This is a genomic window from Streptomyces sp. NPDC046465 (genome assembly GCF_040646035.1).
Classification (GTDB): domain Bacteria; phylum Actinomycetota; class Actinomycetes; order Streptomycetales; family Streptomycetaceae; genus Streptomyces.
Map to the genome: position 1 here is coordinate 1 of NZ_JBEYZK010000001.1, position 56,236 is coordinate 56,236.

Here is a 56,236-nt window from a genome sequence, read left to right on the forward strand (position 1 = left end):
TGCTGCTCCGATTCCCGGCGGTGCTGCCCACCCCCACCCCCCCCACCCCTCGTTGGGGCCCCCCGCCGCGGCGTGGGCCCCTCCGTTCGTCCGCGAGCCTCTGAAGGCCTCTCTGCCGGTCTCTCCGCCGGGCCGCTAGACCTGCGGCCGCAGTCGGGCCGCGTCGGCCACCGAGGGGCCCTCCTTGGCCCCGGTGAGCAGCGCGCTGCCCTTGCGCCACGTCTTCCAGCTCATGTTCCAGTCGCCGAGGCCGTTGCCGAACGTGGGCATGTCCTCGCCGTAGCTGTTGACGACCCTCACCAGGTCGCCCTGCCGGACGGTCTCGTAGAACCAGGCGGCGTCCCCGGTGCTCATGCCGGTGCAGCCGTGGCTGGTGTTGGCGTATCCCTGCGAACCCACCGACCAGGGCGCGGCGTGCACGTACTCACCGGAATCGGTGACGCGTGTGGCGTAGTACACCTGCTTGTCGTAGAAGTCCGAGGAGCCGATGCTGGCACTGGTCATGCGTACGGAGTACTCCTTGCCGAGCACCACCTTGACGCCGTTGCGCGTGGAGTAGCCGGGCTTGCCCGTGGTCACCGGCATGGAGTTGATCTCCTCGCCGTTGCGGTAGACCGTCATGTGGTGCGAGCCGGCGTCCGTCACGGCCTCGACCCGGTCGCCGATGGTGAACTTGAGCGGCTTGGTCTCGGCGCCCCACAGCTTGTCGTTGACCTTCAGGCCCCGCAGGTTGCTGGAGACGGAGACGGCCGATCCCGCGGGCCAGTACTCCTTGGGGCGGTAGTGCAGCGTCTCGCTGTCCACCCAGTACCAGGCGCCCTCTGTGGCGGGCGTCGAGCGGACCTTGAGCGCGCGTTCGACGACGGCCCTGGCCTCCTTGCCCTTCACCGGGGCGCTGAGCGACGCCGTGACGGGCTGTCCGACGCCGTACTTGCCTTCCTCGGGGCCGAAAGTGACCTTCAGCCGCTTCTTGTTGTCCGGGACGTTGGTGTCGAAGGCAAGGAGCTTGCGGCCGGGCGCCCCGTCCTCGTCCTCGGTGCTCACCCGGACCGTGTAGTGCGCGTCCGCCGCGAGCGGTGTGGTGCTGTGCCACCGGTCGCCGTCGGCCGAGAGTTCGCCCGCCACGTACCGCCCTGCCGCGTCGGTGGCCGTCACATCGGTGATGCGCCCGTCGTCGCCCTGAGCGGTGACCTCGAGAGGCTTGTCCGGATCCGCCTTCTGGCTGCCCACAGGGCCGTTGAAGGCGATCTGGCCGGCCGCGTCGTACGGCTTGGCCGAGAGCGGGTGGCCGTCGGAGCTGCCGCATGCCGTGACCCCTGTCCCGAGGGCGGCCACCAGCGTCGTGCAGCTCAGTACCGTGCGGATTCGCGGTGAGTGGCTCATAAACACACGGTATGAAGGTTCATCCTGTCCGGCGCGGTGAGTGACCCGTCCGGGGGTCAACCCCGACACGCCGTGGGGCCCGGACACTTAACAAACGCGCCGGGGCCCCACGGGTCGAGCGGGAACTACAGCCTCACTGGGTCTGGTTCTCGCCCCGGTAGTACTCGAAGACCCAGCCCCACAGGCCGATCAGGATGATCGGGGCCGAGAAGTACAGCAGCCACCAGCCGAAGACGACGCCCAGGAAGGCGAGCGCGCCACCGATGGCCAGGGAGAGCGGCTGCCAGCTGTGCGGGCTGAAGAAGCCCACCTCGCCGGCCTCGTCCGCGACGTCGGCCTCCAGGTTGTCCTGTGCGGAGGCGTCGACCCGCCGGGCCGTGAAGGCCAGGTAGTAGCCGATCATGATGCACAGGCCGAAGGCCAGGAAGAGCGCCGTGGTACCGGCAGGCTCCTTCGACCACACGCCATAGACGATCGCCATGGCGAGGACGAAGACGCTCAGCCAGATGAACATCTTGCCCTGGATCTTCACTTCGTGGCCTCCTTGTCGCCGCCGAAGAGCGCGGCGTCCTTCTGCCCGTCGTTCTCGATCTGGCCGAGAGCGGCGATCTCAGGGTGGTGCAGGTCGAACGCGGGCGATTCCGAGCGGATGCGCGGCAGCGTGAGGAAGTTGTGCCGCGGCGGCGGGCAGGAGGTCGCCCACTCCAGCGAGCGGCCGTAGCCCCACGGGTCGTCGACCTCGATCTTCTTGCCGTACTTGGCGGTCTTCCAGACGTTGTAGAAGAACGGCAGTATCGACAGACCGAGCAGGAAGGAGCAGATCGTCGAGATCGTGTTCAGGGCCGTGAACCCGTCCGCGGCGAGGTAGTCCGCGTAACGGCGCGGCATGCCCTCGGCACCCAGCCAGTGCTGGACGAGGAACGTGCCGTGGAAGCCGATGAACAGCGTCCAGAAGGTGATCTTGCCGAGGCGCTCGTCGAGCATCTTGCCGGTGAACTTCGGCCACCAGAAGTGGAAGCCGGAGAACATCGCGAAGACCACGGTGCCGAACACCACGTAGTGGAAGTGCGCCACCACGAAGTACGAGTCCGAGACGTGGAAGTCCATCGGCGGCGAGGCCAGGATGACACCCGTCAGGCCACCGAAGGTGAAGGTGATCAGGAAGCCGACCGCCCACAGCATCGGGGTCTCGAACGATAGAGACCCCTTCCACATCGTGCCGATCCAGTTGAAGAACTTCACGCCTGTCGGTACGGCGATGAGGAACGTCATGAAGGAGAAGAACGGCAGTAGGACGCCGCCGGTGACGTACATGTGGTGGGCCCACACCGTCACGGACAGACCCGCGATGGCGATCGTCGCGCCGATCAGGCCCATGTAGCCGAACATCGGCTTGCGGGAGAAGACCGGGATGACTTCGGAAATGATTCCGAAGAATGGTAGCGCGATGATGTACACCTCTGGATGGCCGAAGAACCAGAAGAGGTGTTGCCATAGGAGCGCGCCACCGTTGGCCGCGTCGAACACATGCGCACCGAATTTGCGGTCCGCCTCCAGGGCGAACAGCGCGGCGGCCAGGACCGGGAAGGCAAGCAGCACGAGGACCGCGGTGAGCAGCACGTTCCACACGAAGATCGGCATGCGGAACATCGTCATGCCCGGAGCGCGCATGCAGATGATCGTGGTGATGAAGTTGACCGAGCCCAGGATCGTGCCGAAGCCGGAGAAGGCCAGACCCATGATCCACATGTCCGCGCCGATGCCCGGCGAGCGGACCGCGTCCGACAGCGGGCTGTAGGCGAACCAGCCGAAGTCGGCCGCGCCCTGCGGGGTGAGGAAGCCGCCGACCGCGATGAGCGAGCCGAACAGGTACAGCCAGTAGGCGAACATGTTCAGCCGCGGGAACGCCACGTCGGGCGCGCCGATCTGCAGCGGCATGATCCAGTTCGCGAAACCGGCGAACAGCGGCGTCGCGAACATCAGCAGCATGATCGTGCCGTGCATCGTGAACGCCTGGTTGAACTGCTCGTTCGACATGATCTGCGTACCCGGGCGGGCGAGTTCGGCGCGCATGAAGAGCGCCATCACGCCACCGATGCAGAAGAACGCGAACGACGTGACCAGGTACATCGTGCCGATCGTCTTGTGGTCAGTGGTGGTCAGCCACTTGATGACGACGTTTCCCGGCTGCTTGCGCCTGACCGGCAGCTCGCTCTCGTACGAGTCTTCTGCTGCCGAGGCACCCTGGGGTTCATTGAGGATGCTCACAGGTTGTTCGTCTCCCGGTTCTTCTCGTGGGGCGTCTGCTCGATGCCGGCCGGGATGTAACCGGTCTGGTTCTTCTTCACCAGGTCCTCGAGGTGCTGCTTGTAGCGCTCGGGAGAGACGACCTTGACGTTGAAGAGCATCCGGGAGTGGTCGACGCCGCAGAGCTCGGCACACTTGCCCATGAAGGTGCCCTCCTTGTTCGGAGTCACCTCAAAGGCGTTGGTGTGGCCCGGGATGACGTCCTGCTTCATGAGGAACGGCACCACCCAGAAGGAGTGGATGACGTCACGCGAGGTGAGCACGAAGCGGACCTTCTCGCCCTTGGGGAGCCAGAGGGTCGGGCCGGGGTTGCCGTTCTGGGGGTTCCGCTCGCCGGGCGTGCCGACGTCGTAGACACCGTTGGCCTTGGCCGGGAAGCCCTTGCGGAACTTGTCCGGGATGGCCTCCAGGTCCTTGGAGGTCTTGGCGTTGTCCTTGCCGGCGCCCGGAACGTTCTCGACGTAGTTGAAGCCCCAGCTCCACTGGTAGCCGACCACGTTGATGGTGTGGGCCGGCTTGTCGTCGAGCTTGAGGAGCTTCGACTCATCACGTGCCGTGAAGTAGAAGAGCACCGACACGATGATGAGGGGCACCACTGTGTAGAGCGCCTCGATGGGCATGTTGTAACGCGTCTGCGCCGGTACTTCCACCTTGGTGCGGCTGCGCCGGTGGAAGATGACGCTCCACAGGATCAGACCCCAGACCAGGACGCCCGTGGCGAGCGCTGCCGCCCACGAGCCCTGCCAGAGGGAGAGAATCCGCGGAGCCTCTTCCGTTACCGGGGTGGGCATTCCAAGGCGGGGGAAATCCTTGTATGTGCAACCGGTGGCGGTCGCAAGGATCAGGCCCGCAGTCAGCACCTGCGGCAGCTTCCGCCGCATCGGGCGCCGCGACGAGCGGTCGGAGCCGTTGGGACTCACGTAGCGCCTTCCCGAGAGTCTCGCCCGCGCGATCGGCTGCGGCCTTCACGCTGGTAGGTCGCCGCCCTGCGTCGGGCAGGGGTTTGGATGTTTATGCGGACCAAACCCTACTGGACGCTATTTGGGGTCGCGCGGGGAGGGTGCCTAACGCGCCGCGGGTCACTCCGAAGGGTGGGACGGCCGCCCGTCGACCGGTTTCTGACGGATGCTCGGAGCGCCCACCGGGGCGGCGGAATCTGCTGGTCCGCGGGTGCGGGTGCGCTGTGGCCGGGCGCGCAGTTCCCCGCGCCCCTGGGCAGCGGCCCCTTCGGGGCGCTCCCTCGGGGTGTCCCGGTGCGCCGACGTCTTAGCGTTGGGGCGTGTCCTATTTCGATGTCGCTTCCTCCGCCCCGCTGCATCCCGTCGCGCGGCAGGCCCTCCAGGCCTCCCTGGACGAGGGGTGGGCCGATCCCGCCCGGCTGTACCGGGAGGGGCGGCGGGCCCGGCTGCTGCTCGATGCCGCGCGCGAGGCGGCCGCCGACGCGGTGGGCTGCCGGCCGGACGAGCTCGTCTTCACCACGTCCGGCACTCGCGCCGTGCACGCCGGAATGGCGGGTGCGCTCGCGGCGCGTCGGCGCGTCGGAGACCACCTGATCGTGTCGGCCGTCGAACATTCGTCGGTACTCCATTCGGCCGAGTACCACGAGCGCGGCGGCGGCACGGTGACCGAAGTGCCGGTGGACCGCGGGGGCGCGGTGGCCCCGGACGGGTATGCCGCCGCGCTGCGCGAGGGCACCGCGCTCGCCTGTCTGCAGTCCGCCAACCACGAGGTCGGCACGGAACAGCCGGTCGCCGAGGTCGCCGAGGTCTGCCGCGCCGCCGGGGTGCCGCTCCTGGTGGACGCCGCCCAGTCGCTGCCCTGGGGTCCGGTCGACGGGGCCTGGTCGCTGCTGACCGCCAGTGCCCACAAGTGGGGTGGTCCGGCCGGGGTCGGGCTGCTCGCCGTGCGCAAAGGGGTGCGGTTCGCCGCGCAAGGGCCCGCCGACGAGCGGGAGTCCGGGCGCGCCGCCGGGTTCGAGAACATTCCGGCGGTCGTGGCGGCGGCCGCCTCGCTGCGGGCGGTGCGGGCCGAGGCCGCCGCGGAGGGTGCGCGGCTGCGGGAGCTGACGGAGCGGATCCGGGCGCGGGTCCCGGCGCTCGTGCCGGACGTGGAGGTGGTGGGCGATCCGGTGCGGCGCCTTCCGCACCTCGTCACCTTCTCGTGTCTCTATGTCGACGGGGAGACTCTGCTGCACGAGCTGGACCGGGCGGACTTCTCCGTGTCGTCCGGGTCCTCGTGCACCAGCTCGACGCTGACGCCCAGCCATGTGCTCAAGGCGATGGGCGTGCTGAGCGAGGGCAACGTACGGATCTCGCTGCCGTCCGGTACCGCGGCGGCGGAGGTCGAGCGCTTCCTCGATGTGCTGCCGGGCGTGGTGCGCGGTGTGCGCGAGACGCTGGGGGCCCCGGTGGCGGGCGGGAGCGGGGCGGAGGAGGCCGTGACCGTCGACGCGCTCGGGATGGCCTGCCCGCAGCCGGTCATCGAACTGGCCAGGGCGATCGGGCGGGTACGGGTGGGCGGCACCGTCACCGTGCTCGCCGACGACGAGGTGGCGGCGGTGGACATTCCCGCCTGGTGCTGGACCCGGCAGCAGGAGTACGTGGGTGAGCGGCCGGCGGACCAGGGTGTCGCCTACGTGGTCCGCCGGAGCTCGTGACCGGCTAGCCGAGGTGCGGCTGGACCTCGGCGGCGGCCTCGTGGCCGTACGCCTTGGTGAAGCGGTCCATGAAGTTGCTGCGGCGCAGCTCGTACTCCTGCGTGCCGACGGTCTCGATGACCAGGGTGGCGAGCATGCAGCCGACCTGCGCCGCGCGCTCGTGGGAGACGCCCCAGGCGAGGCCCGAGAGGAAGCCCGCGCGGAACGCGTCGCCGACGCCGGTCGGCTCGACCTTCGCCTCCTCCTCCGGGACGCCGACCTCGATCGGGTCCTTGCCGACGGACTCGATGCGCACGCCGCGCGCGCCGAGCGTGGTCACGCGGTGGCCGACCCGGGAGAGGATCTCGGCGTCGGTCCAGCCCGTCTTGGACTCGATGAGCCCCTTCTCGTACTCGTTCGAGAAGAGGTACGTGGCGCCGTCGAGGAGCGTGCGGATCTCGTCGCCCTCCATGCGCGCGATCTGCTGCGAGAAGTCGGCGGCGAAGGGGATCTCGCGGGTACGGCACTCCTCGGTGTGCCGGAGCATCGCCTCGGGGTCGTCGGCGCCGATCGAGACGAGGTCGAGACCGCCGACGCGGTCGGCCACCGTCTTCAGCTCGATGAGGCGGGCCTCGCTCATCGCGCCCGTATAGAAGGAGCCGATCTGGTTGTGGTCGGCGTCCGTGGTGCAGACGAAGCGCGCGGTGTGCAGGGTCTCGGAGATCCGGACCGATGCGGTGTCCACGCCGTGGCGGTCGAGCCAGGCCCGGTACTCGTCGAAGTCGGAGCCCGCGGCCCCCACGAGGATCGGCTTCGTGCCGAGCTGGCCCATGCCGAAGGTGATGTTGGCGGCGACGCCTCCCCTGCGGACATCGAGGGCGTCGACGAGGAAGGACAGGGAGACCGTGTGCAACTGATCGGCGACCAGCTGGTCGGCGAAGCGGCCGGGGAAGGTCATCAGGTGGTCGGTGGCGATGGAGCCGGTGACTGCAATACGCACGGCTGGATGCTCCTGTGGAGGAGAGGCGGGATTGACAGTTCACGCTACCGGGTCGACGCACCGTCCCTGAAGTGCCAAAACTACCCAATAGTAGGGCTTTTTCGGAGGCGACCTGATGCATACGGTGCCGTTATGACCGTTATCCCGAAGGATGTCGTCCTGCAGCGCCGTGCCGCGTTCTCCACCGAGGCTCCAGAGAGCATGGAGTCGCTGCGCGGGGACTGCGCCCGCATGGCGCCGCACTGGGTGGTCCCCGCCGTGGCGGCCACCGCCCCCGTACCGCCCTCGCTGATCCACGGAATCAGCGTCCCGCCCGCCTCCGCGCGCCTGATCGACGGCATGTCCGAGTACGGGGACTGAGCCCGGCGCACAGGCCCTGAGGGAACCGTGCGCTCCCCTGCTGCGTCCCATCGCCGTCCCCCGTAAAGGGGAACCCGGATACGACGAAGCCCACCTGTGGGATGTCAGGGACAGCAGTCAGTCGAAGGAGCGATGCGGTGAGCACCGAGCGATCCGATCTTGAGGCGACCGAGCCGCAGCGGCGGCGGTCCCGCCTCGCCGTCGTCTCGGTCGCGGCCACCGTGCTGCTGGTCGGCGGCGGTGGCGCGTACTTCGCGGCGACCGCGTCCGGCGGTGGCGGCAACGGCGGCGGCGACGGGGCGCCCGTGGGCGAGGGCGGCACCCCGCCGCCGCTCGCCCTGGACGGCTATCCGGCCGGCGACCGGCAGAGCGGTGACGGGGGCGTCGGCGGCGACGGCGGTACGAGCGGTATCGCGCCCGGCGAGCCCGACCCGAACGGCGCCAGGTACAAGGCGACCGGCAAGCTGCCCGATGGCCCGAAGTCGGCCGCCGTCTACCACGCGCGCGGTGAGGTCACCCGGGCCGAGGTGACCGAGCTTGCCGAGGCGCTCGGCGTGAGCGGCACGCCGACCTCGCAGGACGGCGCCTGGCGGGTGGGCCCGCACAACGACGGCTCCGGCCCCCTGCTCCAGGTCGACAAGCAGGCACCCGGCACCTGGACCTATGCCGCGCACGGCACGGGCGGCACCGACAACTGCCCCAAGAGCAAGCCCTGTTCCAGTACGTCCACCGCGCCGGGCGGCGAGCTGGGCGACGCGGTGAGCGAGAAGGCCGCCAAGGACGCCGCGGCCCCCGTCCTGAAGGCGCTCGGCCAGGACGACGCCAAGCTGGACGCCCGCCAGCTGATGGGCGCCGTACGGGTGGTGAACGCCGACCCGAGGATCGGCGGCCTGCCGACGTACGGCTGGGCGACCGGCGTCCAGATCGGCTCGGACGGCGAAGTGGTCGGCGGCAGCGGCAAGTTGAAGGCTCCGGACAAGGGAGCGACGTATCCGGTGATCGGCGCGCGGGCGACCCTGGACCGGCTGAACAGTTCGGGCAGCGAGCTCGGAGGCGGCGGCATCGCCGGGTGCGCGACGCCGGTGCCGCACGCCGACGACTTCACCGAGTCCGAGGGCGGCAGCGGGTCGGAGCAGGCGCCCTGCGACCCGTCGTCCACGCGGCCGAAGCCGCAGCCGGTCGCCGTCAGCGGCGCCACGTTCGGGCTCGCGTCGCACTTCGTGGACGGCAAGCAGGCCCTCGTACCGTCCTGGCTGTTCGATGTGAAACCGCAGGGCGCGCAGGAGCCCTTCACGGTGACGCATCCGGCGGTCGACCCCGCGTATCTGACGTCACCGACGGCCCCCGGCACGCCCACGCACACCGGGAAGCCCACCGACAAGGGCGACGGAAACGACCGGAGCACGGCCCGCGTCGAGTCCTACAGCGCCGACGGCACGTCGCTGACCGTGCACTTCTGGGGCGGGGTGTGCAGCAAGTACGCGGCGTCCGCCACGGAGGGCGGCGGCCGCGTGGCGGTCGAGGTCACCGAGACGCAGGAAAAGAGCAAGCTCTGCATCGCGGTCGCCAAGAAGCTCTCGCGGACGGTCACCCTCGACAAGCCGCTCGGGGACCGCAAGGTCGTGGACGCCACGGGCGAGACGGTACGGCGGAAGTAGCGCGGAACCGGTCCACGCGTACGAAGGCGGCGGCCCCCCGAGAGTTCGGGGGGCCGCCGCCTTCGTACGTCTGTGCCTACAGGCTTAGCTGAAGGAGTCGCCGCAGGCGCAGGAGCCGGTGGCGTTCGGGTTGTCGATCGTGAAGCCCTGCTTCTCGATGGTGTCCACGAAGTCGATGGAGGCGCCGCCCAGGTAGGGAGCGCTCATCCGGTCGGTGACGACCTTGACGCCATCGAAGTCCTTGATGACGTCGCCGTCGAGCGCGCGCTCGTCGAAGAACAGCTGATAGCGCAGGCCCGAGCAGCCACCGGGCTGAACGGCGACGCGCAGCGCCAGGTCGTCCCGGCCCTCCTGCTCAAGGAGGCCCTTCACCTTGGCCGCGGCGGCGTCCGACAGGAGGATGCCGTCGCTCACGGTGGTGGTCTCGTCCGATACGGACATCTGCTTCTCTCCCGGGTTGTACGGAGACTGCTTGCCGACGGTTGCAACCGGCGGGGCCGCGGATTCATTCCGGGCCGGGCGTGTTCGTCCTTGCCCCTTCATGCTCGCACACGGCGCCGGGTGGGACAGCGGTCCGGGGAACCGCGAATGCGTCACATCGACACAATGGCCATCGTCAAACTGACGTGAAGCAGTTATGATAGATAACGTCAATTAGACGAAAAGGGTCTCCGGTCCAAGCACCGGCTCCTGGAGCGGCCGTCGCCGCGCTCGTCAATCCCGAAGAAAGGGTGCGTGTCTCGTGACCACCGCCCAGTCCCCCGTGGACCTCGATGTCCAGCCCACGCCCCTCGCCCTTCTGCTGCTCGGCCGCGAGGCCGACCCGAGGAGCGAGCGCGGCGTGGAGTGCCCCGGCGACCTGCCGTCCCCTTCCGACCCGGACCTGGTGGAGCGCGCCCGCGCCGCCAAGGAGAAGCTGGGCGACAAGGTCTTCGTGCTCGGCCACCACTACCAGCGCGACGAGGTCATCCAGTTCGCGGACGTCACCGGCGACTCCTTCAAGCTGGCGCGTGACGCGGCCGCGCGGCCGGACGCGGAGTACATCGTCTTCTGCGGCGTGCACTTCATGGCCGAGTCCGCGGACATCCTGACGACGGACGACCAGAAGGTCGTCCTGCCCGACCTCGCGGCCGGGTGCTCGATGGCCGACATGGCCACCGCCGACCAGGTCGCCGAGTGCTGGGACGTGCTGACCGAGGCCGGGATAGCCGAGCAGGTCGTGCCCGTCTCGTACATGAACTCGTCCGCCGACATCAAGGCGTTCACGGGCAAGCACGGCGGCACGATCTGTACGTCGTCCAACGCCAAGCGCGCCCTGGAGTGGGCCTTCGAGCAGGGCGAGCCCGATTCGACGAAGGTCCTCTTCCTGCCCGACCAGCACCTGGGCCGGAACACCGCCGTGCGCGACATGGGCTTCTCGCTCGACGACTGCGTGGTCTACAACCCGCACAAGCCGAACGGCGGTCTCACCGCCGAGCAGCTGCGCGACGCGAAGATGATCCTGTGGCGCGGGCACTGCTCGGTGCACGGACGCTTCTCGCTGGAGAGCGTGGCGGACGTGCGCGCGCGCATCCCCGGTGTGAACGTCCTGGTGCACCCGGAGTGCACGCACGAGGTCGTCGCCGCGGCGGACCACGTGGGCTCCACGGAGCACATCATCAAGACCCTGGAGGCGGCGCCCGCCGGTTCCAAGTGGGCCATCGGCACGGAGCTGAACCTCGTACGCCGCCTGGCGAATCGTTTCGCCGCCGAGGACAAGGAGATCGTCTTCCTCGACAAGACGGTCTGCTTCTGCTCGACCATGAACCGGATCGACCTGCCGCACCTGGTCTGGACCCTGGAGTCCCTGGCCGAGGGCAAGCTGGTCAACCGGATCGAGGTCGACCGCGAGACGGAGCGGTTCGCGAAGCTGGCGCTGGAGCGGATGCTGGCGCTGCCGTAGCCCGGTTCTGACGCACGCGTAAGGGGCGTCCGCTCTCGCGGGCGCTCCTTCGGGGCCTCCCGCGTCACTCCACCCGTGGACGTACCAGACCCGATTCGTACGCGATGACGACGAGTTGGGCCCTGTCGCGTGCGCCGAGCTTCGCCATCGCGCGGTTCACATGCGTCTTCACGGTGAGCGGGCTGACTTCGAGACGCTCGGCGATCTCGTCGTTCGAGTGGCCGCCCGCGACCTGTACGAGGACCTCGCGCTCACGTCCCGTCAGTGCGTCGAGCCGCTCGCCGCGCACCGGTGCGTCGCCGTCCATGCCCTCGCCCTGCGCGAGGAACTTGGCGATCAGGCCCTTGGTGGCGACCGGGGAGAGCAGCGCCTCGCCTGCCGCCGCGATGCGGATGGCGCCGAGCAGTTCGTCGGGCTCCGCCCCCTTGCCGAGGAACCCGGAGGCGCCCGCACGGAGCGACTGCACCACGTACTCGTCGACCTCGAACGTCGTCAGCATCACCACGCGGACCTGGGTCAGGGTGGGATCGGCGCTGATCAGGCGGGTGGCGGCGAGGCCGTCCGTGCCCGGCATCCGGATGTCCATCAGGACCACGTCGGCGCGCTCCGACTTGGCGAGCCTGACCGCCTCCGCCCCGTCGGACGCCTCACCGACCACCTCCATGTCGGACTCGGAGTCGACGAGCACCCTGAACGCGCTGCGCAGCAACGCCTGGTCGTCGGCGAGCAGTACGCGGATCGTCACGCGGTTCCTCCCTTTGCCGTGGTGACGGGCAGGATCGCATGGACGCGGAACCCGCCTCCGTAGCGGGGCCCCGCCGTGCAGCTGCCGCCGAGGGCGGTGACGCGCTCCCGCATGCCGAGGAGGCCGTGACCGCCGCCGGTGTGCCGCCCGTCGATGTCCCGTTCGCCGTCGGCCTCTTCGTGGCCCGGACCGTCGTCGATGACGGTGACCTCCACGTTCGGACCCACGCGCACGACGCTCACCTCGGCCGTGGCCTCCTGCCCCGCGTGCTTCTGCACATTGGTCAGCGCCTCCTGGATGATCCGGAACGCGGCGAGATCGACGGCGGCGGCCAGCTCGAGGCCGACCTGACCGAGGGCCACCTCCACGGGCAGGCCCGCGTTGCGGAACGTCTCGACGAGCTCGTCGAGCCGGTGCAGGCCCGGGGCCGGTTCGGTGGGCGCCTCGGGGTCGCCGCTCTGCCGCAACAGGCCGACGGTGGCGCGGAGTTCGTTGAGCGCGGAGCGGCTGGCGTCCCGTACGTGCGAGAGGGCTTCCTTGGCCTGGTCGGGCCGCTTGTCCATGACGTGCGCCGCGACCCCGGCCTGCACGTTGACCAGGGCGATGTGGTGGGCGACCACGTCGTGCAGATCGCGGGCGATGCGCAGCCGCTCCTCGGCGACGCGCCGCCGGGCCTCTTCCTCCCTGGTGCGTTCCGCCCGCTCGGCACGCTCTCTTATGGCGTCCACGAAGGCGCGGCGGCTGCGCACCGCGTCGCCCGCGGCGGAGGCCATGCCGGTCCAGGCGAAGATGCCGAGGTTTTCCTGCGCGTACCAGGGCAGCGGGCCTGAGAGCATCGCCACGCCCGTGAGGCCCGTCATCGTGACCAGGCCGATCCGCCAGGTCGTGGAGCGGTCCGTGGTGGCGGCGACGGTGAACAGCGCGATGACCGCGCACATCACGACGGGGGCGCGGGGCTCGCCGGTCAGCAGCTCGACGATGGAGGCGGCGCAGGTCGCGGCGAGCACGGACCAGGGGGCGCGGCGGCGGAAGACGAGGGCGAGGGCGCCGAGCGCCATCAGGAGCAGGCTGGGGGCGTCGGGGGTGCGGGTGCCCCAGGTGGGGCCGTGCTCTCCGTAGGGCTCGGCGAAGGAGCCCACGACCATGCAGACGAGGACGGCGGTGGCGAGGACGGCGTCAACCGCCAGCGGGTGCGTTCTGGCCCAGCCGCGGCCTCGCACGAGAGTGGTCACGTTCTCAACGTTACGGGGACTGGCCGGGGGCCTTGAGCGGAATCGGGTTTCGGTTCTGACTGCGCCGTCGGCTGCGGGGCTGCTGGGGTTTGGGTCAGCCCGGGATCAGGCCGTCGTCGCTCAGCATGTCGCGGACCTCGTCCAAGGAGGCGTCCGGGGCGGGGAGGATCAGTTCCGAGGGTTCCAGGGCGTCGTCGGGGAGGGGGGTGCCCAGCTCCCGGACGCGGTCCAGGAGCGCGTTCAGCGTGCGGCGGAAGCCGGACTCGTCGCCGCTCTCCATCTCCTCGAGCAGGTCGTCGTCCAGCTTGTTCAGCTCGGCGAAGTGGCCGTCGGCCAGCTTCACCTGCCCCTCCCCCATGATCCGTACGATCATGTCGTCCTCCTCGGACGTGAGCGGTATCCGCGTGATACCTACGTAGGGCTACTGCTTGTCGAAGCGCGGGGTGTCCTGCGGCTGCTGCGACTGGGGCTGGCCCTTGCCACCCTCGATCGCCTGCTGCTGGCTGCTGGAGCCTCCCGCGAGCTCCGCCTTCATGCGCTGCAGTTCCAGCTCTACATCTGTACCACCGGAGAGCCGGTCCAGCTCGGACTGGATGTCGTCCTTGGCGAGTCCGGAGGAGTCGTCGAGGGCACCGGAGGCGAGCAGTTCGTCGATCGCGCCGGCCCGCGCCTGGAGCTGCGCGGTCTTGTCCTCGGCGCGCTGGATCGCCATGCCGACGTCGCCCATCTCCTCGGAGATGCCGGAGAAGGCCTCGCCGATCCGGGTCTGGGCCTGGGCGGCGGTGTACGTCGCCTTGATCGTCTCCTTCTTGGTGCGGAAGGCGTCGACCTTGGCCTGAAGTCGCTGCGCCGCAAGGGTGAGCTTCTCCTCCTCGCCCTGGAGGGTCTGGTGCTGCGTCTCCAGGTCCGTCACCTGCTGCTGGAGCGCGGAGCGGCGGGACAGGGCCTCGCGGGCCAGGTCCTCGCGCCCGAGGGCGAGCGCCTTGCGGCCCTGGTCCTCCAGGGTCGAGGACTGCTTCTGGAGCTGGGTCAGCTGCAGTTCGAGGCGCTTGCGGGAGGTCGCCACATCGGCGACGCCCCGGCGGACCTTCTGCAGGAGTTCCAGCTGCTTCTGATACGAGTAATCGAGGGTCTCGCGCGGGTCCTCGGCCCGGTCAAGGGCCTTGTTCGCCTTCGCGCGGAAGATCATCCCCATACGCTTCATGACACCGCTCATGGGCTTCGCGCGCCCCCTTCTGACGGACTTCCAGCTCCAGGTACTGCTCAGAACCCACAGTACGGGCCCTGCATCCATTACCGCACTGTTCGCGGGCGGATGCGCTCATCCCCAAGGACGACTGCTTCCGGCACCGCTCCGGCGTAAGGAGTAGGTGCACCCCTGTGAACCGACCCTCAGGACGTCCGGGGCGGCGGCCTTCGCGGCCACCTCATACCGACCGCTACGTCCCCTTAGTCACATAAATCAAGACGCTCGGCGTTGCCGGATCGTTCCCCGCCCGGCCGACCTCCATGCGTCCACACCCCGTACCCTTGGATTTTGTGTTCCGTAGCCGATCCAAGGAAGAGAAGGCCCCGGCCGCGCAGGCGCCGGTGACCGACTCCAAGCAGCCCCGTAACCCGCAGGCCCCGAAGGGCCGCCCCACCCCCAAGCGCGCCATGGCCCAGTCGCAGCGCCGCAGCGTGACGAACAAGCCCGCGTCGCGCAAGGAGGCCGCCAAGCACCAGCGCGACGCGCGCCGCACCCAGATGGCGAAGCAGCGCGAGGCGCTCGCCAGCGGTGACGAGCGGTTCCTGCCCGCCCGTGACAAGGGTCCCGTGCGCAAGTTCGCCCGCGACTTCGTGGACTCGCGCTTCTGCATCGCCGAGTACTTCCTGCCGCTCGCGGTGATCATCCTCGTCCTGAGCATCGTCCGCGTGGCTCAGCTGCAGAACATCGCGCTGCTGCTCTGGCTCTTCGTGATCGTGCTGATCATCGTCGACTCGGTCGTCACCGCGTTCCGCCTGAAGAAGCGGCTCGCCGAGCGCTTCCCGACGGAGAACCGGAAGGGCGCTGTCGCGTACGCCCTGATGCGCACGCTCCAGATGCGCCGGCTGCGGCTGCCCAAGCCGCAGGTCAAGCGCGGAGAACGGCCCTGAGCGGATTCACCGGCGGCGCCGGCGCCTGGCTGGAGAAGCTGGGCGGCCTGCGCGACGCCGTCCGCCAGGAGCTGGTGGCCCGCCAGCTCGACGAGCAGATAGTCGCCCGCTTCCCCGTGGGGCAGCGGCTTCGGATACTCGACGTCGGCATGGGCCAGGGCACGCAGGCGCTGCGGCTCGCCCGTGCCGGGCACAAGGTGACGGGCGTCGAGCAGGACCCCGTCATGATCGCCACCGCGCGCACGGCGCTCGCCGGCGAGCCCGAGGGCATCCGGGGCCGGGTGCGGATCGTCGAGGGCGACGGGCACCAGACCGGGGTGCACTTCCTGCCCGGCAGCTTCGACGTGGTGCTCTGCCACGGCGTCCTGATGTACGTGGAGGAGCCCGACGCGCTCCTCGCCGGGCTCGCCCGGATGCTGGCGCCCGGCGGGCTCCTCTCGCTGCTCGTGCGCAACGCGGAGGGTCTCGCCATGCGGCCCGGCATCGCCGGGGACTGGGCGGGGGCGCTCGCCGCCTTCGACTCCGCCACGTACCGCAACCGCCTGGGGATCGACGCCCGCGCGGACCGGCTCGACGTGCTGACCTCCGCGCTGGCGGGGATCGCGGCACCACTACAGGTCTGGTACGGGGTGCGGGTCTTCACCGACACCGTGGCGGACGGCACGGCGCTGCCGCCCGAGCGGGAGCTTCAGGCGCTGCTCGCCGCCGAGGAGCGGGCGGGACGGACCGACCCCTACCGGCGGGTCGCCGCGCTGCTTCACCTCTGCGGGGTACGGGACTGAGCGCTCCGGCGCCCACCCGTTTACCCCGCACCACGGGCGCCGGGTACGGACAAAAAGCACACTCGGCGCATGACTGCCTCTCGTATCCGTGCCGTCTCCGTCCCCCTCGCCGCCGCCCTCACCGCCGTCGCGCTCGCCGCCGGCTGCTCCTCCTCGGATTCCGGGGACTCCGGCAGGTCCACCACGCGGGCCGCACCCGCCGCCGCCGGTGATCTGCAGGACGACTACCAGCGAGTGATCAAGGACGTCCTCCCGTCGGTCGTCCAGGTCGACGCCGGCGACAGCCTCGGCTCCGGCGTCGTCTACGACGGCAAGGGGCACATCGTCACCAACGCCCATGTCGTGGGCAAGGAGAAGCGGTTCAAGGTGACGACCGCCACCGGCGAGCAGCCCCTGACCGCCGAGCTGGTCGCGACCTACCCCGAGCAGGACCTCGCCGTCATCAAGCTGGGCGACGTGCCGAACGGGCTGAAGGCCGCGGAGTTCGGCGACTCCACCAAGGCCGAGGTCGGACAGATCGTGCTGGCCATGGGCTCCCCGCTCGGCCTCTCCTCCAGCGTCACCCAGGGCATCGTGTCGGCCATCGGGCGGACCGTCAGCGAGGGCCGCAGCGGCGGCGGGACCGGAGCGACCATCGCCAACATGGTGCAGACGTCGGCCGCGATCAACCCGGGCAACAGCGGCGGCGCGCTCGTCGACCTCGACGGGAAGGTCATCGGCATCCCCACGCTCGCCGCGAGCGACCCGCAGATGGGCGACAGCGCCGCGCCCGGCATCGGCTTCGCCATCCCGTCCTCGATGGTGAAGACCGTCGCCGACCAGATCGTCAAGGACGGCAAGGTCACCGACTCGGGCCGGGCCGCGCTCGGCATCACGGGACGCACCGTCCTCGACGACGACTACCGGCCCGCCGGGGTGGCCGTGGCCGAGACCCGCAAGGGCGGCGCCGCGGCCGGGGCGGGCCTGCGGTCCGGCGACATCATCACCAAGCTCGGCGGCACCGCGATCAGCACGATCAACTCCCTCTCCGAGGCGCTCGCCGCGGCCGAACCGGGCCAGAAGAAGCAGGTCACGTACGTGCGTGACGGGGCGGAGAAGACCGCGGACGTCACACTCGGCGAGATGTAGCGGCAGGGAACGTGGCCCCGGCGGCGGGGCGCGGTGACGTACGGGAGGCGGCGGCCGGAATCCGGCCACCGCCTCCCGTGGCGTGCGCTGTGCACTGTGCGACGCGTGACGTGCGACGCGTGACGTGCGACGCGTCACGTGCGACGCGTCACGTGCGACGCGTCACGTACGGCTTACGCCGACGCGTCCTCCGTGTCCTCCGTGTCCCGCGCCTCGTCCGCGTGCAGGCTCATCGGCCCGTAGATCTTGTTCGCGTCCTCGAAGAGGCTCACCTGGTCGGCGCCGCCCGCGGACAGCTCCTTCCAGTACTCACCGACCCAGGACTCGGCGTCCCCCTGGGTGGTGAACTCCTCGGGCTGAACCGCGGGCTGGACCTCTGTCCCGTCCGCCTTCTCGAACCGCCACGTCCATGCCGCCATGTCAGCCTCCCGAAGGTTCCGTAGCGGTGTGTGAACCGCCTGAATCCGCTTAGAGCCTAGCCGGACGCGCGGTGCGGGACCCGACGCGGGAGGATCTTCGTGTGGAACTGACTCTGCTCGGCACCGGCGCCCCCGGCGGACTGCCCCTGCCCGACTGCCCCTGCGCGGCCTGCGCGACCGCGCTCGGCGCTGCGGCGCGCGCCGCCACCGCGCTCCTCGTGGACGGCGTCCTGCTGCTCGACCTCACCCCCGGCGCGGCCTTCGCGGCCGCCCGCGCGGGGCACTCGCTCAGCGGAGTGCGCCAGGTCCTCCTCTCGCATCCGCACGACGGGCCCGCAGTCGAGGTGCCCGCGGGCCTGCCGCAGCCCGGCCGGGTCGCCGACGGGCGCGAGCTGGCGCTGCTCACCGGTCACCGGGTGCGCACGGTGGCCCTTGACGCGCCCGGCTCCGGGTACGAGGTGACGGGGCCCGGCGGGGAGCGGCTGCTGTATCTGCCGCCGGGCGGGGCGCCCGCGGGGCTCGCCGAGGGCAACGGCGCCAGCGGTCAGGTCCCGTACGAGATGGTCGTCCTCGACGCGGTCGGGCGTCCCGACGGGCTCGCCCGGCTGCGGGCGGCCGGGGCCGTCGGGCCGACCACCGATGTGATCGCGGTGCACATCGGCCACGAGGCGCCGCCGGGCGGGGAGCTGACGCGCCGGCTCGCCGCCGCGGGGGCGCGGGCCGTGCCGGACGGCTCGACGCTCGTGATCGGCGCCTACGAGGACGTACCGGACGTGCCGCGCCGCACCTTCGTCCTCGGCGGCGCCCGCTCGGGCAAGTCGGTGGAGGCCGAGCGGCGCCTGGAGGCCTTTCCCGACGTGCTGTACGTGGCGACCGGCGGGACCAGGAGCGGCGACACGGAGTGGGCCCGGCGGGTGAGCCTGCACCGCGAGCGGCGCCCCGGCTCCTGGCGGACCGCCGAGACCTGCGATCTGGTGCCGCTGCTCGTGCGGGACGGGCCGCCGCTGCTCATCGACTGCCTTTCGCTGTGGCTGACCCACGTCATGGACGAGGTGCTGGCGTGGGACGACGCCGAGTGGGCGGGCGGCGGGGAGCGGAAGCTGCGCGGGCGGGTCACCGAGCTCACGGACGCGGTGCGCGCCACCCGGCGCACGGTCGTCGCCGTCTCGAACGAGGTCGGCTCGGGAATCGTCCCCGCGACCGCGTCGGGCCGCCGCTACCGCGACGAACTCGGCCGCCTGAACGCGGCGTTCGCAGCCGAGTGCGAGCACGTGCTGCTCCTTGTGGCGGGACAGGCGCTGACGCTGCGCGGCTGACTGCCCGCTGTCCCTGCGGGGCGTGCCTACGGGGTGTCCCTTCGGGCGATGACCCGGTAGGTGTTGGCGAAGCCGGTGCGGGTGAGCAGCGGTGCGAGGACCGTGTCGAAGGCGCGGGCGAGCGCCACCAGGGGCACGGACGCCGTGCGTGCGGCCCTGCGCGCCTTGAGCTGGAGCGGCGGCGCGGGCTTGGCGCGCCACGGGACGTCGGGCCCCGGCATGCGGCTGTTGAGGAAGAGCGCCACCGCCGCGCTCAGGTCGACGGGGACGTGCGGCGCGCGGCGTTCGACGGCCACGACCGTGAAGCCGAGGTCCGCCAGTTCCGCGCACAGGTTGGCGAGCGGCAGGAGGTGCAGGTGGCGCGGCTGGTGGTACGAGGCCCACCACTTGCCGAGCAGCCCGGCGTAGCGGCACTCGGGGTCGGGGGCCTCGATCAGCAGGTGTCCGCCGGGGCGCAGTACGGTCCTCGCGGCCCTGAGCTCGGCGCGCGGGTCCGGGCTGCGCGGCAGGCTGTGGAACATGCTCATCGCGTCGTAACGGCCCGCGAGCCGCTCCGCGAGTTCCGTGAGGGAGCCGCGGTGCCCTTCCTCGATACGGCCGCACCGCACGCCCTTCTCGACGCCCGCGCGCCGGTCGAGCCCGTCGAAGGAGGTGTACGGCAGGACCCGCTTGGCCAGCGCGGCGAAGTGGGCGGCGCCGGTGTCGACGTCGAGCCAGCACTCGGGCTCGTCGAAGGCGGCGAGGGCGCGAGCGGCGGCGAGGCGGCGTCTCGTGCCGGATCCGGCGCCGAACGGCGTCACCGGTTCCCTGCCGTCGAACCCGTCCCCGACGTCCCGGCGGTAGAAGTCCAGGCCCTCGGCGGTCAGCCGCGGATTCTGGAAGGAGTGGGCGCAGTCCGCGCACCGGACGACCGTGAAGCTGCCCGGCTTGCGCTGGATCAGGTCGGTGGTGCGCAGCCGCACCCGCAGCCGCTCGGAGCCGCACCAGGGGCAGTCGGTGCGGCGCGGCTCGTGGAACCGCTCGGTGCCCTGGGCGAGTTCGGCGAGGTAGGCGGGGCGCCGGGCGGCGACCTGCTGGGCTGCGGCATCCGTGGTCATGGTCGTACTCCTGGAAGAAGCCGAGACAAACGAGACGTAAAGGACCATTCCCTCGTGGACGGTGCTGCCATGCGGCGATGGCGTGCCCGGCTCGGCCCGTAGGGCCGTTCGAGCGACACCCGCACCGCTCCCGGTACTGTTCGACGAATGAGCTCGCTGAATCTCGACGACTTCACCGACCTGATCGAGCGGCCCGACGGCGGAGTCCGCCGCGACGCCGAGGTACGCAGGGAGCGGCAGACGGTGCCGCCCGGGTCACTCGGCCGCCTCGACGAGCTCGGCGAGTGGCTCTCGGCGGCCCAGTCGGCGGTGCCGGTGCAGCCGGTCGAGCGGCCGCGCGTGGTGCTGTTCGCGGGCGACCACGGCGTCTCCGAGCTCGGTGTCTCGGCGCGGCCCGCGGGGAGCGCCGCCGCTCTCGTGCGCTCCGTACTCGCCGGTGAGAGCCCGGCGGCCGTTCTCGCGCGCCGCCTCGACGTGCCGGTCCGGGTCGTCGACATGGCGCTGGACTGCGCCCTGGAGGAGCTGCCCGCCGAGGTCGCGGGGCACCGGGTGCGGCGCGGTTCGGGGCGCATCGACATCGAGGACGCGCTGACCTCCGAGGAAGCGGAGCAGGCGGTGCGCGCGGGCATGGCCGTCGCGGACGAGGAGGCCGACTCCGGCACCGATCTGGTCGTGCTCGGCGATGTCAGCGTGGGCGGTACGACGGCCGCCGCGACGCTGGTCGCCGCGTTGTGCGGGACCGACGCGTCCGTCGTGACCGGGCGGGGCGGCGAGCCCATCGACGACCTGGCGTGGATGCGCAAGTGCGCGGCGGTGCGGGACGCGCTGCGGCGGGCCCGGCCCGTGCTCGGCGACCAGCTGGAGCTGCTCGCGGCGGTGGGCGGCGCGGATCTGGCCGCGATGACGGGCTTCCTGCTGCAGTGCGCGGTGCGGCGCACGCCGGTGATCCTCGACGGCGTCGTGGCGTCGGCGGCCGCGCTCGTGGCCCAGCGGGTCGCCTTCAGGTCGCCGGACTGGTGGCTCGCGGGGCACGACAGCGGGGAGCCCGCGCAGGCCAAGGCCCTGGACCGGATGGCCCTCGACCCGCTGCTCTCGCACGGCGTGAAGGTCGGCGAGGGCGCCGGGGGGCTCCTCGCGCTGCCGTTGGTACGGGCGGCGGCGGCACTGTCGGCGGAGCTGCCGGAGCGGGAGCCTGCGGCGCCGGATGCGGAGTCTTCGGAGGACAAGGCTTCGGAGACGGGCTCTGCGGAGCCGGAGTCTTCGGTGCCGGAGTCTTCGGTGCCGCCCAGCGAGTAAGTACCCCGCGCTCGGGCGCCGATTGACGCACCGTCAACGGCACCCGGCACCGGCGCCCGGCCCGCCCGCAATGCGGAGGGCCACCCCTGTTGCCCATATGATCCCTTTTCATGGGAGATGAGCAGGTCGTCGCCGGACGACAGAAAACACACACCGTCATACAGCGCCGTGCCGCCGGATTCGCCGTCTGGTATCTCCGGGCCGTCACGTTCATCAACTTCCTGAGCGCGGTCTGGGTCTCCCTCGGACAGGACCTGCGGCAGCACAACACGGAGAACTACTTCACTCCGTACCTGCTGACCGCCGGCTTCGCCTCGGGGGCGTTCACGCTCTTCCTGGCGATCACCATGCGGCGCCGCAAGCGCGCCGCATGGATCCTCAACACCGTGCTGAGCGGGCTCTTCCTGCTGCTCTTCGCCTTCGCGATGGTCTTCCCCGAGATGCGCGGGTACGCGCAGAACTGGATCTCGCTCGTACTGACCGCCGCGTTCGTCGCGGCCCTCGTCGTCGGGCGCCGGGAGTTCTACGCCAAGGGCGACCGATCCAACCCGAAGCTGGCCTCGGCCGTCGCGGTCGGCGGGCTCCTGGTGGCCTCGCTGCTCGCCACGCTGCTCGTCACCGTCACCAACACCGCCCACGACGACTACCGCTCGACCTTCCTGGACCGCTGGCGGTACGGCACCATGCGGCTGGTCTCGCTGGCCGCCGACGACAAGCGCTTCGAGGGCATCACCACACCCGGCTGGGTCAACGTCGCCGTCAACATCCTGAGCGCGCTGCTGCTCTGCGCCGTCCTGTACGCCGCCTTCCGCTCCCGCCGCGCCGTCGACCCGCTCACCGAGGAGGACGAGGAGCGGCTGCGCGCCCTCCTCGACCAGCACGGCGACCGCGACTCGCTCGGCTACTTCGCGCTGCGCCGCGAGAAGAGCGTCGTCTGGTCGCCCACCGGCAAGGCGGCCGTCGCCTACCGCGTCATCGGCGGTGTCTCACTGGCCTCCGGCGATCCCATCGGCGACCCGGAGGCCTGGCCCGGCGCGATCGACCCCTGGCTCGCCGAGGCCCGCGAGCACGGCTGGATCCCGGCCGTGATGGGCGCGAGCGAGGAGGCGGGCACGATCTACGCCCGGCACGGCCTCGACGCCCTTGAGCTGGGCGACGAAGCGATCGTGGAGATCTCCGAGTTCACCTTGGAAGGACGGGCCATGCGCACCGTCCGGCAGGCGTACAACCGCGTGAAGCGCGCCGGGTACACGGTCCGCATCCGCCGTCACGAGGACATCCCGCAGGAGGAGATGGCCGAGCTGCTCCGCCGCGCCGACGACTGGCGCGACGGCGCGACCGAACGCGGCTTCTCGATGGCGCTCGGACGGCTCGGGGACCCGGCGGACGGGCAGTGCGTGATGCTCGAATGCACCGACGGGGACGGCGCGTTGCGAGCGGTGCTCTCCTTCGTGCCGTGGGGGCCGCACGGCCTCTCCCTCGACCTGATGCGGCGTGACCGCGACTCCGGGAACGGCCTGATGGAGTTCATGGTCATCGAACTCCTGCAGCACGCCCCCGAGATCAAGATCACTCAGGTCTCGCTGAACTTCGCGATGTTCCGCTCGGTCTTCGAACGTGGCTCGCGGCTCGGCGCGGGGCCGGTCCTGCGCCTGTGGCGGTCGCTGCTCAGCTTCTTCTCGCGGTGGTGGCAGATCGAGTCCCTGTACCGGGCCAACGCCAAGTACCGGCCGATCTGGGAGCCCCGCTTCCTCCTCTTCGAGAAGAGCGTCGACCTGCCGCGCATCGGCATCGCGTCCGCCCGCGCGGAGGGCTTTCTCGAGGCGCCCGGTCTGCCGAAGTGGCTGCACCGTAAACACCTGGAGTCCAGACGATGAGACCGTCGGCCCGCTACGCCCGCGCCGAGTGGGGGCCACTCTTCTCCACCGTGCGCAGGGCGCTCGTCGCCCGACGATGGCGGGCCGTCCCCATGACGCTGGCCGCGGTCTGTCTCACCGCGCTCTGCCAGTACGTGCAGAACCAGCCCTGGGGCTATCAGTTCATCCAGAACGTCGGCTGCGTGCGCGCCGAGGACCCGCTCTGGCTCTCCCTGCTGCGCACCCCGCTCTCCCTCTTCGTGCCCGCCCTCGACCTGCCCGTGTGGGGCGCGCTCGTGCAGATCCTGCTCGTCTTCGGGATCGCGGAGATCTGCCTGGGCCGCTGGCGCGCGCTCCTCATCGGGTACGCGGCCACGCTCGCGGGCACGCTCTACGCGCGCGTGGGCATCGAACTGGGCCCCGGCAACCCCTTCGGGCTCCCCGCCTCCGACGCACAGGTCGTCGACACCGGCCCCTCGGCCGCCGTCGTCGCCCTCGCCGTCTACGTCTGCTGGCGCTACCGGGCGTACTTCACCGCGGCCCTGGTCAGCGCCCTGATGGTCGTCGAGGTGCTCGTCAAGAACAACCTCGCGGGCAAGGAGCACATCGCCGCCATCGTCGTCGTGCTCGTGCTGTGCGTGGTCCGGGCCCCGCGTCACCGGGACGGCGGCGAGAAGCCGCCGATCCAGTCCTGAAGCTTGCGGCGCGGGCCCGCCCAGCGCCGGTCGTGCCTGAAGGCGCGCAGCCCCGCACGCGCGCGTGCCCGGTGCCGGTTGCGGTAGAACCGCCGCGCCCACGCCGAGCCCGGCCGGGCGAGCCGGATCGCGCCGACCAGCGCGACGAACGGGACCACCATGCCGATCAGGGCGGTCCGCAGCTTGCCCTTGAGGAGCGCGACCAGGGAGAAGCCGCAGTTGATGCCGACGTTCAGCGCGAACAGGGCGCGGTTGTGGCGCTCCATGGGCGTCAGGTCGTTCACCCCGAACGGCGTGAAGCCGGTGAGCACGAGCACCACCAGGGCCGCCGTGAGCATCACGACCTCGACGCTCTTGCGGCCCTGCTCGCTCCAGTAGACGTCGTCGAGGTGCAGGATCAGCGCGAACTCGTCGAGCACGAGCCCCGCGCCGATCCCGAAGATGACGGCGGCGTACAGCGGCCCCGCGCCGTGCCGCCCCGCGGCCACCGCCCAGAACCCGCCGACCAGCATCAGGAAGATCCCCGGCACGACGTGGTGGATGTGCACGTCGCCGGTGCTGATGTTCCTGAACGGCCCCTTGCCCGCCCGGATCAGCCGCGTGATGGTCCGGGTGACCACAAACGAGCCCACGAAGGAGAGCAGCGCGAGCAGCAGCGGCAGCTTCCCCGGCTCGACGACGTTCCGGTACCACCAGTCGTTCATGCGGCCCACCAGTCGTTCATGCGGCCCACCAGTCGTTCATGCGCCCATCCTCCGTCCCTGAAGAGTGATCCGCAGGGCGGCCGGTTCCGCCGGGGTAGCCTGCCGCGGTGTCCAGAACCTCCCCCGCCGACGGCATACGTTTCGCCTTCGGCACCCTCACCGCGCTCCCCGTCCGGGTCACCCGCTGGGACCGCGAGGCCGCGCGCGGCGGCATGCAGTGCGCTCCCCTCGCCGGTCTGGTGACCGGGCTCTGCGCCGCGGCGCTCGGCGGGGCGCTGACGCTGCTCGGCGCGGGCCCGCTGCTCGCCGCCGTCGCGACCGCCGCCGTACCGGCCGCCCTCACCCGCGGCCTGCACCTCGACGGCCTCGCCGACACCGCCGACGGCCTCGGCAGCGCCAAGCCCGCCGACGACGCGCTGCGCATCATGAAGCAGTCCGACATCGGCCCCTTCGGCGTCATCACCCTGCTCTTCGTGCTGCTCGCCCAGGTCGCCGTGCTCTTCCAGCTGTACGAGGCGTCCTGGCTCCGCGGCGCCGTCGCCGCCGTCGTCTCGGCGACCGCGGCGCGCCTCGCCCTCACCCTGGCCGCGCGCGACGGAGTGCCCCCGGCCCGCCCCGAGGGGCTCGGCGCCGCCGTCGCCGGGGTCGTCCCGCGCGGCCGCGCGCTCGGTGTCGCCGCCGTCGTCGTGTGCGGGGCGGCGGCCGTGAGCGTGCCGCTCGGGGCGGCCGACGCCGTACGGGGCGCCGCGGCCGTCGTGCTCGCCATCGGCGCCGCGGAGTTGCTGCTCCGGCACTGCGTACGGCGGTTCGGCGGGGTCACCGGAGACGTGTTCGGCGGGCTCGCGGAGACGGCGGCGACCGCCTCGCTCGTGGTGCTCGCGCTCGGCTGACGCCCCGGCCCCGCGGAACCCCGGCCGTCCTTCCACCGCGCCGAACACACACAGTGAGGCGCACCGCAGCGCTCACGGGCGTAGGCTCGCGACGGGCTCACCACCCCACAGCCCGCCGAAACTCACTGAAAGAGGACCTCACCACCGTGACTGCTCTGACTCTCAGCACCGCCGCCGCGACCGGCCTGCGCGCCGACGCGATCGTCGTCGGTGTCGCGAAGGGCGCTGGATCCAAGGGGGGCCTGGTCGTCGCCCCCGGCGCCGAGGCCGTGGACAAGGCGTACGACGGCAAGCTCGCGTCCGTCCTGGAGACCCTCGGCGCCTCGGGCGGCGAGGGTGAGGTGACGAAGCTTCCCGCGCCGTCCGGATTCAAGGCCCCGGTCGTCGTCGCGATCGGTCTCGGCGAGGTCCCGGAGAAGGACGAGACGTACGGCACGGACGCCCTGCGCCGCGCCGCCGGTGCCGCCTCCCGTGCCCTGACCGGCTCGAAGAAGGCCGCGTTCGCGCTGCCCGTCGAGGACGCCGAGGGCCTCGGCGCCGTCGCGGAGGGCGCGCTCCTCGGCGCGTACTCCTTCGACGCCTACAAGGACCAGGGCGACGCCAAGCCCAAGAAGAACGGCAAGGACGCCAAGGCGCCGCTCGCCGAGGTCGCCCTGCTCGGCGGCAAGCCCCGCGACAAGGCGCACAAGGCCGCGATCGAGCGCGCCACCGCCGTGGCCGAGGAGCTCAACCGCGCCCGCGACCTGGTCAACACCCCGCCGAACGACCTGAACCCCGAGGCCTTCGCCGCCGTCGCCCAGGCCGCGGGCAAGGAGCACGGCATCAAGGTCCAGGTGCTCGACGAGAAGGCGCTCGCCAAGGGCGGCTTCGGCGGCATCCTCGGCGTCGGCGTGGGCTCCGACGCCCCGCCGCGCCTGGTGAAGCTCTCGTACACGTCGTCCAAGGCGAAGAAGCACCTCGCCTTCGTCGGCAAGGGCATCACGTACGACTCGGGCGGCATCTCGCTGAAGCCCGCCGGTCACAACGAGACCATGAAGTGCGACATGGCCGGTGCCGCCGCCGTCTTCGCGGCCGTCGTCAGCGCCGCGCGCCTGGGCCTCGAAGTGAACGTCACCGGCTGGCTGGCGCTCGCCGAGAACATGCCGTCCGGCTCCGCGACCCGCCCCGGCGACGTCCTGCGGATGTACAGCGGCAAGACCGTCGAGGTCCTCAACACCGACGCCGAGGGCCGCCTGGTCCTGGCCGACGCGATCGCCAGGGCCTCCGAGGACCAGCCCGACGCGATCGTCGACGTGGCGACGCTGACCGGCGCCATGATGATGGCCCTCGGCAACCGCACCTTCGGCATCATGTCCAACGACGACGCCTTCCGTACGTCGGTCCACGAGATCGCCGAGGAGGTCGGCGAGCCGTCCTGGCCGATGCCGCTCCCCGCCGACCTGCGCAAGGGCATGGACTCCCCCACCGCCGACATCGCCAACATGGGCGAGCGCATGGGCGGCGGCCTGGTGGCCGGTCTCTTCCTGAAGGAGTTCGTCGGCGAGGGCATCACCTGGGCCCACCTGGACATCGCGGGCCCGGCCTTCCACGAGGGCGCCCCCTTCGGCTACACCCCCAAGGGCGGCACCGGCTCCGCGGTCCGCACCCTGGTCCGCCTCGCCGAGCACACCGCCGCGGGCGACCTGGGCTGATCCCGGTCTGATCCGAGCACGTCGGGACGGGGTCCCGGACGCTCACGCGTCCGGGACCCCGTCCGATTTCGCCCTCGACGAAATCCGTATGTTCGAACACAGCGGAGACCTGTCGGGACGGTGGATCAGACGTCTCACAGCCTGGCCCGGCGTCCCGTCTCCCGTCGACAAGTGCGAAGATGGGTTCTCGGCAGGACAGGGCCCCCACCACAGGGCCGAAAAAAGAGCGGCCGAACACCAGCCGACCGACCGGTCGACCCCCTCGAAAAGGGGTCCGGCGTACGGCGCACATGCATGGAGGACGTGACGTGGCGAACGACGCCAGCACCGTTTTCGACCTAGTGATCCTCGGCGGCGGTAGCGGCGGTTACGCCGCGGCGCTGCGCGGAGCGCAGCTGGGCCTGGACGTCGCCCTGATCGAGAAGAACAAGCTCGGCGGCACCTGCCTGCACAACGGCTGCATCCCCACGAAGGCGCTGCTGCACGCCGGCGAGATCGCCGACCAGGCGCGCGAGGCCGACCAGTTCGGCGTGAAGGCCACCTTCGAGGGCATCGACATGGCGGCCGTCCACAAGTACAAGGACGACGTGATCTCGGGCCTCTACAAGGGCCTGCAGGGCCTTGTGGCCTCCCGCAAGGTGACGTACATCGAGGGCGAGGGCAAGCTCTCGTCGCCGACCTCCGTGGACGTGAACGGACAGCGCGTCCAGGGCCGCCACGTCCTCCTCGCGACCGGCTCCGTGCCGAAGTCGCTGCCGGGCCTGGAGATCGACGGCAACCGCATCATCTCCTCGGACCACGGCCTGACCCTGGACCGCGTGCCGAAGTCCGCGATCGTCCTGGGCGGCGGCGTCATCGGCGTCGAGTTCGCCTCGGCGTGGAAGTCCTTCGGAACCGACGTCACGGTCATCGAGGGCCTCAAGCACCTCGTGCCCGTCGAGGACGAGAACAGCTCCAAGCTTCTTGAGCGCGCGTTCCGCAAGCGCGGCATCAAGTTCAACCTCGGCACGTTCTTCGAGAAGGCCGAGTACACGCAGGACGGCGTCCGCGTGACCCTCGCCGACGGCAAGACCTTCGAGGCCGAGGTCCTCCTGGTCGCCATCGGCCGCGGCCCCGTCTCGCAGGGCCTCGGCTACGAGGAGCAGGGCGTCGCCATGGACCGCGGCTACGTCCTCGTCGACGAGTACATGCAGACCAACGTTCCGACCGTCTCGGCCGTGGGCGACCTGGTGCCGACCCTCCAGCTCGCGCACGTCGGCTTCGCCGAGGGCATGCTGGTGGCGGAGCGCCTGGCCGGGCAGAAGCCCGTCCCGGTCGACTACGACGGCGTGCCCCGGGTGACGTACTGCCACCCCGAGGTCGCCTCCGTGGGCATCACCGAGGCCAAGGCCAAGGAGATCTACGGCGCGGACAAGGTCGTCGCCCTCAAGTACAACCTCGCGGGCAACGGCAAGAGCAAGATCCTCAAGACCGCGGGCGAGATCAAGCTCGTCCAGGTCAAGGACGGTGCCGTGGTGGGCGTCCACATGGTGGGCGACCGCATGGGTGAGCAGGTCGGCGAGGCCCAGCTGATCTACAACTGGGAAGCGCTGCCGGCCGAGGTCGCCCAGCTCATCCACGCCCACCCGACCCAGAACGAGGCGCTCGGCGAGGCCCACCTGGCCCTGGCGGGCAAGCCGCTGCACTCCCACGACTGACCCTTCAGTCACACGGGCGCGACGACCAGACTTTCCGCAAATTCGTTAAGGAGTAACAGAAACCATGGCGGTTTCCGTATCCCTTCCGGCGCTCGGCGAGAGCGTCACCGAGGGCACTGTCACCCGTTGGCTGAAGGCCGAAGGCGAGCGCGTCGAGGCCGACGAGCCGCTGCTCGAGGTCTCGACCGACAAGGTCGACACCGAGATCCCCTCCCCGGCCGCCGGCATCCTGGCGTCCATCAAGGTCGCTGAGGACGAGACCGTCGAGGTCGGCGCCGAGCTGGCCGTCATCGACGACGGCTCCGGCGACGCGGGCGGCTCGGCCGCCCCGGCGCAGGAGGAGGCCCCGGCCGCCCCCGCCCAGGAGGAGGCCCCGCAGCAGGAGGCCCCCGCCCAGGCCGAGGCGCCCGCCGCCCCCGCCCCGTCCGGCGGTCCCGCCGAGGGCACCGAGGTCACCCTGCCCGCGCTCGGTGAGTCGGTCACCGAGGGCACCGTCACCCGTTGGCTGAAGGAGGTCGGCGAGGAGGTCGCGGCCGACGAGCCCCTCCTCGAGGTCTCGACGGACAAGGTCGACACCGAGATTCCCTCGCCGGTCGCGGGCGTGCTGCTCGAGATCGTCGTCGGTGAGGACGAGACCGCCGAGGTCGGCGCCAAGCTCGCCGTCATCGGTGCGCCCGGTGCCGCCGCGGCCCCGGCCAAGGAGGAGGCCCCGGCCGCCCCCGCGCAGCAGGAGGCTCCGAAGCAGGAGGCCCCCAAGCAGGAGGCCCCGAAGCAGGAGGCCGCCCCGGCGCCGGCCGCTCCGGCCGCCCCCGCGCAGGCTCCGGCCGCCCCGGCCAAGCCCGCCGCTGCCGCCCCGGCCCCGGCTCAGCCCGCCGCCCCGGCGGCTCCGGCCGCGCCCGCCGCCCCGGCCCAGGCCACCCCGGCCGACGACGGTGCCTACGTGACCCCGCTGGTCCGTAAGCTCGCGTCCGAGAACGGCGTGAACCTCTCCGAGGTCACCGGTTCCGGTGTCGGCGGCCGCATCCGCAAGCAGGACGTCGTCGCCGCCGCCGAGGCCAAGAAGTCGGCTCCGGCTCCGGCCGCCGCCGCTGCTGGTTCTGCCGGGGGCGCTGCCGCGTCGAAGGCTCCGGCCCTGGAGGTCTCTCCCCTCCGCGGCCAGACGGTCAAGATGACCCGCATGCGCAAGGTCATCGGCGACAACATGATGAAGGCGCTGCACTCGCAGGCCCAGCTGACCTCGGTCGTCGAGGTCGACATCACCAAGCTGATGAAGCTGCGCGCCAAGGCGAAGGACTCCTTCGCGGCCCGTGAGGGCGTCAAGCTCTCGCCGATGCCGTTCTTCGTCAAGGCCGCCGCCCAGGCGCTGAAGGCCCACCCGGTCGTCAACGCCCGGATCAACGACGACGAAGGCACCATCACGTACTTCGACTCGGAGAACATCGGCATCGCCGTGGACGCCGAGAAGGGTCTGATGACGCCGGTCATCAAGGGTGCGGGCGACCTGAACATCGCCGGTATCTCGAAGAAGACCGCCGAGCTCGCGGGCAAGGCCCGTGGCGGTGGCCTCACCCCGGACGACATGTCCGGCGCCACCTTCACGATCTCCAACACCGGTTCGCGCGGCGCCCTGTTCGACACGGTCATCGTGCCGCCGAACCAGGCCGCGATCCTCGGCATCGGTGCCACCGTGAAGCGTCCGGTCGTCATCAACCACCCGGACCTCGGCGAGACCATCGCCGTGCGGGACATGACGTACCTGTCGCTCTCCTACGACCACCGTCTGGTGGACGGCGCGGACGCCGCCCGCTACCTGACCGCGGTCAAGGCGATCCTGGAGGCGGGCGAGTTCGAGGTCGAGCTCGGCCTGTAGTCCTCGGCCTGTGGTCACAGCCGCCTCCGGGCGTCTGTAACACTCGTCTCATCAGCGCGTACGCCCCCGTCCGGAGTTATCCGGGCGGGGGCGTCGCCGTATTGTCTAGGGGTCACTACGCCCTGGGGCGCCTGCCTGCCCCTGCCTGAGGAGCCCACATGACCGCGCCCGTTGTTCACTCACTGCGCGAACAGATCCGCGAGCACATCGTGGAGGGGATCGTCAGCGGGCGCTGGAAGCCGGGCGAGCGGATCGTGGAGCGCCGGATCGCCGTGGAGCTCGAGGTGTCCCAGACCCCCGTGCGGGAGGCGCTGCGGGAGCTGGAGACGCTGCGGCTGATCGAGTCGGCGCCCAACAAGGGCGTACGCGTTCGCAATCTTTCCGCCGCCGACCTGGAGGAGAGCTACCCGGTCCGGGCCGGTCTGGAAGCCATCGCCGCCGAGCTGGCGGCCGAGCGGCTCGCCGAGGACTGCTCGGCCCTCGAGCCCCATGTCGCGGCCCTCTACGAGGCGGACCGGGCCGCCGACGGCACGGCCCAGGTGCGGCACACCGTCGGCTTCCACCGGGAGCTGGTGCGGGCCGCGGACAACTCCGTCCTGCTGCACACCTGGGAGGGCCTCGGCATCGAGGTCTTCACGGCGCTTTCCATCCGCTGGCTCGGCACGGTCCAGCAGTCGTACGCGGAGGAGCACGAGGCCCTGGTCTCGGCGTTCCGGCGCCGTGACCCGGCCATCGCCGACCTGGTCAAGTCCCACGTCCTGGGGTGCGCACCGCGCCCGTGACGCCCACGCTCATCCGTGGCGCCCTGTCTGCAAACGTGCTCCCACCTGCGTAGATCCTTCAAATCAAAGGCACCGCGTGCCCGCTTTACTGGCACCGGATGCCTACTTTCTCGAGATGAAGGAGTTTTCCCCTTCAACCCTTTGATCGATCATCGATCACGGAGTTACAGTCTCCGACGGGCCTGTGGCTGAGCCACACAAATGACTCCGCAACAGCGCCTTACGCCCTGTCCTGCCAAGAACCGGGCAACCCCACCCCTTACCGAACAGGGGACCCCCTCCGACTCAGGAAGGCGGCGACATGACCGACCCCTCCGCAATCCAGCCGAGCGAGCTCGACCAGCTCCCGGACCGCGACCCCGAGGAGACCGCCGAATGGCAGGCCTCCCTGGACGCCGTCACCAAGGCGGCCGGGCCGCACCGTGCCGCATACCTGATGCGCCGCACGCTGGAGCGCGCCGAGGGCGCGGGCCTGGCGCTGCCCAAGCTCCTCGAGACCGACTACGTCAACACCATCCCCACCTCCGCCGAGCCGGCGATCGACGGTGACGAGGAGATGGAGCGGAAGATCACCGCGTGGAACCGCTGGAACGCGGCCGCGATGGTCACCCGCGGCTCCAAGCACGGCGTCGGCGGCCACATCGCGACCTTCGCGTCCGCGGCCTGGCTGTACGAGACCGGCTTCAACCACTTCTTCAAGGGCAAGGAGGGGGACGGCTCCGGCGACCAGCTCTACATCCAGGGCCATGCCTCCCCCGGCATCTACGCCCGCGCCTTCCTCGACGGCCGTCTGAACGAGGCGCAGCTCGACAACTTCCGGCAGGAGGCGGGCGGCAACGGCCTGCCCTCCTACCCGCACCCGCGCCGCCTGCCCTGGCTGTGGGAGTTCCCGACCGTCTCCATGGGCCTCGGCCCGCTGTCGGCGATCTACCAGGCGCGCTTCAACCGCTACCTCACCAACCGCGGCATCAAGGACGTCTCCGCCTCGCACGTGTGGGCGTTCCTCGGTGACGGCGAGATGGACGAGCCCGAGTCGACCGCGGCCCTCGCACTGGCCGCGCGTGAGGGTCTCGACAACCTCACGTACGTCATCAACTGCAACCTACAGCGGCTCGACGGCCCGGTCCGCGCCAACTTCCGCGTGGTCCAGGAGCTGGAGGCCCAGTTCCGGGGCGCCGGCTGGAACGTCATCAAGATCATGTGGGGCAACGCCTGGGACGAGCTCTTCCAGCTCGACACCACGGGCGCCCTGGTCCGCCGTCTGCGCGAGGTGCCGGACGCGCAGTTCCAGACGTACGCGACGCGTGACGCCGCCTACATCCGCGAGCACTTCTTCGGTGCCGAGCCCGCCCTCGCCGAAATGGGCAAGCTGCTCACCGACGACAAGATCAGCGAGTGTTTCCACCTCTCGCGCGGCGGCCACGAGGCCCGCAAGGTCTACGCGGCCTACCGTGCGGCGCTGACCCACACGGGTGCGCCGACCGTGATCCTCGCGCAGACGGTCAAGGGCTTCACCCTCGGCAAGGGCTTCGAGTCCAAGAACGCCAACCACCAGATGAAGAAGCTCACGGTGGACGAGTTCAAGGACATGCGGGACCTGCTCGAACTGCCCATCCGGGACAGCGACTTCGTCGACGGCCAGGTGCCCTACGGCCACCCGGGCGCCGACTCCCCCGAGGTCCGCTACCTCCAGGAGCGCCGCGCGGCGCTCGGCGGTCCGGCCCCGGCCCGCCGCACGCAGCCGCTCGCCCCGCTGCCCGCCGCCGCGGACAAGACCTTCGCCTCCTTCGACAAGGGCTCGGGCTCGCAGTCGGTGGCGACGACCATGGCCTTCGTACGCCTGGTCAAGGACCTCGTACGCGACAAGCAGACCGGTAAGCGCTGGGTGCCGATCGTCCCCGACGAGGCGCGCACCTTCGGCATGGAGTCGCTCTTCCCGTCGCTCGGCATCTACTCGCCGAAGGGCCAGACGTACGAGCCGGTCGACCGCGACCAGCTGATGTACTACAAGGAGGCCAAGGACGGCCAGATCCTCAACGAGGGGATCACCGAGGCCGGTTCCATGGCGGACTTCATCGCCGCGTCGTCGTCGTACGCGACGCACGGCGAAGCGATGATCCCCTTCTACATCTTCTACTCGATGTTCGGCTGGCAGCGCACGGCCGACCAGATGTGGCAGCTCGGCGACCAGCTCGGCCGCGGCTTCCTCGTCGGCGCCACCGCGGGCCGCACGACGCTGACGGGCGAAGGCCTCCAGCACGCGGACGGCCACTCGCCGGTGATCGCCGCGACGAACCCCGCCGCGCTCTCGTACGACCCGGCGTTCGCCTACGAGATCGCCGCGATCGTCAAGGAGGGGCTGCGCCGCATGTACGGCGAGGCCGCTCCCGGTGAGGACCAGAACGTCTTCTACTACCTCACCGTCTACAACGAGCCGATGCCGCAGCCCGCGAAGCCCGCGGGCGTCGACGAGGGCATCATCAAGGGCCTGTACCGCTTCAACACGGCCGAGACGGCCGGGCTCTCGCCCGCGGCCAATGCCTCGCGCGTCCAGCTCATCGGCTCGGGCACGGCCATCCACTGGACCCTCGCCGCGCAGAAGATGCTCGCCGAGGAGTGGGGCGTGGCCGCCGACGTGTGGTCCGCGACGTCCTGGACCGAGCTGCGCCGCGATGCCCTGGAGGCCGACGAGGCCCTCCTGCGCGGCGAGGAGCGGGTGCCCTACATCCGTACGGCGCTCGACGGCGCCCAGGGCCCGGTGCTCGCGGTCTCCGACTACATGCGCCAGGTTCCCGACCAGATCGCGCAGTGGGTCGAGCAGGACTACTCCTCGCTCGGTGCGGACGGCTTCGGCCTCTCCGACACCCGCGACGCCGCCCGCCGCCACTTCGGCATCGACGCGGAGTCGATCGTCGTCGCCACGCTGGCGCAGCTCGCCCGCCGCGGCGAGGTGCCCGCCTCGGCGGTCAAGGAGGCGCGGGCCAAGTACGGCCTGTAGTTCTTCGGTTCGGTTTGATGCGGGCCCCTTGTCCACTCCTCGTCGGGAGTGGGCGGGGGCCCGCTCTTGTCACTGATACCGGGCGGCCATCCGTCGGGACGCCTCGGTGAAGCGTGCTCGCAGGGACGGCGGGGACAGCACCTCCGCCTCCGGGCCGAGCGCCATGAGCTGGGTGTAGGCCACCGTCTCGTTCTCGACGGGCAGCGTCAGCGTCACCCGGCCCGCCGCGTCCGGCGCGCCCGCCTCGTCAAGCGCCGCGCGCACGGACACGGCGTCGACGGCGTACGGAAGCTGCCGTACGCCCGCCTCGGAGAGCCGCACCACGACCTCGGCCCGCAGGATCGCCCGCGCGAACTGGGCCGCCCGCTCCTCCCAGAAGCCCGGCAGGTCGAACTCCTCGTCACGTACGAAGCGTTGTGCACCGGCGTCGACCGCGGTGAAGCGGTCGATGCGGTACACGCGGAACGCGTCCGTCTCGGGCACCCGGGCGCACAGGTACCAGACGCCCGCCTTGAGCACGAGCCCGTAGGGCTCCAACTCCCGCTCCACCTCGGCGTCCTCGCGCCGGTAGCGGGCGAGGACGCGCCGGTCGTCCCAGACGGCGTCCGCCAGCGGGGGCAGCAGCTCCGGCGCGGGGATCTCCTTGAACCACCCCGGCGCGTCCAGGTGGAACCGCTGCGAGGCGTTCTGCGAGGCGTCGCGCAGGGAGGGCAGCAGCGCCGCCGACACCTTCAGGCGGGCCGCCGACGCCGCGTCCTGGAGGCCCATCTCCCGCAGCGCGCCCGGCACTCCGGAGAGGAACAGCGCCTCGGCCTCGCTGCGTCCGAGCCCGGTCAGCCGCGTGCGGTAGCCGCCGATGAGGCGGTAGCCGCCGGTCCGCCCCCGGTCGGCGTAGACCGGGACGCCCGCCTCCGAGAGCGCCTGCGCGTCCCGGGTGATGGTCCGCTCGGAGACCTCGAGCTCGGCGGCGAGCTCGGCCGCGGTCATGGCAGGCCGGGCCTGGAGCAGGAGCACCATCTTGATGAGGCGGGCAGCGCGCATGCGCCCATGATGCCGCGCGCCGGACACGCTCTAGCGGTAGCCCGTGACGTCGGCGGTCTTGCTCTCCTGGTCGACCTCCGTCAGATACCGCCAGGCGTCCGGCGCCGAGCCGTCCACGTCCGTGAAGCCGTACTCCCCGGCGAGGCCGCCGCTGGAGAGGGACGCGCCATTGTGGCGGGCCACGTCGGGGTCGGCGGCGAGGGCGACGAGCGCGCGGCCCACGAACGCGGGCGTCTCGGAGATCGCGAAGTGCGGGTTCTGCGCGGTGCCCGCCAGCCAATTCTCCTCGGTCACCTTGAAGTACGTGTCGAGCATGGCCTCGGAGCGCAGCCAGCCGGGGGTCAGGCAGAGCGCCGTGCACCCGTACTCCTTCACCTCCTCGGCGAGGCCGCGGGCCATGCGCAGCGGGGCCGCCTTGGCGAGGTCGTAGTAGAAGGGCTTGCGGTAGTTGGGGCCGTTGTACTCGGCCGTTCCGTCGGTGACCTCGACGACCAGGCCGCCGGGGTTCCTGATGAGCAGCGGCAGCGCGTACCGGCTGGTGACGATGTGGGTCTCGATGCCGAGGCGCAGGATGCGCAGCCCTTTGTCGAGGTCGTGCTCCCACATCTTCCTGTCCCACTCGACGTGCCGGTCGCCGCCCCAGATGTCGTTGACCAGGATGTCCAGGCGCCCCCGCTCGCGGTCGATGCGCTCGACGAGGGCGCGGACCTGTCCGGGTTCCAGGTGGTCGGTGGGGACGGCGACGCCCTTGCCTCCCGCGGCGTCGACCAGTTCGGCGGTCTCCTCGATGGTCTCGGTGGCGCGGCCGGTCTCGCTGACGTGCTCGCGGGTGGTCCGGCCTGTCACGTACACGGTGGCGCCCGCGCGGCCGAGCTCGACGGCCATGGCGCGGCCCGCGCCGCGGGTGGCGCCCGCGACGAGGGCGGTCTTTCCGGTGAGGTCGTGGCTCAGGGGCTGGTTGGTCTCCATGTCCTTGAGGCTTCCACCGAATGCCGACAACTCCTGTCGGTTTTTCCACGGGCATGTGCACGCATAACGAGACAGCCGCATTCCGGCGCACTCCGCGTGCGCCCCCACCCTCCAGGACCGATGCTGGACCCGTGATGGACGAGACGGAGTTCTGGGAGATCGTGGACCGCACCCGTGAGGCCGCCGGCGGCGACCCCGAGGACCACGCCGAGCTGCTCGTCGAAAGACTGCTGCAGTCCGACCCGGACTCCGTCCTCGACTTCGCCCGCCACTTCGAGGCCCGCTACAACCGCGCCTACCGCTGGGACCTGTGGGGCGCGGCGTCGGTGCTGCTCGGGGGCGCGAGCGACGACGCCTTCGACTACTTCCGGTGCTGGCTGATCGGGCAGGGCCGGGAGGTCTTCGAGGGCGCCGTGCACGACCCGGACGCGCTCGCCGACCTCCTGGACGACTTCGACGAGGAGCTCGACGGGGACGGCGAGGAGCTCGGCTACGCGGCGGACGAGGCGTACGAGCAGCTCACCGGCGACGTCACCCCCGACCTGGGCCTCTCCCCGGCCCCACCGGAGCCGACCGGCACACCGGTCGACTTCGAGGACGAAGCGCTCCTCGCACGGAGCTATCCGAAGCTCTGGGCCCGTTTCATGGGCGAGTGACGTCTCCGCCTACAGACCCCCGTCCGCGGCTCAGAAGTGCGTGCCGCCGTCGATGCGGATCTCCGTGCCGGTGATGAACCGGCCGTCGTCAGAGGCGAGCATCGCGACGACGGAGGCGACGGTCTCCGGCCCGGCGAAGCCCTGACCGAGCGCGGGAGCGAGCTTCACGAAGAGGCTCATGTCGGCGTCCTCGGGCAGGCCGGGGCCGACGCTCTGCCTGCTGGCGCCGGAGCCGTCCGTCATCCCGGAGGAGATGGAGCCGGGCTGCACGGCGGTGAAGCGGATGCCCTGCTTGCCGTACTCGGCGGCGAGGGCGTGCGTCATGGACTGGATGCCGCCCTTGCTCGCCGCGTATGCCGCCATGTACGGGTGGGCGAACATCGCGGACGTCGAGCTGAAGTTGACGACGGCCGCGCCCTCGCCCCGCAGCAGCGCCGGGATCGCCTCACGGATCATCAGGAAGGTGCCGGTGAGGTTGACGGCCATGACCTGGTTGAAGGCGTCGAGGGTGGTCTCGTGGGTGTGCGAGGAGCGCAGGATGCCCGCGGCGTTCACCAGGACGTCCAGGCCGCCGAGCGCGGCGGTGGCGGCGGCGACGCCCGCACGGACCGAGGCCTCGTCGGCGATGTTCACGACGACGGTGGTGAGGCGCTCCGCGGCGGCACCGGCCTTGGCGACGGTGTCCCGCAGACCGTCCTCGCTGACGTCGGCGGCGGCCACCGTGCCGCCCTCGGCCAGCATGCGCAGCACGGTCGCCTGGCCGATGCCGGACCCGGCGCCGGTGACCAGGGCGCGGCGCCCCTCGTAACGGTTCAGGGTCTGCACGGGGCTCTGCATGGCGTTCTCCCACTTTCACAACGGACGCGGTTACGCCTCACACGTTACGCCTGAGTGGCACGTTGTGCCACCACGACATAACGTGCCCGGTCGTCACACTCGGCGTAGGCTGCGACCGTGAACACCACCCCGCCGCCCCTCTCCCTCACGGAGCGCCGCAAGCTGGCCACCCAGCTGGAGATCGCGCACGCCGCCGCCGAGCTCTTCACCGCGCACGGGACCGACGGCACCACGGCCGAGGCCATCGCGGGCCGGGCCGGGGTCGCGCTGCGCACCTTCTACCGCTACTTCCGCAGCAAGCAGGACGCGGTGGCGCCGCTGCTCGCCGTCGGAGGGGATCGCTGGCGTGCGCTCCTTGCCGCGAGCGAGCCGGGTGCGGAGCTGCCCGACGCCCTGCGCAGCGCGGTCTCCGAGGCGCTATCGGCGCCGGACGAGGCCGCCGCGGCCGGACTTCACCAGGCCCGCGGCCTGCTCCGCGCGGCCGCCGACGACCCGGCGCTACGGGCGGTCTGGTACCGCGTGAACCAGGAGTCCGAGGACAAGCTGCGCCCGGTCGTCGCGGAGCTCGCGGGGCTCGCGGGGCTCAAAGGACTCGGGGCCGGAACCGCACAGCCCCTGGCGGTCCGCCTCGCCGCGGCGGCGGCCACGGACGCGATCCGGATCGCCCTGGAGACCTGGGCGGAGACGGACGCCGAGGTCACGGGCCCCGGCTCCCCCGCGGACCTCGCGGTGCGGTGCCTGCGACAGCTCATGGGCGGAATGGACGTGCTGACGCGGCCGTAGGGTTCTACGGGGCCTTCGGGTCTTCGGAGGCATCCGGCTGCCGCTCCGGCTCCGGCTCCGGATGCCCGTACGGCCCCGGCGCGAACACCATCAGCGTCACGTCGTCCCGCACCCGCCCCGCGTAGCCGACGACGTCCCGCCACACCCGCTCCGCGAGCCCTCCCGGGTCGTCCAGGAGCGCCGCGTCCGTCTTGAGCATGCCGACGATCCTGTCGACCAGCGGATAGAACGCGCCGAGCTCGTCCCGTGCCTCGCTCACGCCGTCGGTCAGGCCGAGCAGGCGGTCGCCGCCGAGCAGCGGAACCGTCAGCTCCTCGGGCGGGGCGAGGCCCGCGATGCCGAGGCCGAGGGGCGGTCCCGACGGCACGTCCAGCTCGGTGACCTCGGAGCCGCGCAGGAGCAGGGGCGGCGGGTGGCCGCAGGAGACGACGCGCACCACGGAGGCGTCGTCGGGGAACTCGAGGAGCACCGCCGTCGCGAACAGTTCCGCGTGCTCCTGGCCCGCCGAGTCGATCACGAGCCTGCGGTCGAGCTGGGCGGCGACCCCCACGAGGTCCGGCTTGTCGAGGACCGCCTCGCGGAACGCGCCGAGCAGCGCGGCGACCGTTCCGACCGCCGCGAGCCCGTGCCCCTGCACATCGCCGACGAGGGCACGCACCCCATGAGGCCCCCGGCGTACGTCGAAGAAGTCGCCGCCGACAAGGGACTCGTGCTGCGCCGCCTCGTACAGGCCCGCGCACCGCACCCTGCCGACCCACTCCTGCAGCGGGGGCAGGACCGCGAACTGGGCCGCCTCCGCGACCGTGCGGACCGTCACGAGCTGGGCCTCGCGGCGGCTGCGCACCCACGCGAAGACGACGCTGAGCAGCGCGACGAAGCTGATCGTGAGCTCGTCGCTGTTGCCCGGGTGGCCGAGGCCGAAGGTCGGCAGGGAGAGCAGCACGATCACGGCGCCGCCGACCACGGCGGTGGCGGCGGGCCCGTACGAGAGGGCGGCAAGCGGCGGCACGGCCGCGACCAGGAAGCTGAGGTCGACCGTCTTCGGGGTGATCAGCTGAACGAGGAAGATCGCGAGCAGGAGCAGCGGCGGGGGCCAGCGCACCCAGGCCGGGGGCGGCGTCCCACGCAGCAGCCAGTCGCGCTGCTCCGCGTCGCGCCGTCTGGCCTCAGCCCTGATCATCTCTTCACGCTCCTACGCGCACGGTGCCCCCGCACGCCGGGCCGGTCCGTCGGGTGCGGCACGCCGGGGAGGCGTACGCGCCCGTGGAAGGTCATGGAAGCTCAGAGGGCCCGCCCGTTCAGAGCGGGCGGCCCATGAGGACGTCGTCGACGTACGCGCCGCCGATCAGGAACTCGCCGGGCAGTACGCCCTCGATGACGAACCCCTCGGACTCGTAGAGCTTCCGGGCTGGAGTGTTGTGCCCAAGGACCCGCAGGGTGATGCGTCGGGCGCCCTGTCGGCGTGCCTCGTCCATGGCCGCGCGGATCAGCCGCGTGCCGATGCCCCGGCCGCGCACCTCCTCGGCGACGAGGAAGCCCTGGATCTGCCGTACATGCGCGTTGACGAGCAGCGGGGTGGGGTAGCCGAGCTTCACATAGCCGACGATCCGCCCGTCCAACTCGACGACCAGGTGGTCATGGGGCCCGAAGCGGTCGTTGAAGAACGGCTCGTAGGGGGGCTCGGGGCGGGGCTGGACCGCGTGCAGGGTGGACCAGGCGGCGCGGTCGAGGCGGGCGAGCTCGTCGTCGTCCTCGGGCCGTGCGGTGCGTATGTGCATGTCCGACATGGCGCCACTGTACGGCGGCCGGGGGACGTGCCGTTCCGGCCTCGCGGGGCAGGATGGAACCCATGGAAACCTCACAGTCACGCGTCGCCGTGGCCGGCTCCTCCGGGCTCATCGGTACGGCGCTCACCCGCTCGCTCGCCGCCGACGGGCACGACGTGGTGCGCCTGGTGCGCCGGTCGCCGCGCAGCAAGGACGAGGTGCGCTGGGACCCCAAGGAGGGGTACGTCGACACGGCCGGGCTCACCGGCTGCACGGCGATCGTCAATCTCGCGGGCGCGGGCATCGGCGACCACCGCTGGACGGACGCGTACAAGCGGGAGCTGCGGGACAGCAGGGTCCTCGGCACCTCGGCGCTCGCCACCGCCGCGGCCGCCCTCGACGAGCCGCCGCGGGTGTTCCTGAACGCGAGTGCGATCGGCTACTACGGAGACACCGGCCGCCGCGCGGTGGACGAGAACGCACCGGCGGGGACGGGGTTCCTGCCGTCGCTGTGCGTGGAGTGGGAGGAGGCGACGGCGCCCGCGCGGGAGGCGGGCATCCGGACCGTCGTCGCCCGCAACGGCCTCGTGATCGGCAGCGGGGGCGGGGCCTGGGGCCGCCTCTTCCCGCTCTTCAAGGCGGGGCTCGGCGGCCGCCTCGGTGACGGCAGGCAGTTCTGGAGCTACATCTCCCTGCACGACGAGGTGGCCGCGCTGCGCCACCTCATCGACACGGAGTCGCTGTCGGGCCCGGTCAACCTCACGGCGCCCGATCCGCTCACCAACCGTGAGGTGACGGCCGCGATGGGGCGGGTCCTGCACCGCCCCACGCTCTTCCCCGCCCCGGCGCCCGCGCTGCGTGTCGTGCTCGGCGAGATGGCGGGGGACGTCCTCGGCAGCCAGCGGGTGCTGCCGACGCGGCTCCTGGAGTCGGGCTTCACCTTCGCGTTTCCCGGGATCGAGGAGGCGATCCGGTCGGCGCTGAAGTGAACCGGCCGAGGGGCGGGGGCTGAGCGCGGGCGGCGCGGGCCGCCGGGGGAGCGGCCGCCGGGGGGCTGCGGCGGGGGGGCTGCGGCGGGGGGCTGCGGCGGGGGGCGGGTGCCACTGGGGCGGTCCCCGGCGTACGCCCCTGCCCGGAAGCGGGGGTCCGCCTCCGCCGCCTGCTCGCCGTGCCGTCTGCGTGCGACCCGTGTGCGACCTATGTGCGACCGTGCCCGGTGCATGCGCGACTGCCGCTGACCGGAACCGCTCCTACCCTCGTGCCGAACTCGGGTATTCCAGAACGCTGTCGGGGGCATCAGCCCCCCATCAGCCGCGCGACCTCGGGAGGGGCACGTGCCAGAGCCTGCGCACCATGCGGATGTCGTCATCGTGGGAGCCGGGGCCGCCGGGCTCTCGGCAGCGCATCGGCTGACCAGCGCCGGTGTAACGACCGTGGTCCTGGAGGCCGCCCCTTACGTCGGTGGCCGGATGTCGACCGAGAAGGTCGACGGATTCCGGCTCGACCGGATCGGGCAGCTCCTCACCACCTCGTACCCCGAACTGCGCCGCACCCCGGGACTCGACTCCCTCGTGCTGCGCCCCTTCGCCCCAGGCCTCCTGGTGCACAGCGACGGGCGGCACCACCGTGCCGCCGAACCCCAGCCCGGACGGAGCGCGAGGGGCGCACTCACCACAGCGCGCGCCCTCGCGAGCGCTCCCCTCGGCCCCGCGCGGGCCGCCCTGACCCCCGCGCGCGCCACCCCCGGCACGGCGCCCCGCCCCGCGCCCCTCGGCAACCCCCTCGACCAGGCCCGGCTCGGCACCGCCCTGGCCCGCCTCGCCGCGACACCCGTCGACCGCCTCCTGACCCGGCCCGAACTCCCGGCCAGGGACGCCCTCTCCGCGCGCGGACTGCCCTCCCGCACCATCGACGGCTTTCTGCGCCCACTGCTCTCCGCGCTGCTCTGCGACCCCGGCCTGACCACGTCGAGCCGGTGCGCGGACCTCGCCCTGCACGCCTTCGCACGCGGCCGCCTCTGCGTGCCCGAGGGCGGCGCCGACGCCCTGCCCGACCTCCTCGCCGCCACCCTGCCGCCCGGCACGGTCCGCACCGGCGTCCGCGTCACCTCGGTCTCCACGAGCTCCGTCGGGACCGCCGAGCACGGGGAGTTCCCGTGCCGCGCCGTCCTCCTCGCCACCGACGCGCGCGCCGCCGCCGAGCTCCTGCCCGGCCTGCGCGTGCCGCCGTTCCACGAGGTGACGGTGGTCCACCACGCCGCGTCCGAGCCGCCGCTCGATGGAGCCGCGCTGCTCCTGGACGCCGACCGCGCGGGCCCGGTCGCCCACACCTCGGTCATCAGCCAGGTCGACCCGTCGCGCGCGCCCGCAGGCCGCGTCCTGGTCTCCTCGACGATCCTCGGCCCGCCACCCGGCGAGCACGCCGTACGCACCCACCTCGCCGCGCTCTACGGCGCCCCGACGCACCGCTGGGAACGGCTCGCCGTCCACCACACCCGCGAGGCCGTGCCCGCGATGCCGCCCCCGCACGACGTGCGGCGCCCGGTCCGCCTGCTCTCCGGGCTCTACGTCTGCGGGGACCACCGGGACACCAGCACCGTCCAGGGCGCCCTGCACTCGGGGCGGCGCGCGGCCCACGCCCTCCTCACGGACTTCGGCATCACCCCCGCGTACGCCCAGGAGTCACTGCCCACCGCGGCCTGACTCAGGCGACATCACGCTCACCCGCACCGAACGGGCCGCACCCGCGTCGAGGTGAGGCGCCGCCGAGCGGGGATCCCCCTGCCCGGCGGCGCCTGCCCTGTCCCGTCCCTTCCGGCCGAGAGGCCCCGGGTCAGCCCAGCGCCGCGATCTTGTCCCGGTACCCCCGGACCGGCCCCGCGTCCCGGTACGGCTCCAGGCGCCGCTCGAATTCGCGCACGTACTCGTGGGCCCGTGCGGAGCGCATCTCCCCCGCCGCCTGCGCGGCCTCCGCGCCCAGCTGGCAGGCGTGCTCCAGCTCGCCGAGACCGAGCCGCGCGGTCGCGAGGACCACCCGGCAGAACAGACGGGAGCGCGCGAAGGCGGGGGCACGCAACTGGAGCGAGCGCTCGGCGTACTGGGCCGCGGCCCGGTACTGCTGCAGATCGCGGTAGCTGTGTCCGAACTCGTCCGCCAATTGCGCCTCGTCGAAGAACCGCGCCCAGTGCGGCACTTCATCACCGGGCCGGGCCGCCTCCAGGGACCGCTCGGCCCGCGCGAGGGACGCGGTGCAGGCCCGCACCTCGCCGAGCACCCCGTGCCCGCGCGCCTCCGCCGAGTACAGCAGGGCCTGCACGACGTGCGGCGCCGCGGAGCCGACGCCCTGCTGAGCGACCCGCGCGAGCTGCACGGCCTCGCGTCCATGCCCGAGGTAGACGGCCTGACGGCTCATCGTGACCAGGACGTACGAGCCGTACGCCCGGTCGCCCGCCGCCTGTGCGAGACGCAGCGCCTGGACGTAGTACCGCTGGGCCAGACCGTGTGCCGCGATGTCGTACGAGGTCCAGCCCGCGAGGCGGGTCAGATCGGCGGCGGCGCCGAAGAGCCGCCGCCCGGCCTGCTCCCCGTAGACGCCGCGCAGCATCGGCTCGGCCTCGTGCTCCAGGTAGCGGACCAAGGCCTGCCGGGCGTGCCCGCCGCCGTACGCATGGTCGAGCGCGCGGAACAGCTCGCCCACGGAGCGCAGCGCCGCGATGTCTCCGTTGCTGACCCGCTGCCCCGGGCCGCGCTCGGGGCCCTGCCGCTGCCGGGGCAGTACGGGGCGCCCCTGGGCGGGGACGCGGACGTGGGACGGGTCGACCTCCCCGCGCCCCACGCGTTCGTCGGCGCGGCCGATGAGCCAGTCCCGGCTGGGCACCACGAGCCCGGCCGGGGTGAACGCGATCTTCCGCAGCTCGGCATGGCTCCCGGAGTCCTTGCGCCAGAGTCCGCCGACGATGTCGACGGCCTCCTCGGGGCTGGCCGCGAACTCAAGGCCCGCGTACACCGGGGCGCACGCGTCGAGCCCGAGGTCCTGGGCGGACAGGCGCCGCCCGAGCCGTCTGGTGAAGACCTCGGCGATCAGCGCGGGTGTGGTGCCTCTGGGCTGCTGACCGCGCAGCCACCGGGTCACTGATGTCTTGTCGTAACGCAGGTCGAGACCGTGCTCGAGCCCCAGCTGGTCGACACGGCGCGCGAGGCCCGCATTGGAGAACCCGGCTTCCGCGATGAGCGCGGCTAGCTGGCGGTTTGGGGTGCGCTGCGGGGGTCGTTCCGTCATCGGCTGTGCGGTCTCCTGCCTTCCGGACCTGCCTTGAGCAGCCCTTATGGCCTCGTGAACGGCGTGAATGTAGCGGCCATCACAGCCTGTGAGCGCGCCTTCTCCCCGCATTCATCCGATCGTGTGAGGAACCCGGGTCAAGGTTGCCGTCGGAGGGGGCCCGTACAGTGGCAGAGGCGCGATATGTGCACGGTGAACGTTCAGGGAGGAACCTGCCGTGAGTGAGTTTCGGTTCGTCCGGCTGGGCTTCGGCCCGGACTTCGTGGAGTACCAAGAGGCGTGGGACGAGCAGCGCCGCGTACATGCCGCCCGCTTCGCCGACGAGGCCCCGGACACCTGCCTTCTCCTGGAGCATGCGGCGGTCTACACCGCCGGCCGCAGGACCGCGGCCAGCGAGCGTCCGCTGGACGGCACGCCCGTCGTGGACGTGGACCGCGGCGGCAAGATCACCTGGCACGGGCCGGGCCAGCTGGTGGGTTACCCCATCCAGAAACTGCCCCGCCCGGTCGACGTCGTAGCACACGTACGCCGCCTGGAAGAGGCTCTTATCCGTACGTGTGCGGAGTTCGGTCTGGAGACCAGCCGCGTCGAGGGACGCAGCGGCGTGTGGATCCTGGGCGACCCGGTGGAGCGGCGCCCCGCGCTCGGCGGACTCTCCCTGGACCTCGACCCGCGCCTGCAGGACGACGAGTTCGACGCCCGGTTCAACGGTCCGGAGTACGCCCCGTCCAACGCGGGCCAGCGCCGCGAGGACCGCAAGATCGCCGCGATCGGCATCCGCGTCGCCAAGGGCGTCACGATGCACGGCTTCGCGCTGAACGTGAACCCGGACAACACCTGGTTCGACCGGATCATCCCGTGCGGCATCCGCGACGCGGGCGTGACGTCCCTCTCGTACGAGCTGGACCGCGAGATCACCATCGCCGACGTGCTGCCCGTCGCCGAGCGGCACCTGCGCGACGTGCTGGAGAACGCGGAACTCAAGCCGCGTCTCGTCGAAAAGCCTGCGGCGAGCGGGGAGCGGGCCGCGGAACCGGTCTCCGAGCCGGCCTCCGCATAGAGCTCCGGATAGAGCTCCGGATTGACCTCCGCCCCGGGGAATGCACCCCTTTGGCCAGAGGTTGGCCGGTAGTAAGCCCAACGACATCACGGGCGTACCCTGGTGTGCGCCGCTGAATCGAAGTTTTTTTACGCCAGCTAACAGGGAGCCGATGTGTCCGCAGTCGCACCCGACGGACGCAAGATGCTGCGCCTGGAGGTCCGGAACGCCCAGACCCCCATCGAGCGCAAGCCCGAGTGGATCAAGACCCGGGCGAAAATGGGCCCCGAGTACAACGCCCTGCAGAAACTCGTGAAGAGCGAGGGGCTGCACACGGTCTGCCAGGAGGCGGGCTGTCCGAACATCTACGAGTGCTGGGAAGACCGCGAGGCCACGTTCCTCATCGGCGGCGACCAGTGCACGCGGCGCTGCGACTTCTGCCAGATCGACACCGGCAAGCCGCAGGCCCTCGACCGCGACGAGCCGCGCCGCGTCGGCGAGTCCGTCGTCACGATGGACCTGAACTACGCCACGATCACCGGCGTCGCCCGCGACGACCTGGAGGACGGCGGCGCCTGGCTGTACGCGGAGACCGTGCGCCAGATCCACGCGATGACGGCGGAGCGCGCCGAGGGCTACACCAAGGTCGAGCTGCTCATCCCGGACTTCAACGCCGATCCCGACCAGCTGGCCGAGGTCTTCTCGTCCCGCCCCGAGGTCCTCGGGCACAACGTCGAGACGGTTCCGCGCATCTTCAAGCGGATCCGCCCCGGCTTCCGGTACGAGCGCTCTCTCGAGGTCATCACCAAGGCCCGCGAGGCCGGCCTGGTCACCAAGTCCAACCTGATCCTGGGCATGGGCGAGACCCGCGAAGAGGTCAGCGAGGCGCTGCGCCAGCTGCACGAGGCGGGCACCGAGCTCGTCACGATCACCCAGTACCTGCGCCCCACGCCGCGCCACCACCCCGTCGAGCGCTGGGTGAAGCCCGCCGAGTTCGTGGAGCTGAAGGACGAGGCCGAGCAGATCGGCTTCTCGGGCGTCATGTCGGGCCCGCTGGTCCGCTCCTCGTACCGGGCCGGCCGCCTGTACCAGATGGCGATCGAGAAGCGGGGCGCGTACGTGGCCTCGCAGGCGCTCTGACGCCGGCGTAAGCCTGCGCCTCGCCGGTGACGGCGGCACATGCCGGACGCGCACGCACTGTGTGAATCCGCGCACAAGGAACTACCCGCTGGTAGAAGCCGCAACGACGCGGTCCGCACGATCCCGCAGGTGACGGGGGTGTACGGGCCGCGTCAGCGTTTTGGGGCCCGGCGTCAGGGTTTCATCGGTGTTTGACCGTCTGGACACGCCCTGGTAACACCAATCAGTGACCCTGGTACTACCGCACGTACAGCCTTACCCATAGCCGCTCCCCCACCCCGAGCCGCTCCACAGGAGGGCCCCATCATGCAGGCCGCGCCCGTTCGCGCCACCGCGATCCCGTCCGTCTCCGTAGCCCTGCGTGCCGTCGAGTCGCTGCTGTTGAGCGGCGGCCAGCGCACCGCACGGCGCAATGCCTGGACTTCCGTCCTCGAGGACCGGCGCCGCGCCAAGGACCGGGTCGACGCATTGCGCGTACTCGAAGAGGCCGTGACCACCCGCACGTCGTAGTCGCCCGCGGAGCCACGTAGACTTCACCGCATGGCGAGGAAGGAATCCACCGCGGCGGACTCGGCCGCGGAGCCAGGGCGACTCAAGCAGATCGCTCTGACCTACAAGATGACCCGGCGGGCCGACTCCAAAATCGGCCTGATCATCGCGGCTGTGGGAATCGTCACCTTTGGTGTCTTCCTCGCGATCGGCTTCTTGATCGGCCACCCGATCTACGCGGGCATTCTCGGTTTCCTGCTCGCCTTCCTCGCGATGGCGATCGTCTTCGGACGCAGGGCCGAGCGCGCCGCCTTCGGGCAGATGGAAGGCCAGCCCGGTGCGGCGGCCGCGGTGCTCGACAAGATCGGCCGCGGCTGGACGACCACCCCCGCGGTCGCGATGAACCGCAGCCAGGACGTGGTGCACCGCACCGTCGGCAAGGCAGGCATCGTCCTGGTCGCCGAGGGAAACCCGAACCGGGTGAAGGGCCTGCTGGCCGCCGAGAAGCGGAAGATGGCGCGCATCGTGGCTGACGTCCCGGTGCACGACGTCATCGTCGGCACCACCGACGACACGGTCTCCCTGAAGAAGCTGCGCACGACGCTCCTGAAGCTCCCGCGAGTCCTCACGGGCCCGCAGGTCACCGCAACGAATGACCGTTTGCGGGCGATGGGTGACCTTATGTCCAATATGCCGTTGCCAAAGGGCCCCATGCCGAAGGGCATGCGGATGCCTCGCGGCGGCCCGAAGATGTAGTACCCCGTTCCGCGGCCTCCGCGGCGGCATCGCTTCTCCCTCCCGTCTTCCGACGGGAGGGATTTTTCATGGGCGGGGCCGGTTCGCGTAGGCCATCTCAGCCAGCGGCCCTGTAGAGGAAGGCAGGCCGCTGCTGCCCGTAGGGCATTGGAGGGCTGGCCGGAGGGCGCCGTATCCCCGTCAAGGCGGTCCGGACCGCTCAGTACGAGTGCATCCCGCATCCCGCATCCCGCATCCCGCATCCCGCGAAAGGGGTATTAGATCCGTACCTGAATGGCGCGGGAGAGGCGGTCGTGCAGGCCGCGGCCGTCGCGGTCCCAGATCAGGGCCGGGATGACGAGGCACAGCAGGATGCTGCGGACCAGGACCCAGCCCGCGCCGAGCCGGCCGCCGCCCTCCGCGATGACGCGCAGGCGGAAGAGGGCCTTGCCCGGGGTGCAGCCGACCGTGCCGACGGTCAGCACGCTCACGACGAAGAAGATCCCGAGGGCCCAGTTGCCCATCGCCTGCTGGTCACCACCGGCGAACAGGCCGTATGCGATGAGCATGCACAGACCCCAGTCGACGGCGAGGGCGCCGATGCGGCGGCCGGGGCGAGCGATCGCTCCCGGCCCCTCCTCGGGCAGGCCGAGCTGCTGGCCCCGGTACCCGAAGTCGACGCCGGCGTCCTCGGCGGCCGCGCGCGGGCCGGACAGCCACGATCCGATTGCTTGCCTCTTGTCCACCCGTCAAAGGTACTGCGCCCCTTCTCCCACAGGGGCGGCCGGGGTGGCCGGGCGGCGCCGAACGGAGCCCCTGACCACCGCTGTGAGCCCCGTCACGCGGCCGCGTCGGTTAACTTCGGCGAAACAAATGGGTCACGCTTGAGAAATGCCCCGTCCCTATGGTCGGGTCCCAGCGTGTGCCACCGCACTGGCCGCACCACGAGCCGTAGCCCCGTCCCGCCCCGGGCGGGAGTAGGAGGAGTTGGATGTTGTTCCAGAACGCCGACGACGCGAAGAAGTACATCGCGGACGAGGACGTCAAGTTCATCGACGTCCGATTCTGCGACCTGCCCGGTGTCATGCAGCACTTCACGATCCCGGCGGCGGCGTTCGACCCGGACGAGGAGCTGGCCTTCGACGGTTCGTCGATCCGTGGCTTCCAGGCCATCCACGAGTCCGACATGGCGCTGCGCGCGGACCTGTCGACGGCCCGGGTCGACCCGTTCCGCCGCGACAAGACCGTCAACATCAACTTCTTCATCCACGACCCGATCACGGGCGAGCAGTACAGCCGTGACCCGCGCAACATCGCGAAGAAGGCCGAGGCGTACCTCGCGTCCACCGGCATCGCGGACACCGCGTACTTCGGTCCCGAGGCGGAGTTCTACGTCTTCGACAACGTCCGCTTCCAGACGTCGGCGAACGAGAGCTTCTACCACATCGACTCCGAGGCGGGCGCCTGGAACACCGGTGCGGTCGAGAACAACCGCGGCTACAAGGTCCGCTACAAGGGTGGCTACTTCCCGGCCCCGCCGGTCGACCACTTCGCCGACCTGCGCGCCGAGATCTCCCTCGAACTCGACAAGAACGGCCTCCAGGTCGAGCGCCAGCACCACGAGGTCGGCACGGCGGGCCAGGCCGAGATCAACTACAAGTTCAACACGCTGCTCGCCGCGGCCGACGACCTGATGCTCTTCAAGTACATCGTGAAGAACGTCGCGTGGCGCAACGAGAAGACCGCGACCTTCATGCCGAAGCCGATCTTCGGCGACAACGGCTCGGGCATGCACGTCCACCAGTCGCTGTGGTCCGGCGGCACCCCGCTCTTCTACGACGAGCAGGGCTACGCGGGCCTCTCGGACACCGCCCGCTACTACATCGGCGGCATCCTCAAGCACGCCCCGTCGCTGCTGGCCTTCACCAACCCGACGGTGAACTCGTACCACCGCCTGGTCCCCGGCTTCGAGGCCCCGGTCAACATGGTCTACTCGCAGCGCAACCGCTCGGCTGCCATGCGCATCCCGATCACGGGCTCCAACCCGAAGGCCAAGCGCGTCGAGTTCCGCGCCCCTGACCCGTCCTCGAACCCGTACCTGGCGTTCTCGGCGCTCCTGATGGCCGGCCTGGACGGCGTCAAGAACAAGATCGAGCCCCCGGAGCCGATCGACAAGGACCTCTACGAGCTGGCCCCCGAGGAGCACGCGGGCGTCGCCCAGGTCCCGACCTCGCTCCCGGCCGTCCTCGACGCCCTCGAGGCGGACCACGAGTACCTGCTGGCGGGCGGTGTCTTCACCCCCGACCTGATCGAGACGTGGATCGACTACAAGCGCACGAACGAGATCGCCCCGATCCAGCTTCGCCCGCACCCGCACGAGTTCGAGCTTTACTTCGACATCTAAAACACGTGGCCGGTTGAGCTGAGGCGATCCCTGTGCAAGGCGATCACCGTAAGCTGACTAGCCGCCAGACACCGAAAAGACCCCCTCCTGAACAAGGTGGGGGTCTCTTCGTCTGACTTGCCGCCCCCTTGACGCCTCGGCCACCGAGGCGGATACCCGCCCTATGAGGTCGTCTCGCCCACGTACCGGAGGTAGCCGAGAGAGCCTTCAGGGTGGGTCGGTCAGCCGCATGATCTTGAGGTCCGCCGTGCACAGTGGGCAGAGAAAGACGACGCGTCTAGCCGTGCTCGCCACATGCTCCAGGGCGACCGCGACCGCGTCGTCGACCACTTCGCCGCACTCGCGGCAGGCGCGGGTCACGACGGCTTGCACGGCGGATCACACACCCACAGCTCTGCGGTGTACTTTCTGCCGAGGTGGTCCCGATACGTGGCTGTGCCCAGCAATCGATCGCGGTACAGTCGCGCACCACACAGGACGCACGCCTGCTCGGTCAGCTGAAGATTGCTCAGCGTCTTCGGGTCGGGCAGTACCTCCGCCGTCATGACGCCTGCCCCTTGGGCGCCTGGCTGATCTCCGCGACGCTCGCGTGCAGGATCTCGTCGCCCCTGGCTTCGCGGATGTACTCAGGGCTGACGTCCCACTCGCAGCCACCCGCCGGGGGGCGAAGCTGGGCACGGGCGCCCACATAGTCCATGACGCGCCCCAGTCTCATCCTCGCCATGTCGATCACCAGGGTGCCGACGCCGGGCCGCTCCGTGCTCTCGGACGCCGTTCCCTCAGCGCCGGGGGTGTGGTGAGTGTCGTTCATGCTGGCGCTCCTCGAAGCGTGAGCCATGCCCCCGGGGCGCGTGCGAGCCGTCACGGGGGTCTGTCTGCATAGACCCTTACGACGGATACGTGCCGCTCCCATCCCACGGCTCTATAGGACCGCCCTATATTCGGGACATGGACAGGGAACCGGCCCTCGACCTGTGGTCTCACCCGCAGTTGCTCGCCGCGCTTACCGGGCAGGACTGGGGGGCCGTCTTTCGTACGTACCGAAAGCTCACCGGACTCAGCCAGACGAAGATCGGGGAACGCGTCGGCCTCGCACAGTCCGACCTTTCCGACATCGAGCGCGGACGGCGACGGGTGACCTCAAGCGAGGTGCAAGCGCGGATCGTCGCGGGACTCGGAGCGCCCGAACGGCAGGGCACTATGGGGCCGTACACCCCAGCCCCGGTAGCTGGTCTCCACTTCCTTGGGCCGGGGCCGGACGAGGATCTGTTGGCCCGGGTCACGAGCGTGGTCGACTCCGACAGCCGCGTCGACGCCCCGACGCTCGACTGGCTGGACCGACTCCTGGCTGAGCACCGCCGCGCCGAGGACGTCATCGGCTCGCGCCCCCTCGTCGACGTGATGCGCCAGCAGCTCCGCACCGTCGTCGACCTGTACGGCAGCGCGCGCGGCCCCCTCGCCGACCGCGTCGTCCGACTGGCCTCCGAGCACGCGCAGTTCCTGGCCTGGATGGCCCAGGACCAGGACCAGACTGCGGCGGCGCTCACCTGGTACGACCGCAGCCATGAATGGGCGCTCGAAGCAGGCGACGCCAACATGGCAGCCACCACGTTGAACATGAAGGGGCACTTGGCGTGGTCCAAGGGACGCGCCACCCGCTGTGTGCGCCTCGCCGAAGCCTCCCGCTGGTCAGCACCGGGCACGTCCCTTGGAGTGCAGGGGATGGCTACGCAGATGGCAGCCCGGGGTCACGCTCTCAACGGCGCGGCCGACGACGCGCACCGCCTCCTCGACGAAGCGCAGGAGATCATGTTGCGGGCATCCGAGCACCCTGAGGACGAGCCGCCGTGGATGTACTTCTACTCGACCGGCTGGTTCACATTGCAACGCGGGATGGCGACGCTGCACTTGCGCGGCTGGCGGACAGCCGTAGATCAGCTCATGGTCGGCCTCTCCGGAATGCCGGATCAGTACCGGCGCGACAAGACGTGGTTCCGCGCCTGCCTCGCGCACGCACTCGCAGGAGCCGGGGAGGCCGCTCAGGCGCTGTCGGTGGCTACAGCGATCGTCCCGGACGCCGCGGCCGTCGGACGCCCACACTCCTGGAACGAGCTGCACACGGCGGCGGCCGTGCTGCTTCGGCGCGGCGCCGGGGAAGGTCATCAGTTAATCGCCGCGCTACGCGAATTCGACTGACGATCCTTCAGCCGCAAGGGACGGGCGGTGACGCCGTGACCGTGCGTCACGGACCGTCGTCCGATCGTGCGTTCACATCATGTTGATCCTGTGCATCTTTGCCGTCGGCGCCATGGAAGACGGACGAGGGCGCCCATCTTGATGGGGGGCGTCTGCGACCGTCTGACGGCACGGAGTGATCGCTTCAGGAAGTTCGAAAGAAGGTACGGCCCCATGGGCATCTTCAGCCGTCGCCAGACCGCCAGTGCCGGGCCGACGCCGGGTGGTGGGCTCGGCACGCTCGACCGGCAGGGCGGGGCCGGTGATGCCGGGCTCGATCCGGCGTTGCGCGCGCTGGATGGGCAGTGGACCATCGACCGGCCGCACAGCCGCATCGGGTTCTCCGTGCGGCACGCCATGGTCACGACCGTCCGGGGTGCCTTCACCGATTACGACAGCACGCTCTACTTCGACGGCGATCGGCCTTCGGAGTCGCGGGCCGAGCTCGTCATCCGGATCGGCAGTGTCGACACCGGCGTCGAGCAGCGGGACGCGCATCTCATCGGCACCGACTTCTTCGACGCGCGGCGTTATCCGGAGATGACGTTTCGCAGTACCGCCACCGTGCACGAGGGCGGGGAGACTTTTCGGATGGCGGGGGATCTGACCATTCGCGATGTCACCCGGCCCGTAGAGCTGCAGCTCGATTATCTCGGTTCGGTCGTGGATCCCTTCGGGTTCGAGCGCGTCGGCTTCGACGGCACCACCACCATCGACCGTACGGAGTGGGGGCTCGTCTACAACCAGCGGCTGGCGGCGGGCGGCACGATGGTCAGTGAGAAGGTGCGGTTGCAGTTCGACATATCCGCGATTCGGGCCACGGCCGGCCCTTCCTGATTCCGGCCCCCGCCCGCCCCCGACGCCGATCCCTGGGTCGCCACCTTCCGGTGAGCCTTCCGGTGAGCGGAGCGGTCAGGCCGTGGGGAGCGGGGCCGGGACCGGGCGGAAGTGCGTGGTCAGGCGGCCCGAGGCGTCCAGGGCGTGGAAGGCGACGGCCGGGGGCAGGTCCCGGTGGACGTGGTGGGACGGGGACGACTGGTGTTCCCACGGGAGGCGGAGCGTGGAGACCACGCCGGGGGCCACGAGCAGGGGGCGGCCCGCGAACGTCGTCGCCACGGGTGTGTGGGCGTGGCCTGCCAGGAACGCCGTGACGTTCGGGTGCCGTGCCGTCAGGTCAGCCAGGCGGTCCTCGTCGAACTGGCGGATGCCGTCCACGTACGGCGTGTGCAGCGGGACCGGCGGGTGGTGGAAGGCGATCAGGACCGGGCGCGTGGGCGGGGTGTCGGCCAGGAGGGCGGACAGCCACGCCAGCGTCTCGTCCGCCAGTCTGCCGTGGTCCTCGCCGGGGACCGAGGTGTCGCACAGGGCCAGGACGAAGCGGTCGGTCGTGTGGGAAATGTTGATCGGCGCCGTGCTCGGGGGTTCGCCCAGCAGGTGCTCGCGGTACGCGGCGCGCTCGTCGTGGTTGCCGGGGCAGGTCAGCAGCGGGTGCCGGGACGTGAGGAGCTTGCGGGCCGCCTCGTACTCGGACGGGGTCGCGTGGTCGGCGATGTCGCCGGTGACGATGACGGCGTCCAGGTCGTACGGGAGGTCGTTCAGGTAGTCCATGACGGCCCGGGTGCGGGCCACGCTGCGTCCGCCGTCCTCGGCGCCGGTGTCGATGTGGATGTCGCTCACCTGGGCGATCACAGCGGCCACCGCGCTACCCGGAATCGGCGGGTTCGCGGGGGGCTCGGGCGGTAGTGGTTCCGCTGGCCTTGCTGATGGTTCCGGCATCCCTGTGGGTCCTCATTCCTTGCGGTCCTCGCGGGGCCTTCGTCGGCGTCGGCCCTTCCCTTGAACCTAAGGCGGTCGGCGGGTTCCCAGTAGGGCCATTTCCGTGCGTCTGGCCTGGTCCCGGCCCGCGGCTCAGCTCCGCAGGAACCGCACCGAAGGGCGGCCGCCCGGCAGGCCGCTGTCCTCCTCCCCCGGCGTCACCACCGCCCGCACCCCGTAGACCTCCGCGATCAGCTCCTCGGTGATCACCTCGGCCGGGGGCCCCGCCGCGTACGCCGTGCCCTCCCGCAGGACGAGCAGGTGGTCGCAGAACATCGCCGCCAGGTTGAGGTCGTGCAGCGCGATCACGCTGGTCACCGGGAGCTCCGCCACCAGGGAGAGGAGGTCCAACTGGTGCTGGATGTCCAGGTGGTTGGTCGGCTCGTCGAGGAGGAGTTCGCGGGGTTCCTGGGCGAGGGCGCGGGCGATCTGGACGCGCTGGCGTTCGCCTCCGGAGAGGGTGTGCCAGGCCTGGGCGGCGCGTTCGGTGAGACCGGTGCGCGCCAGCGCGTCGCGTACGGCCCGCTCGTCGTGGGGCGTCGGGGCCGACCAGGCTCGACGGTGCGGGATACGGCCGAGTCGTACAACGTCCCGTACGGTCAACTCGACCTGTGTCGCAGCATGTTGCTCGACCACGGCGATCCGGCGCGCCACCGCCCGGCGGCCCGTGTCGGTCAGCGAGCGGCCGTCCAGGGTGACGATCCCCGAGGCCGGGGCGAGGACGCCCGCGAGGATGCGCAGGAGCGTGGACTTGCCGGAGCCGTTGGGGCCGAGGAGCCCGACGGTGGCGCCGGTGGGCGGGGCGAGGCTGACGCCGTCGACGACGAGGCGCCCGCCCGCCTCCCGGCTGACCCGGTCGGCGCGCAGCCCCGTCGTCCCCGGCGTTCCCGGCGTTCCCGGCGTTCCCGGCGTTCCCGGCGTTCCCGGCGTTCCCGGCGTTCCCGGCGTTCCCGGCGTTCCCGGCGTCGCGTCCGCGGGGAGTATGTCGTGGTTCATGACACCCTTCCCGTACGTCACGACACTCTCCTCGTACGTCATGACACCCTCCTCGTCCGGTACAGCACCGCCACGAACGCCGGTACGCCGATGAGTGACGTCACCACGCCGACCGGGACCTCCTGCGGGTCAAGGGCCGTGCGGGCCAGCGTGTCCACCCAGACCAGGAAGACCGCGCCGGCGAGCGCCGTGACCGGAAGCAGCCGGGCGTGCCCGGAACCGACGAACGCGCGGGCCGCGTGCGGCAGGACCAGGCCGACGAAGCCGATGGCACCCGCCGAGCTGACCAGGGCCGCGGTCAGCAGTGCCGTCGTGCAGAGCAGGATGAGACGGGTGCGGGCCACCCGGACGCCCAGCGTCGCGGCCGCCTCCTGGCCGAACGCGAACGCGTCGAGCGTGCGGGCGTGGGTGAGGCAGACGAGCAGCGTCACCGC

53 protein-coding genes (1 of these 53 cut by a window edge) are annotated in these 56,236 nt (G+C 71.2%); 28 read left to right on the top strand and 25 right to left on the bottom strand.

The genetic code is table 11. From position 1 onward, the window contains the following. Positions 1–135: 135 nt before the first annotated feature. The 4 genes from ABZ953_RS00005 to coxB all read right to left on the bottom strand — a co-directional run bounded on the left by ABZ953_RS00005 (position 136) and on the right by coxB (position 4,610). Positions 136–1,383, bottom strand: a complete 1,248-nt coding sequence (locus ABZ953_RS00005; RefSeq protein ID WP_361714046.1) for an Ig-like domain-containing protein — start codon at positions 1,381–1,383, stop codon at positions 136–138. A gap of 133 nt (positions 1,384–1,516) precedes the next feature. After that, positions 1,517–1,915, bottom strand: coding sequence for a cytochrome c oxidase subunit 4 (locus ABZ953_RS00010; RefSeq protein WP_361714049.1), 399 nt, complete (start codon positions 1,913–1,915; stop codon positions 1,517–1,519). Further along, entirely contained in the window at positions 1,912–3,651 is a 1,740-nt protein-coding gene (gene ctaD, locus ABZ953_RS00015) for a cytochrome c oxidase subunit I (RefSeq protein WP_361714052.1), read from the bottom strand. The genes ABZ953_RS00010 and ctaD overlap by 4 nt, the downstream gene beginning before the upstream one ends. Next, complete coding sequence (gene coxB / locus ABZ953_RS00020; RefSeq protein WP_361714055.1) at positions 3,648–4,610, bottom strand: cytochrome c oxidase subunit II; 963 nt, start codon at positions 4,608–4,610, stop codon at positions 3,648–3,650. The genes ctaD and coxB overlap by 4 nt, the downstream gene beginning before the upstream one ends. A gap of 359 nt (positions 4,611–4,969) precedes the next feature. Between coxB and ABZ953_RS00025 the strand changes: the two genes are divergently transcribed. Next, positions 4,970–6,346, top strand: a complete 1,377-nt coding sequence (locus ABZ953_RS00025) for an aminotransferase class V-fold PLP-dependent enzyme (RefSeq protein ID WP_361714058.1) — start codon at positions 4,970–4,972, stop codon at positions 6,344–6,346. Positions 6,347–6,350: 4 nt separating this feature from the next. On the opposite strand, the gene ABZ953_RS00030 is transcribed toward ABZ953_RS00025, so the two are convergent. After that, positions 6,351–7,325 (bottom strand): carbohydrate kinase family protein, encoded by a 975-nt coding sequence (locus ABZ953_RS00030; RefSeq protein WP_361714061.1) that lies wholly within the window; start codon positions 7,323–7,325, stop codon positions 6,351–6,353. A gap of 132 nt (positions 7,326–7,457) precedes the next feature. Here ABZ953_RS00030 and ABZ953_RS00035 point away from each other — a divergent pair, with 132 nt between their 5' ends. Both ABZ953_RS00035 and ABZ953_RS00040 read left to right on the top strand, forming a co-directional pair. Continuing rightward, a complete protein-coding gene (locus ABZ953_RS00035; RefSeq protein ID WP_361715703.1) occupies positions 7,458–7,685 on the top strand; it encodes a hypothetical protein in 228 nt (75 codons plus the stop codon). Between the two features lie 137 nt (positions 7,686–7,822). Then, complete coding sequence (locus tag ABZ953_RS00040) at positions 7,823–9,343, top strand: hypothetical protein (RefSeq protein WP_361714064.1); 1,521 nt, start codon at positions 7,823–7,825, stop codon at positions 9,341–9,343. 84 nt (positions 9,344–9,427) lie between these two features. On the opposite strand, the gene ABZ953_RS00045 is transcribed toward ABZ953_RS00040, so the two are convergent. Further along, complete coding sequence (locus ABZ953_RS00045; RefSeq protein ID WP_361714067.1) at positions 9,428–9,784, bottom strand: iron-sulfur cluster assembly accessory protein; 357 nt, start codon at positions 9,782–9,784, stop codon at positions 9,428–9,430. A 301-nt stretch (positions 9,785–10,085) separates the two neighbouring features. Here ABZ953_RS00045 and nadA point away from each other — a divergent pair, with 301 nt between their 5' ends. Next, entirely contained in the window at positions 10,086–11,285 is a 1,200-nt protein-coding gene (nadA, locus tag ABZ953_RS00050) for a quinolinate synthase NadA (protein WP_361714070.1), read from the top strand. 64 nt (positions 11,286–11,349) lie between these two features. Here nadA and ABZ953_RS00055 read toward each other — a convergent pair whose 3' ends face one another. The 4 genes from ABZ953_RS00055 to ABZ953_RS00070 form a co-directional block, all read right to left on the bottom strand. Further along, the gene (locus ABZ953_RS00055) at positions 11,350–12,030 is read right to left on the bottom strand and encodes a response regulator transcription factor (protein ID WP_361714073.1); all 681 of its coding nucleotides are present in this window, start codon (positions 12,028–12,030) and stop codon (positions 11,350–11,352) included. Next, the gene (locus ABZ953_RS00060; protein WP_361714076.1) at positions 12,027–13,262 is read right to left on the bottom strand and encodes a histidine kinase; all 1,236 of its coding nucleotides are present in this window, start codon (positions 13,260–13,262) and stop codon (positions 12,027–12,029) included. Before ABZ953_RS00060 ends, ABZ953_RS00055 begins: the two co-directional genes overlap by 4 nt. Positions 13,263–13,356: 94 nt before the next feature. Then, positions 13,357–13,635 carry a hypothetical protein gene (locus ABZ953_RS00065; RefSeq protein WP_361714079.1) on the bottom strand — a complete coding sequence of 93 codons (279 nt, stop codon included), beginning with the start codon at positions 13,633–13,635 and terminating at the stop codon, positions 13,357–13,359. A gap of 48 nt (positions 13,636–13,683) precedes the next feature. Further along, positions 13,684–14,478: a PspA/IM30 family protein gene (locus tag ABZ953_RS00070; RefSeq protein ID WP_361714082.1), complete on the bottom strand. Its 795-nt coding sequence runs from the start codon at positions 14,476–14,478 to the stop codon at positions 13,684–13,686. A 293-nt stretch (positions 14,479–14,771) separates the two neighbouring features. Here ABZ953_RS00070 and ABZ953_RS00075 point away from each other — a divergent pair, with 293 nt between their 5' ends. The 3 genes from ABZ953_RS00075 to ABZ953_RS00085 all read left to right on the top strand — a co-directional run bounded on the left by ABZ953_RS00075 (position 14,772) and on the right by ABZ953_RS00085 (position 17,308). Further along, positions 14,772–15,398 (top strand): DUF3043 domain-containing protein, encoded by a 627-nt coding sequence (locus tag ABZ953_RS00075; protein WP_361714085.1) that lies wholly within the window; start codon positions 14,772–14,774, stop codon positions 15,396–15,398. A 74-nt stretch (positions 15,399–15,472) separates the two neighbouring features. Beyond that, positions 15,473–16,180, top strand: a complete 708-nt coding sequence (locus ABZ953_RS00080) for a methyltransferase domain-containing protein (protein ID WP_361714088.1) — start codon at positions 15,473–15,475, stop codon at positions 16,178–16,180. A 69-nt stretch (positions 16,181–16,249) separates the two neighbouring features. After that, positions 16,250–17,308 carry a trypsin-like peptidase domain-containing protein gene (locus tag ABZ953_RS00085; RefSeq protein WP_361714091.1) on the top strand — a complete coding sequence of 353 codons (1,059 nt, stop codon included), beginning with the start codon at positions 16,250–16,252 and terminating at the stop codon, positions 17,306–17,308. Between the two features lie 173 nt (positions 17,309–17,481). On the opposite strand, the gene ABZ953_RS00090 is transcribed toward ABZ953_RS00085, so the two are convergent. Beyond that, complete coding sequence (locus ABZ953_RS00090; RefSeq protein ID WP_361714093.1) at positions 17,482–17,727, bottom strand: hypothetical protein; 246 nt, start codon at positions 17,725–17,727, stop codon at positions 17,482–17,484. A 101-nt stretch (positions 17,728–17,828) separates the two neighbouring features. On the opposite strand from ABZ953_RS00090, the gene ABZ953_RS00095 reads away from it, so the two are divergent. After that, positions 17,829–19,043 carry a bifunctional adenosylcobinamide kinase/adenosylcobinamide-phosphate guanylyltransferase gene (locus tag ABZ953_RS00095; RefSeq protein WP_361714096.1) on the top strand — a complete coding sequence of 405 codons (1,215 nt, stop codon included), beginning with the start codon at positions 17,829–17,831 and terminating at the stop codon, positions 19,041–19,043. Positions 19,044–19,069: 26 nt separating this feature from the next. Here the strand turns inward: ABZ953_RS00095 and ABZ953_RS00100 are convergent, their stop codons facing one another. Then, positions 19,070–20,140 (bottom strand): class I SAM-dependent methyltransferase, encoded by a 1,071-nt coding sequence (locus tag ABZ953_RS00100; protein WP_361714099.1) that lies wholly within the window; start codon positions 20,138–20,140, stop codon positions 19,070–19,072. A 147-nt stretch (positions 20,141–20,287) separates the two neighbouring features. Here ABZ953_RS00100 and cobT point away from each other — a divergent pair, with 147 nt between their 5' ends. The 3 genes from cobT (at position 20,288) to ABZ953_RS00115 (ending at position 23,987) form a co-directional block, all read left to right on the top strand. After that, positions 20,288–21,436 (top strand): nicotinate-nucleotide--dimethylbenzimidazole phosphoribosyltransferase, encoded by a 1,149-nt coding sequence (cobT, locus tag ABZ953_RS00105; protein WP_361714102.1) that lies wholly within the window; start codon positions 20,288–20,290, stop codon positions 21,434–21,436. A 110-nt stretch (positions 21,437–21,546) separates the two neighbouring features. Next, complete coding sequence (locus ABZ953_RS00110; protein WP_361714105.1) at positions 21,547–23,313, top strand: phosphatidylglycerol lysyltransferase domain-containing protein; 1,767 nt, start codon at positions 21,547–21,549, stop codon at positions 23,311–23,313. Beyond that, a complete protein-coding gene (locus tag ABZ953_RS00115) occupies positions 23,310–23,987 on the top strand; it encodes a hypothetical protein (protein ID WP_361714107.1) in 678 nt (225 codons plus the stop codon). The genes ABZ953_RS00110 and ABZ953_RS00115 overlap by 4 nt, the downstream gene beginning before the upstream one ends. Here ABZ953_RS00115 and ABZ953_RS00120 read toward each other — a convergent pair. Continuing rightward, positions 23,948–24,691 carry a hypothetical protein gene (locus ABZ953_RS00120; protein ID WP_361714110.1) on the bottom strand — a complete coding sequence of 248 codons (744 nt, stop codon included), beginning with the start codon at positions 24,689–24,691 and terminating at the stop codon, positions 23,948–23,950. The genes ABZ953_RS00115 and ABZ953_RS00120 overlap by 40 nt on opposite strands. A gap of 107 nt (positions 24,692–24,798) precedes the next feature. On the opposite strand from ABZ953_RS00120, the gene ABZ953_RS00125 reads away from it, so the two are divergent. The 6 genes from ABZ953_RS00125 to aceE all read left to right on the top strand — a co-directional run bounded on the left by ABZ953_RS00125 (position 24,799) and on the right by aceE (position 34,619). Then, a complete protein-coding gene (locus ABZ953_RS00125; RefSeq protein ID WP_361714113.1) occupies positions 24,799–25,581 on the top strand; it encodes an adenosylcobinamide-GDP ribazoletransferase in 783 nt (260 codons plus the stop codon). A 146-nt stretch (positions 25,582–25,727) separates the two neighbouring features. Further along, the gene (locus ABZ953_RS00130) at positions 25,728–27,272 is read left to right on the top strand and encodes a leucyl aminopeptidase (protein WP_361714116.1); all 1,545 of its coding nucleotides are present in this window, start codon (positions 25,728–25,730) and stop codon (positions 27,270–27,272) included. 308 nt (positions 27,273–27,580) lie between these two features. Beyond that, positions 27,581–28,969 carry a dihydrolipoyl dehydrogenase gene (lpdA, locus tag ABZ953_RS00135; RefSeq protein WP_361714119.1) on the top strand — a complete coding sequence of 463 codons (1,389 nt, stop codon included), beginning with the start codon at positions 27,581–27,583 and terminating at the stop codon, positions 28,967–28,969. A 64-nt stretch (positions 28,970–29,033) separates the two neighbouring features. Beyond that, entirely contained in the window at positions 29,034–30,839 is a 1,806-nt protein-coding gene (gene sucB / locus ABZ953_RS00140; protein ID WP_361714121.1) for a 2-oxoglutarate dehydrogenase, E2 component, dihydrolipoamide succinyltransferase, read from the top strand. A 158-nt stretch (positions 30,840–30,997) separates the two neighbouring features. Then, entirely contained in the window at positions 30,998–31,621 is a 624-nt protein-coding gene (locus ABZ953_RS00145; protein WP_361714124.1) for a GntR family transcriptional regulator, read from the top strand. A 301-nt stretch (positions 31,622–31,922) separates the two neighbouring features. Further along, the gene (aceE, locus tag ABZ953_RS00150; protein ID WP_361714127.1) at positions 31,923–34,619 is read left to right on the top strand and encodes a pyruvate dehydrogenase (acetyl-transferring), homodimeric type; all 2,697 of its coding nucleotides are present in this window, start codon (positions 31,923–31,925) and stop codon (positions 34,617–34,619) included. A 69-nt stretch (positions 34,620–34,688) separates the two neighbouring features. Here aceE and ABZ953_RS00155 read toward each other — a convergent pair whose 3' ends face one another. Together ABZ953_RS00155 and ABZ953_RS00160 are read right to left on the bottom strand one after the other, a co-directional pair. Continuing rightward, positions 34,689–35,660 (bottom strand): WYL domain-containing protein, encoded by a 972-nt coding sequence (locus ABZ953_RS00155; protein WP_361714130.1) that lies wholly within the window; start codon positions 35,658–35,660, stop codon positions 34,689–34,691. Positions 35,661–35,690: 30 nt separating this feature from the next. After that, the gene (locus ABZ953_RS00160; protein ID WP_361714133.1) at positions 35,691–36,629 is read right to left on the bottom strand and encodes an SDR family oxidoreductase; all 939 of its coding nucleotides are present in this window, start codon (positions 36,627–36,629) and stop codon (positions 35,691–35,693) included. 134 nt (positions 36,630–36,763) lie between these two features. Between ABZ953_RS00160 and ABZ953_RS00165 the strand changes: the two genes are divergently transcribed. Next, entirely contained in the window at positions 36,764–37,285 is a 522-nt protein-coding gene (locus ABZ953_RS00165) for a DUF4240 domain-containing protein (protein ID WP_361715565.1), read from the top strand. Between the two features lie 30 nt (positions 37,286–37,315). Here the strand turns inward: ABZ953_RS00165 and ABZ953_RS00170 are convergent, their stop codons facing one another. After that, complete coding sequence (locus ABZ953_RS00170; RefSeq protein WP_361714136.1) at positions 37,316–38,122, bottom strand: SDR family oxidoreductase; 807 nt, start codon at positions 38,120–38,122, stop codon at positions 37,316–37,318. 117 nt (positions 38,123–38,239) lie between these two features. Here ABZ953_RS00170 and ABZ953_RS00175 point away from each other — a divergent pair, with 117 nt between their 5' ends. Beyond that, complete coding sequence (locus ABZ953_RS00175; protein ID WP_361714138.1) at positions 38,240–38,905, top strand: TetR family transcriptional regulator; 666 nt, start codon at positions 38,240–38,242, stop codon at positions 38,903–38,905. A 4-nt stretch (positions 38,906–38,909) separates the two neighbouring features. On the opposite strand, the gene ABZ953_RS00180 is transcribed toward ABZ953_RS00175, so the two are convergent. Then, positions 38,910–40,085: a PP2C family protein-serine/threonine phosphatase gene (locus tag ABZ953_RS00180; RefSeq protein ID WP_361714141.1), complete on the bottom strand. Its 1,176-nt coding sequence runs from the start codon at positions 40,083–40,085 to the stop codon at positions 38,910–38,912. Positions 40,086–40,203: 118 nt separating this feature from the next. Beyond that, positions 40,204–40,692 carry a GNAT family N-acetyltransferase gene (locus ABZ953_RS00185; protein WP_361714144.1) on the bottom strand — a complete coding sequence of 163 codons (489 nt, stop codon included), beginning with the start codon at positions 40,690–40,692 and terminating at the stop codon, positions 40,204–40,206. Between the two features lie 53 nt (positions 40,693–40,745). On the opposite strand from ABZ953_RS00185, the gene ABZ953_RS00190 reads away from it, so the two are divergent. Both ABZ953_RS00190 and ABZ953_RS00195 read left to right on the top strand, forming a co-directional pair. Beyond that, the gene (locus ABZ953_RS00190) at positions 40,746–41,660 is read left to right on the top strand and encodes a TIGR01777 family oxidoreductase (RefSeq protein ID WP_361714147.1); all 915 of its coding nucleotides are present in this window, start codon (positions 40,746–40,748) and stop codon (positions 41,658–41,660) included. A gap of 345 nt (positions 41,661–42,005) precedes the next feature. After that, entirely contained in the window at positions 42,006–43,373 is a 1,368-nt protein-coding gene (locus tag ABZ953_RS00195; protein ID WP_361714150.1) for an NAD(P)/FAD-dependent oxidoreductase, read from the top strand. Between the two features lie 130 nt (positions 43,374–43,503). Here the strand turns inward: ABZ953_RS00195 and ABZ953_RS00200 are convergent, their stop codons facing one another. Beyond that, complete coding sequence (locus ABZ953_RS00200) at positions 43,504–44,949, bottom strand: regulator (protein ID WP_361714153.1); 1,446 nt, start codon at positions 44,947–44,949, stop codon at positions 43,504–43,506. A gap of 217 nt (positions 44,950–45,166) precedes the next feature. Here ABZ953_RS00200 and lipB point away from each other — a divergent pair, with 217 nt between their 5' ends. The 4 genes from lipB to ABZ953_RS00220 all read left to right on the top strand — a co-directional run bounded on the left by lipB (position 45,167) and on the right by ABZ953_RS00220 (position 48,373). Then, positions 45,167–46,009 (top strand): lipoyl(octanoyl) transferase LipB, encoded by an 843-nt coding sequence (gene lipB, locus ABZ953_RS00205; RefSeq protein WP_361714156.1) that lies wholly within the window; start codon positions 45,167–45,169, stop codon positions 46,007–46,009. Between the two features lie 153 nt (positions 46,010–46,162). Further along, a complete protein-coding gene (locus ABZ953_RS00210; RefSeq protein ID WP_361714159.1) occupies positions 46,163–47,128 on the top strand; it encodes a lipoyl synthase in 966 nt (321 codons plus the stop codon). A 306-nt stretch (positions 47,129–47,434) separates the two neighbouring features. Continuing rightward, the gene (locus tag ABZ953_RS00215; protein ID WP_361714162.1) at positions 47,435–47,638 is read left to right on the top strand and encodes a hypothetical protein; all 204 of its coding nucleotides are present in this window, start codon (positions 47,435–47,437) and stop codon (positions 47,636–47,638) included. A 30-nt stretch (positions 47,639–47,668) separates the two neighbouring features. After that, positions 47,669–48,373: a DUF4191 domain-containing protein gene (locus ABZ953_RS00220; protein WP_361714165.1), complete on the top strand. Its 705-nt coding sequence runs from the start codon at positions 47,669–47,671 to the stop codon at positions 48,371–48,373. A gap of 257 nt (positions 48,374–48,630) precedes the next feature. Here ABZ953_RS00220 and ABZ953_RS00225 read toward each other — a convergent pair whose 3' ends face one another. Then, on the bottom strand, positions 48,631–49,098 hold the full coding sequence (locus ABZ953_RS00225; RefSeq protein ID WP_361714168.1) for an RDD family protein: 468 nt from the start codon (positions 49,096–49,098) through the stop codon (positions 48,631–48,633). 248 nt (positions 49,099–49,346) lie between these two features. Between ABZ953_RS00225 and glnA the strand changes: the two genes are divergently transcribed. Continuing rightward, complete coding sequence (glnA, locus tag ABZ953_RS00230) at positions 49,347–50,756, top strand: type I glutamate--ammonia ligase (RefSeq protein WP_361715568.1); 1,410 nt, start codon at positions 49,347–49,349, stop codon at positions 50,754–50,756. Positions 50,757–50,963: 207 nt separating this feature from the next. Here glnA and ABZ953_RS00235 read toward each other — a convergent pair whose 3' ends face one another. Both ABZ953_RS00235 and ABZ953_RS00240 read right to left on the bottom strand, forming a co-directional pair. After that, a complete protein-coding gene (locus ABZ953_RS00235) occupies positions 50,964–51,128 on the bottom strand; it encodes a hypothetical protein (RefSeq protein ID WP_361714171.1) in 165 nt (54 codons plus the stop codon). A gap of 169 nt (positions 51,129–51,297) precedes the next feature. Continuing rightward, a complete protein-coding gene (locus ABZ953_RS00240; RefSeq protein ID WP_361714174.1) occupies positions 51,298–51,567 on the bottom strand; it encodes a hypothetical protein in 270 nt (89 codons plus the stop codon). Between the two features lie 137 nt (positions 51,568–51,704). Here ABZ953_RS00240 and ABZ953_RS00245 point away from each other — a divergent pair, with 137 nt between their 5' ends. Together ABZ953_RS00245 and ABZ953_RS00250 are read left to right on the top strand one after the other, a co-directional pair. Then, the gene (locus ABZ953_RS00245; protein ID WP_361714177.1) at positions 51,705–52,952 is read left to right on the top strand and encodes a helix-turn-helix transcriptional regulator; all 1,248 of its coding nucleotides are present in this window, start codon (positions 51,705–51,707) and stop codon (positions 52,950–52,952) included. A 213-nt stretch (positions 52,953–53,165) separates the two neighbouring features. Next, complete coding sequence (locus ABZ953_RS00250; protein WP_361714180.1) at positions 53,166–53,828, top strand: YceI family protein; 663 nt, start codon at positions 53,166–53,168, stop codon at positions 53,826–53,828. Positions 53,829–53,903: 75 nt separating this feature from the next. On the opposite strand, the gene ABZ953_RS00255 is transcribed toward ABZ953_RS00250, so the two are convergent. From ABZ953_RS00255 to ABZ953_RS00265, 3 genes are all read right to left on the bottom strand, one after another. Continuing rightward, positions 53,904–54,668, bottom strand: coding sequence for a metallophosphoesterase (locus ABZ953_RS00255; RefSeq protein WP_361714183.1), 765 nt, complete (start codon positions 54,666–54,668; stop codon positions 53,904–53,906). Positions 54,669–54,899: 231 nt separating this feature from the next. After that, entirely contained in the window at positions 54,900–55,844 is a 945-nt protein-coding gene (locus tag ABZ953_RS00260) for an ABC transporter ATP-binding protein (RefSeq protein ID WP_361714186.1), read from the bottom strand. Next, positions 55,841–56,236: the 3' end of an iron chelate uptake ABC transporter family permease subunit gene (locus tag ABZ953_RS00265; RefSeq protein ID WP_361714189.1), read on the bottom strand. It continues 768 nt past the right edge of the window; the window shows 396 of its 1,164 coding nt (coding positions 769–1,164); its start codon lies beyond the right edge, outside the window — the gene reads right to left on this strand; the stop codon is at positions 55,841–55,843. Before ABZ953_RS00265 ends, ABZ953_RS00260 begins: the two co-directional genes overlap by 4 nt.

Coding starts and splice junctions, on each gene's coding strand:
- ABZ953_RS00005 (WP_361714046.1), bottom strand. CDS start 1,383: ATGAGCCACTCACCGCGAATCCGCACGGTACTGAGCTGCACGACGCTG.
- ABZ953_RS00035 (WP_361715703.1), top strand. CDS start 7,458: ATGACCGTTATCCCGAAGGATGTCGTCCTGCAGCGCCGTGCCGCGTTC.
- ABZ953_RS00045 (WP_361714067.1), bottom strand. CDS start 9,784: ATGTCCGTATCGGACGAGACCACCACCGTGAGCGACGGCATCCTCCTG.
- ABZ953_RS00065 (WP_361714079.1), bottom strand. CDS start 13,635: ATGATCGTACGGATCATGGGGGAGGGGCAGGTGAAGCTGGCCGACGGC.
- ABZ953_RS00070 (WP_361714082.1), bottom strand. CDS start 14,478: ATGAGCGGTGTCATGAAGCGTATGGGGATGATCTTCCGCGCGAAGGCG.
- ABZ953_RS00075 (WP_361714085.1), top strand. CDS start 14,772: ATGCGTCCACACCCCGTACCCTTGGATTTTGTGTTCCGTAGCCGATCC.
- ABZ953_RS00085 (WP_361714091.1), top strand. CDS start 16,250: ATGACTGCCTCTCGTATCCGTGCCGTCTCCGTCCCCCTCGCCGCCGCC.
- ABZ953_RS00090 (WP_361714093.1), bottom strand. CDS start 17,727: ATGGCGGCATGGACGTGGCGGTTCGAGAAGGCGGACGGGACAGAGGTC.
- ABZ953_RS00100 (WP_361714099.1), bottom strand. CDS start 20,140: ATGACCACGGATGCCGCAGCCCAGCAGGTCGCCGCCCGGCGCCCCGCC.
- cobT (WP_361714102.1), top strand. CDS start 20,288: ATGAGCTCGCTGAATCTCGACGACTTCACCGACCTGATCGAGCGGCCC.
- ABZ953_RS00110 (WP_361714105.1), top strand. CDS start 21,547: ATGGGAGATGAGCAGGTCGTCGCCGGACGACAGAAAACACACACCGTC.
- ABZ953_RS00115 (WP_361714107.1), top strand. CDS start 23,310: ATGAGACCGTCGGCCCGCTACGCCCGCGCCGAGTGGGGGCCACTCTTC.
- ABZ953_RS00120 (WP_361714110.1), bottom strand. CDS start 24,691: ATGAACGACTGGTGGTACCGGAACGTCGTCGAGCCGGGGAAGCTGCCG.
- sucB (WP_361714121.1), top strand. CDS start 29,034: ATGGCGGTTTCCGTATCCCTTCCGGCGCTCGGCGAGAGCGTCACCGAG.
- ABZ953_RS00145 (WP_361714124.1), top strand. CDS start 30,998: ATGACCGCGCCCGTTGTTCACTCACTGCGCGAACAGATCCGCGAGCAC.
- aceE (WP_361714127.1), top strand. CDS start 31,923: ATGACCGACCCCTCCGCAATCCAGCCGAGCGAGCTCGACCAGCTCCCG.
- ABZ953_RS00155 (WP_361714130.1), bottom strand. CDS start 35,660: ATGCGCGCTGCCCGCCTCATCAAGATGGTGCTCCTGCTCCAGGCCCGG.
- ABZ953_RS00160 (WP_361714133.1), bottom strand. CDS start 36,629: ATGGAGACCAACCAGCCCCTGAGCCACGACCTCACCGGAAAGACCGCC.
- ABZ953_RS00165 (WP_361715565.1), top strand. CDS start 36,764: ATGGACGAGACGGAGTTCTGGGAGATCGTGGACCGCACCCGTGAGGCC.
- ABZ953_RS00170 (WP_361714136.1), bottom strand. CDS start 38,122: ATGCAGAGCCCCGTGCAGACCCTGAACCGTTACGAGGGGCGCCGCGCC.
- ABZ953_RS00180 (WP_361714141.1), bottom strand. CDS start 40,085: ATGATCAGGGCTGAGGCCAGACGGCGCGACGCGGAGCAGCGCGACTGG.
- ABZ953_RS00185 (WP_361714144.1), bottom strand. CDS start 40,692: ATGTCGGACATGCACATACGCACCGCACGGCCCGAGGACGACGACGAG.
- ABZ953_RS00190 (WP_361714147.1), top strand. CDS start 40,746: ATGGAACCCATGGAAACCTCACAGTCACGCGTCGCCGTGGCCGGCTCC.
- ABZ953_RS00200 (WP_361714153.1), bottom strand. CDS start 44,949: ATGACGGAACGACCCCCGCAGCGCACCCCAAACCGCCAGCTAGCCGCG.
- ABZ953_RS00215 (WP_361714162.1), top strand. CDS start 47,435: ATGCAGGCCGCGCCCGTTCGCGCCACCGCGATCCCGTCCGTCTCCGTA.
- ABZ953_RS00220 (WP_361714165.1), top strand. CDS start 47,669: ATGGCGAGGAAGGAATCCACCGCGGCGGACTCGGCCGCGGAGCCAGGG.
- ABZ953_RS00240 (WP_361714174.1), bottom strand. CDS start 51,567: ATGAACGACACTCACCACACCCCCGGCGCTGAGGGAACGGCGTCCGAG.
- ABZ953_RS00245 (WP_361714177.1), top strand. CDS start 51,705: ATGGACAGGGAACCGGCCCTCGACCTGTGGTCTCACCCGCAGTTGCTC.
- ABZ953_RS00250 (WP_361714180.1), top strand. CDS start 53,166: ATGGGCATCTTCAGCCGTCGCCAGACCGCCAGTGCCGGGCCGACGCCG.
- ABZ953_RS00260 (WP_361714186.1), bottom strand. CDS start 55,844: ATGACGTACGAGGAGAGTGTCGTGACGTACGGGAAGGGTGTCATGAAC.